Source organism: Mycobacterium sp. shizuoka-1 (assembly GCF_002723835.1).
In the GTDB taxonomy this organism is placed as follows: domain Bacteria; phylum Actinomycetota; class Actinomycetes; order Mycobacteriales; family Mycobacteriaceae; genus Mycobacterium.
Window position 1 is genome coordinate 1 of the sequence record NZ_BEWG01000001.1, and the last position, 57,671, is coordinate 57,671.

At 68.0% G+C, this 57,671-nt stretch carries 56 protein-coding genes and 1 tRNA gene (1 of these 57 running past the window's edge); 33 read left to right on the forward strand and 24 right to left on the reverse strand.

The genetic code is table 11. The annotated features are described in order from the left end of the window. A partial coding sequence (gene recN, locus MSZK_RS00005) for a DNA repair protein RecN (protein WP_099243547.1) occupies window positions 1-1,713 on the forward strand: 1,713 nt, incomplete at its 5' end. A gap of 16 nt (window positions 1,714-1,729) precedes the next feature. On the opposite strand, the gene MSZK_RS00010 is transcribed toward recN, so the two are convergent. Continuing rightward, the gene (locus tag MSZK_RS00010) at window positions 1,730-2,665 is read right to left on the reverse strand and encodes a hypothetical protein (protein ID WP_099243549.1); all 936 of its coding nucleotides are present in this window, start codon (window positions 2,663-2,665) and stop codon (window positions 1,730-1,732) included. A 120-nt stretch (window positions 2,666-2,785) separates the two neighbouring features. Between MSZK_RS00010 and steA the strand changes: the two genes are divergently transcribed. The 12 genes from steA to MSZK_RS00070 all read left to right on the forward strand — a co-directional run bounded on the left by steA (window position 2,786) and on the right by MSZK_RS00070 (window position 14,026). Next, window positions 2,786-3,970, forward strand: coding sequence for a putative cytokinetic ring protein SteA (gene steA / locus MSZK_RS00015; RefSeq protein WP_099243551.1), 1,185 nt, complete (start codon window positions 2,786-2,788; stop codon window positions 3,968-3,970). Window positions 3,971-3,995: 25 nt separating this feature from the next. After that, on the forward strand, window positions 3,996-4,937 hold the full coding sequence (locus MSZK_RS00020) for a copper transporter (RefSeq protein WP_099243553.1): 942 nt from the start codon (window positions 3,996-3,998) through the stop codon (window positions 4,935-4,937). 152 nt (window positions 4,938-5,089) lie between these two features. Continuing rightward, window positions 5,090-6,844, forward strand: coding sequence for a CTP synthase (locus MSZK_RS00025; RefSeq protein ID WP_199203137.1), 1,755 nt, complete (start codon window positions 5,090-5,092; stop codon window positions 6,842-6,844). Continuing rightward, window positions 6,837-7,460 carry an NUDIX hydrolase gene (locus MSZK_RS00030; protein WP_099243558.1) on the forward strand — a complete coding sequence of 208 codons (624 nt, stop codon included), beginning with the start codon at window positions 6,837-6,839 and terminating at the stop codon, window positions 7,458-7,460. The genes MSZK_RS00025 and MSZK_RS00030 overlap by 8 nt, the downstream gene beginning before the upstream one ends. Then, window positions 7,457-8,404, forward strand: coding sequence for a site-specific tyrosine recombinase XerD (xerD, locus tag MSZK_RS00035; RefSeq protein ID WP_099243560.1), 948 nt, complete (start codon window positions 7,457-7,459; stop codon window positions 8,402-8,404). The genes MSZK_RS00030 and xerD overlap by 4 nt, the downstream gene beginning before the upstream one ends. A 94-nt stretch (window positions 8,405-8,498) precedes the next feature. Then, the gene (locus tag MSZK_RS00040; RefSeq protein WP_099243562.1) at window positions 8,499-9,359 is read left to right on the forward strand and encodes a ParA family protein; all 861 of its coding nucleotides are present in this window, start codon (window positions 8,499-8,501) and stop codon (window positions 9,357-9,359) included. Beyond that, window positions 9,356-10,174, forward strand: a complete 819-nt coding sequence (locus tag MSZK_RS00045) for a segregation/condensation protein A (RefSeq protein WP_099243564.1) — start codon at window positions 9,356-9,358, stop codon at window positions 10,172-10,174. Before MSZK_RS00040 ends, MSZK_RS00045 begins: the two co-directional genes overlap by 4 nt. Beyond that, complete coding sequence (scpB, locus tag MSZK_RS00050; protein WP_099243566.1) at window positions 10,171-10,866, forward strand: SMC-Scp complex subunit ScpB; 696 nt, start codon at window positions 10,171-10,173, stop codon at window positions 10,864-10,866. Before MSZK_RS00045 ends, scpB begins: the two co-directional genes overlap by 4 nt. Beyond that, the gene (locus tag MSZK_RS00055; protein WP_099243568.1) at window positions 10,859-11,602 is read left to right on the forward strand and encodes a pseudouridine synthase; all 744 of its coding nucleotides are present in this window, start codon (window positions 10,859-10,861) and stop codon (window positions 11,600-11,602) included. The genes scpB and MSZK_RS00055 overlap by 8 nt, the downstream gene beginning before the upstream one ends. After that, on the forward strand, window positions 11,599-12,279 hold the full coding sequence (cmk, locus tag MSZK_RS00060) for a (d)CMP kinase (RefSeq protein WP_099243570.1): 681 nt from the start codon (window positions 11,599-11,601) through the stop codon (window positions 12,277-12,279). Before MSZK_RS00055 ends, cmk begins: the two co-directional genes overlap by 4 nt. Continuing rightward, entirely contained in the window at window positions 12,276-13,679 is a 1,404-nt protein-coding gene (gene der / locus MSZK_RS00065) for a ribosome biogenesis GTPase Der (RefSeq protein ID WP_099243572.1), read from the forward strand. Before cmk ends, der begins: the two co-directional genes overlap by 4 nt. 50 nt (window positions 13,680-13,729) lie before the next feature. After that, on the forward strand, window positions 13,730-14,026 hold the full coding sequence (locus MSZK_RS00070; protein WP_099243574.1) for a hypothetical protein: 297 nt from the start codon (window positions 13,730-13,732) through the stop codon (window positions 14,024-14,026). Here MSZK_RS00070 and MSZK_RS00075 read toward each other — a convergent pair. After that, window positions 14,023-14,706, reverse strand: a complete 684-nt coding sequence (locus tag MSZK_RS00075) for a nitroreductase family protein (protein WP_099243576.1) — start codon at window positions 14,704-14,706, stop codon at window positions 14,023-14,025. The genes MSZK_RS00070 and MSZK_RS00075 overlap by 4 nt on opposite strands. 126 nt (window positions 14,707-14,832) lie before the next feature. Between MSZK_RS00075 and MSZK_RS00080 the strand changes: the two genes are divergently transcribed. From MSZK_RS00080 to MSZK_RS00120, 9 genes are all read left to right on the forward strand, one after another. Next, window positions 14,833-15,615 carry a sulfite exporter TauE/SafE family protein gene (locus MSZK_RS00080; protein ID WP_099243578.1) on the forward strand — a complete coding sequence of 261 codons (783 nt, stop codon included), beginning with the start codon at window positions 14,833-14,835 and terminating at the stop codon, window positions 15,613-15,615. Window positions 15,616-15,692: 77 nt separating this feature from the next. Beyond that, window positions 15,693-15,766 (forward strand) — tRNA-Pro (locus MSZK_RS00085). Between the two features lie 333 nt (window positions 15,767-16,099). Beyond that, window positions 16,100-16,429: a WXG100 family type VII secretion target gene (locus tag MSZK_RS32230; RefSeq protein WP_158230529.1), complete on the forward strand. Its 330-nt coding sequence runs from the start codon at window positions 16,100-16,102 to the stop codon at window positions 16,427-16,429. Window positions 16,430-16,435: 6 nt separating this feature from the next. Then, entirely contained in the window at window positions 16,436-18,268 is a 1,833-nt protein-coding gene (locus MSZK_RS00095; protein WP_233211037.1) for an alpha/beta hydrolase, read from the forward strand. Between the two features lie 77 nt (window positions 18,269-18,345). Next, a complete protein-coding gene (locus tag MSZK_RS00100) occupies window positions 18,346-18,816 on the forward strand; it encodes an LppA family lipoprotein (protein WP_158230530.1) in 471 nt (156 codons plus the stop codon). Window positions 18,817-18,842: 26 nt separating this feature from the next. Then, on the forward strand, window positions 18,843-19,184 hold the full coding sequence (locus tag MSZK_RS00105) for a hypothetical protein (RefSeq protein WP_233211038.1): 342 nt from the start codon (window positions 18,843-18,845) through the stop codon (window positions 19,182-19,184). Window positions 19,185-19,264: 80 nt separating this feature from the next. Continuing rightward, on the forward strand, window positions 19,265-20,137 hold the full coding sequence (locus tag MSZK_RS00110; protein WP_099243584.1) for a cytochrome c biogenesis CcdA family protein: 873 nt from the start codon (window positions 19,265-19,267) through the stop codon (window positions 20,135-20,137). A 166-nt stretch (window positions 20,138-20,303) separates the two neighbouring features. Continuing rightward, a complete protein-coding gene (locus tag MSZK_RS00115; RefSeq protein WP_233211039.1) occupies window positions 20,304-20,924 on the forward strand; it encodes a TetR/AcrR family transcriptional regulator in 621 nt (206 codons plus the stop codon). Then, entirely contained in the window at window positions 20,911-21,636 is a 726-nt protein-coding gene (locus MSZK_RS00120; protein WP_099243588.1) for a zf-HC2 domain-containing protein, read from the forward strand. Before MSZK_RS00115 ends, MSZK_RS00120 begins: the two co-directional genes overlap by 14 nt. A gap of 11 nt (window positions 21,637-21,647) precedes the next feature. Here the strand turns inward: MSZK_RS00120 and MSZK_RS00125 are convergent, their stop codons facing one another. The 3 genes from MSZK_RS00125 to MSZK_RS32550 form a co-directional block, all read right to left on the reverse strand. After that, window positions 21,648-22,880: a hypothetical protein gene (locus tag MSZK_RS00125; protein ID WP_099243590.1), complete on the reverse strand. Its 1,233-nt coding sequence runs from the start codon at window positions 22,878-22,880 to the stop codon at window positions 21,648-21,650. Between the two features lie 68 nt (window positions 22,881-22,948). Beyond that, window positions 22,949-24,106 (reverse strand): phosphatase domain-containing protein, encoded by a 1,158-nt coding sequence (locus MSZK_RS00130; protein ID WP_099243592.1) that lies wholly within the window; start codon window positions 24,104-24,106, stop codon window positions 22,949-22,951. A gap of 5 nt (window positions 24,107-24,111) precedes the next feature. After that, a complete protein-coding gene (locus MSZK_RS32550; RefSeq protein WP_233211040.1) occupies window positions 24,112-26,130 on the reverse strand; it encodes a pentapeptide repeat-containing protein in 2,019 nt (672 codons plus the stop codon). Between the two features lie 186 nt (window positions 26,131-26,316). Here MSZK_RS32550 and MSZK_RS32235 point away from each other — a divergent pair, with 186 nt between their 5' ends. Together MSZK_RS32235 and MSZK_RS00140 are read left to right on the forward strand one after the other, a co-directional pair. Beyond that, window positions 26,317-26,490 (forward strand): hypothetical protein, encoded by a 174-nt coding sequence (locus tag MSZK_RS32235; protein ID WP_158230531.1) that lies wholly within the window; start codon window positions 26,317-26,319, stop codon window positions 26,488-26,490. A gap of 25 nt (window positions 26,491-26,515) precedes the next feature. Next, on the forward strand, window positions 26,516-27,370 hold the full coding sequence (locus tag MSZK_RS00140) for an SAM-dependent methyltransferase (RefSeq protein ID WP_099243594.1): 855 nt from the start codon (window positions 26,516-26,518) through the stop codon (window positions 27,368-27,370). 4 nt (window positions 27,371-27,374) lie between these two features. Here the strand turns inward: MSZK_RS00140 and MSZK_RS00145 are convergent, their stop codons facing one another. The 6 genes from MSZK_RS00145 to MSZK_RS00170 are packed head-to-tail and all read right to left on the reverse strand — an operon-like array spanning window position 27,375 to window position 33,130. Next, a complete protein-coding gene (locus MSZK_RS00145) occupies window positions 27,375-28,172 on the reverse strand; it encodes an ABC transporter permease subunit (protein WP_099243596.1) in 798 nt (265 codons plus the stop codon). 3 nt (window positions 28,173-28,175) lie between these two features. After that, window positions 28,176-29,075 (reverse strand): 2-aminoethylphosphonate ABC transporter permease subunit, encoded by a 900-nt coding sequence (locus tag MSZK_RS00150; RefSeq protein WP_099243598.1) that lies wholly within the window; start codon window positions 29,073-29,075, stop codon window positions 28,176-28,178. Next, window positions 29,072-30,211, reverse strand: a complete 1,140-nt coding sequence (locus tag MSZK_RS00155) for an ABC transporter ATP-binding protein (protein ID WP_371411265.1) — start codon at window positions 30,209-30,211, stop codon at window positions 29,072-29,074. Before MSZK_RS00155 ends, MSZK_RS00150 begins: the two co-directional genes overlap by 4 nt. A 34-nt stretch (window positions 30,212-30,245) precedes the next feature. After that, window positions 30,246-31,292, reverse strand: a complete 1,047-nt coding sequence (locus MSZK_RS00160; protein ID WP_099243602.1) for a 2-aminoethylphosphonate ABC transporter substrate-binding protein — start codon at window positions 31,290-31,292, stop codon at window positions 30,246-30,248. Between the two features lie 15 nt (window positions 31,293-31,307). Beyond that, a complete protein-coding gene (locus MSZK_RS00165) occupies window positions 31,308-31,994 on the reverse strand; it encodes a phosphonatase-like hydrolase (protein WP_099243604.1) in 687 nt (228 codons plus the stop codon). Window positions 31,995-32,014: 20 nt separating this feature from the next. Next, window positions 32,015-33,130 (reverse strand): TIGR03364 family FAD-dependent oxidoreductase, encoded by a 1,116-nt coding sequence (locus MSZK_RS00170; protein WP_099243606.1) that lies wholly within the window; start codon window positions 33,128-33,130, stop codon window positions 32,015-32,017. 108 nt (window positions 33,131-33,238) lie between these two features. Here MSZK_RS00170 and MSZK_RS00175 point away from each other — a divergent pair, with 108 nt between their 5' ends. Beyond that, a complete protein-coding gene (locus MSZK_RS00175) occupies window positions 33,239-33,772 on the forward strand; it encodes an HD family phosphohydrolase (RefSeq protein WP_233211042.1) in 534 nt (177 codons plus the stop codon). Continuing rightward, window positions 33,769-34,461: a GntR family transcriptional regulator gene (locus tag MSZK_RS00180; RefSeq protein ID WP_199203141.1), complete on the forward strand. Its 693-nt coding sequence runs from the start codon at window positions 33,769-33,771 to the stop codon at window positions 34,459-34,461. The genes MSZK_RS00175 and MSZK_RS00180 overlap by 4 nt, the downstream gene beginning before the upstream one ends. A 1-nt stretch (window position 34,462) precedes the next feature. On the opposite strand, the gene MSZK_RS00185 is transcribed toward MSZK_RS00180, so the two are convergent. The 5 genes from MSZK_RS00185 to MSZK_RS00205 form a co-directional block, all read right to left on the reverse strand. Further along, window positions 34,463-35,875 carry an NCS2 family permease gene (locus MSZK_RS00185; RefSeq protein ID WP_099243610.1) on the reverse strand — a complete coding sequence of 471 codons (1,413 nt, stop codon included), beginning with the start codon at window positions 35,873-35,875 and terminating at the stop codon, window positions 34,463-34,465. Window positions 35,876-35,894: 19 nt separating this feature from the next. Further along, entirely contained in the window at window positions 35,895-36,389 is a 495-nt protein-coding gene (locus MSZK_RS00190; protein ID WP_099243612.1) for a hypothetical protein, read from the reverse strand. Further along, entirely contained in the window at window positions 36,382-37,050 is a 669-nt protein-coding gene (locus MSZK_RS00195; protein WP_099243614.1) for a hypothetical protein, read from the reverse strand. Before MSZK_RS00195 ends, MSZK_RS00190 begins: the two co-directional genes overlap by 8 nt. A 266-nt stretch (window positions 37,051-37,316) precedes the next feature. Continuing rightward, on the reverse strand, window positions 37,317-38,402 hold the full coding sequence (locus MSZK_RS00200) for a dihydrodipicolinate reductase (RefSeq protein WP_099243616.1): 1,086 nt from the start codon (window positions 38,400-38,402) through the stop codon (window positions 37,317-37,319). Further along, complete coding sequence (locus MSZK_RS00205; protein ID WP_099243618.1) at window positions 38,389-39,399, reverse strand: Rieske 2Fe-2S domain-containing protein; 1,011 nt, start codon at window positions 39,397-39,399, stop codon at window positions 38,389-38,391. Before MSZK_RS00205 ends, MSZK_RS00200 begins: the two co-directional genes overlap by 14 nt. A gap of 59 nt (window positions 39,400-39,458) precedes the next feature. On the opposite strand from MSZK_RS00205, the gene MSZK_RS00210 reads away from it, so the two are divergent. After that, window positions 39,459-40,079 (forward strand): TetR family transcriptional regulator, encoded by a 621-nt coding sequence (locus MSZK_RS00210; RefSeq protein ID WP_099243620.1) that lies wholly within the window; start codon window positions 39,459-39,461, stop codon window positions 40,077-40,079. Between the two features lie 91 nt (window positions 40,080-40,170). Here the strand turns inward: MSZK_RS00210 and aceA are convergent, their stop codons facing one another. Next, window positions 40,171-42,474 carry an isocitrate lyase ICL2 gene (aceA, locus tag MSZK_RS00215; protein WP_099243622.1) on the reverse strand — a complete coding sequence of 768 codons (2,304 nt, stop codon included), beginning with the start codon at window positions 42,472-42,474 and terminating at the stop codon, window positions 40,171-40,173. Between the two features lie 524 nt (window positions 42,475-42,998). Between aceA and MSZK_RS00220 the strand changes: the two genes are divergently transcribed. The 3 genes from MSZK_RS00220 to MSZK_RS00230 all read left to right on the forward strand — a co-directional run bounded on the left by MSZK_RS00220 (window position 42,999) and on the right by MSZK_RS00230 (window position 45,883). Continuing rightward, window positions 42,999-44,174, forward strand: coding sequence for an MCE family protein (locus MSZK_RS00220; protein WP_371411266.1), 1,176 nt, complete (start codon window positions 42,999-43,001; stop codon window positions 44,172-44,174). A gap of 95 nt (window positions 44,175-44,269) precedes the next feature. Then, window positions 44,270-44,467: a ferredoxin gene (locus MSZK_RS00225; RefSeq protein WP_099243626.1), complete on the forward strand. Its 198-nt coding sequence runs from the start codon at window positions 44,270-44,272 to the stop codon at window positions 44,465-44,467. Beyond that, on the forward strand, window positions 44,468-45,883 hold the full coding sequence (locus tag MSZK_RS00230) for an APC family permease (RefSeq protein WP_199203128.1): 1,416 nt from the start codon (window positions 44,468-44,470) through the stop codon (window positions 45,881-45,883). It abuts the gene before it with no gap. Here MSZK_RS00230 and MSZK_RS00235 read toward each other — a convergent pair. From MSZK_RS00235 to MSZK_RS00265, 7 genes are all read right to left on the reverse strand, one after another. Continuing rightward, window positions 45,880-46,419, reverse strand: a complete 540-nt coding sequence (locus MSZK_RS00235) for a glycoside hydrolase (RefSeq protein ID WP_099243628.1) — start codon at window positions 46,417-46,419, stop codon at window positions 45,880-45,882. The two genes, MSZK_RS00230 and MSZK_RS00235, sit on opposite strands and share 4 nt — an antisense overlap. A gap of 311 nt (window positions 46,420-46,730) precedes the next feature. Beyond that, window positions 46,731-47,642, reverse strand: coding sequence for an enoyl-CoA hydratase (locus MSZK_RS00240; protein WP_099243630.1), 912 nt, complete (start codon window positions 47,640-47,642; stop codon window positions 46,731-46,733). A gap of 29 nt (window positions 47,643-47,671) precedes the next feature. Further along, the gene (locus MSZK_RS00245) at window positions 47,672-49,141 is read right to left on the reverse strand and encodes an AMP-binding protein (protein WP_099243632.1); all 1,470 of its coding nucleotides are present in this window, start codon (window positions 49,139-49,141) and stop codon (window positions 47,672-47,674) included. After that, window positions 49,138-49,920 carry an SDR family NAD(P)-dependent oxidoreductase gene (locus MSZK_RS00250; protein ID WP_099243634.1) on the reverse strand — a complete coding sequence of 261 codons (783 nt, stop codon included), beginning with the start codon at window positions 49,918-49,920 and terminating at the stop codon, window positions 49,138-49,140. The genes MSZK_RS00245 and MSZK_RS00250 overlap by 4 nt, the downstream gene beginning before the upstream one ends. Beyond that, on the reverse strand, window positions 49,913-51,484 hold the full coding sequence (locus MSZK_RS00255) for an AMP-binding protein (protein WP_233211043.1): 1,572 nt from the start codon (window positions 51,482-51,484) through the stop codon (window positions 49,913-49,915). Before MSZK_RS00255 ends, MSZK_RS00250 begins: the two co-directional genes overlap by 8 nt. Before the next feature lie 5 nt (window positions 51,485-51,489). Then, window positions 51,490-52,230: a GntR family transcriptional regulator gene (locus MSZK_RS00260; protein WP_099243636.1), complete on the reverse strand. Its 741-nt coding sequence runs from the start codon at window positions 52,228-52,230 to the stop codon at window positions 51,490-51,492. A gap of 1 nt (window position 52,231) precedes the next feature. Beyond that, a complete protein-coding gene (locus tag MSZK_RS00265; RefSeq protein ID WP_099243638.1) occupies window positions 52,232-53,836 on the reverse strand; it encodes an SMP-30/gluconolactonase/LRE family protein in 1,605 nt (534 codons plus the stop codon). Window positions 53,837-53,988: 152 nt separating this feature from the next. On the opposite strand from MSZK_RS00265, the gene MSZK_RS00270 reads away from it, so the two are divergent. The 3 genes from MSZK_RS00270 to MSZK_RS00280 form a co-directional block, all read left to right on the forward strand. Next, window positions 53,989-54,837, forward strand: a complete 849-nt coding sequence (locus tag MSZK_RS00270) for an SDR family NAD(P)-dependent oxidoreductase (protein ID WP_099243640.1) — start codon at window positions 53,989-53,991, stop codon at window positions 54,835-54,837. Beyond that, window positions 54,834-56,192, forward strand: a complete 1,359-nt coding sequence (locus MSZK_RS00275; RefSeq protein WP_099243642.1) for an SRPBCC family protein — start codon at window positions 54,834-54,836, stop codon at window positions 56,190-56,192. The genes MSZK_RS00270 and MSZK_RS00275 overlap by 4 nt, the downstream gene beginning before the upstream one ends. A 63-nt stretch (window positions 56,193-56,255) precedes the next feature. After that, window positions 56,256-57,671, forward strand: the 5' portion of a protein-coding gene (locus tag MSZK_RS00280; RefSeq protein ID WP_099243644.1) for an NAD(P)/FAD-dependent oxidoreductase. It continues 438 nt past the right edge of the window; 1,416 of the gene's 1,854 nt are visible here — the first part of the coding sequence; the start codon lies at window positions 56,256-56,258; its stop codon lies off the right edge, out of view.

A 57,671-nucleotide genomic window follows, 5' to 3' on the forward strand; every position in this document is an offset into this window, starting at 1 on the left:
GAGTTCGACCGCGGTCTGACCGTGCTGACCGGTGAAACCGGTACCGGCAAGACGATGGTGGTGACCGGTCTGCACCTATTGGGCGGCGCACGCGCCGACGCCAGCCGGGTGCGCTCGGGTGCCGCCCGGGCCGTCGTGGAAGGCCGGTTCGCCACCGCCGACCTCGACGCCGCGACCGCCGCGCAGATCGACGAGATCCTGGACTCCTCCGGCGCCGAGCGGGACGACGACGGCAGCATCATCGCGTTGCGCTCGGTCAGCCGCGACGGCCCATCCCGGGCCTACCTGGGCGGGCGCAGCGTGCCCGCGAAGTCGCTGACCACGTTCACCACCGGACTGCTGACACTGCACGGGCAGAATGACCAGCTGCGGTTGATGCGCCCAGACGAGCAGCGCGCCGCGCTGGACCGGTTCGCCGGCGTCGACGCCAAAGTGGAGCGCTACCGCAAGCTGCGCGATCAGTGGCAGCTCGCCCGCCGCGACCTGGTCGACCGGACCAACCGCGCCCGCGAGCTTGCCCAGGAGGCCGACCGGCTCAAGTTCGCCCTGACCGAGATCGACGGGGTGGACCCGGCGCCGGGCGAGGACGAGGCCCTGGTCGCCGACATCCGCAGGCTTTCCGAACTCGATGCACTGCGCGAGGCGGTCGCCGGCGCCCGGGCGAACCTGTCGGCGGGCGACGATCTAGGCGACGGCGAACCGCATGCGGCGACCGACACCGTGGGTCGGGCGGTGACCTTGCTGCAATCCACCGACGATCCGGCGCTCGGTGCGCTGGCACGTCAGCTTGCCGAGGTATTGACCGTCGTCGGTGACGTCGCCCGCGAGCTCGGCGACTTCCTGGGCGATCTGCCCGACGACGCCAGCGCGCTGGAGGCCAAGCTGGCCCGGCAGGCCGAGCTGCGCAGTCTGACCCGCAAGTACGCCGCCGACGTCGACGGTGTGCTGGCGTGGGCCGCGCAGTCCCGGCAGCGGCTGGCCCAGCTGGATGTTTCCGAGGACGCCCTGGCGGGGCTGGCCCGACGGGTCGACGAGTTCGCCGCGCAGGTGGCCACCGCGGCGCTGGAACTGTCCAAGGCCCGGGTCAAGGCGGCCAAGGGGCTGGCGAAGGCGATCACCGCCGAGCTCACCGGGCTGGCCATGACCCACGCCGACTTCACCGTCGCGGTGTCGCCGATGCCCGCCCGCGAGGACGACAGTGCCCCGTTGCGGTTGCCTTCGGGGGAGACCGTGCACGCCGGTGCCGAGGGTATCGACCTGGTCGAGTTCGGCTTCACCGCGCACCGCGGCAGTGATGTGCTGCCGTTGAACAAGAGCGCGTCCGGGGGTGAGCTGTCCCGCGTCATGCTGGCGCTGGAAGTCGTGCTGGCCGCGTCGGCAGAAGGCACCACCATGGTGTTCGACGAGGTGGACGCCGGTGTCGGCGGCCGGGCCGCGGTCCAGATCGGCCGGCGGCTGGCCCGGCTGGCGCGCAGCCATCAGGTCATCGTGGTCACCCATCTGCCGCAGGTGGCCGCCTACGCCGACAGCCATCTGGTGGTCGACAGCGCCGGCAACGGCACCAGCGAGGTACGGCGCCTGGACACCGAACAGCGAGTCGCCGAGCTGGCCCGGATGCTGGCCGGGTTGGGGGAGTCCGACACCGGCCGCGCCCATGCCCGCGAGCTGCTGGCGGCCGCCCACGACGACCGGGACCGACAGCCGGACGCGTGAGCGCCCGTCGATCGACTTAGGCCAATCTGATCACCACGGCGTATCCGTCGTGATCGCCGGTGGTTGTCGTGCGCCCGGCCAAGTCGTTGTCCATGTCGATCACGCCGAGATCGGTGGCTCCCGTGCTCAGCAGCCCGGCCCGTACTGCGTCGCGGGCCTTGGTGAATGACACGAACACGTGGGTGGGGATCACGTAGAACAGCCCGGTCTGCTCGCGGCTGAACGAGGCGGTCCAGACGTACCCGGCGCCGTCCGGTCCCGGCGCGGGCCCGAATACCCGGCCATGGTCGTTGGGCAGCAGCCAGTGCGCATTGGCGAAGGCTTCGAGCGTCCCGCTGGGCTGCTGGCCGTAGACCACGCCGTCGATGGTGCTTCGGTATCCGGTGCCGTGAATCTGCTGCGCGGGGAACGTGGCCGCGGTCAGCGCGGCGTTGACCTTCTGTGCCGATTCCGAGGCAGTGCTGGACGTCGGATCGATGATGACCAGGTTGATCGGCTGGTAGAGCGTCGCGAAGGGATATTGCTGGCTGGGCCAGTCGGCGAGCCTGCCGGTGGGCGTGAGCATCCACTTACCGAGCCGGCCGTACGGAGTCGACGTCGCGTCGGCAGCCGTCGGATGCGCCTCAGGGGTGCCGGTCAGGTGTTCGTGGAACTCGCCGAGCCACCTCGTGGCGGCAGTGACGAATGCGGGCGTCGGTGGGGCCGCAGGCTCAGGCCGGGGGGCCGGTCCCGCCAGGGTGGCGGACTCGCGTCGCGTCACGGCCAGGGCTGCGGGACGTGGTCTGGCGGGCTTGGCCGTCGTCGGCTTGCGGGAGTGGCCTACCGAGTGCGTGGCCTCGCTCGACCGACTCGGCGCGGCGCCGGGGGACTCGTCGGCATGGGCGAGGCCGGCACCGCCGAGCAGCGCGGCGCCGAAACCCGCGACGACCAACAGCGGGCGGGTCCACGGCATCCGTCGACCGTATCCCGGCGCAGCCAAACCGTGTTACTTCTGTGACAAGATGTGACTTGTGGGGCTGGTGTTACGGCGCGCCTCCGCGGATATCGGCCCGGTCGCCGACAGAATCGGCCCATGAAGATGTCAGGGCTTCTCTCGCGTAATACCGGTGCACGACCAGGCGTCACGGGTACGGCCCGCGTCGACCGCGATATCGATCGCCTGCTGCGCCGGGTCGGCCCGGGCGACATCGTCGTGCTGGACATCCTCGACCTGGACCGGATGACCGCCGACGCGCTGGTCGACGCCAACATCGCCGGTGTCGTCAACGCCTCCCCGTCGATCTCGGGTCGCTACCCGAACCTCGGCCCGGAGGTGTTGGTGGCCAACAACATCACGCTCATCGACAGCGCAGGCGCCGAGGTCTTCAAGAAGATCAAGGACGGTGCGAAGATCCGGCTGCACAACGGCGGGGTGTACGCGGGCGATCGCCGCCTGGTGCACGGTGTGGAGCGCAGCGACGAAGAGATCGCCGACCTCATGCAGGACGCCAAGACCGGGCTGGTCGCGCACCTGGAAGCCTTCGCGGGCAACACCATCGAGTTCATCCGCAGCGAGAGCCCGCTGCTGATCGACGGGATCGGCATCCCGGAGATCGACGTCGACGTCTACCGCCGGCACGTGGTCGTGGTGGCCGACGGCGCGGGCGCCGAGGACGACCTCAAGGCGCTCAAGCCGTTCATCAAGGAGTACCAGCCGGTGCTCGTCGGTGTGGAGGGCGGCGCCGACATCCTGCAAAAGTGCGGGTACCGGCCGCAGCTGATCGTCGGCAACCCCGACCAGATGAGTGCCGATGTGCTCAAGAGCGGCGCGCAGGTGGTGCTGCCCGCCGACTCCGACGGACATGCCAACGGACTCGAGCGCATCCAGGACCTGGGCATCGGGGCGATGACCTTCCCGGCCGCCGGTTCGGCCGCCGACCTGGCGCTGCTGCTCGTCGACCACCACGGTGCCTCGCTGATCGTCACCGCCGGTCATTCCGCCAGCATCGAGGAGTTCTTCGACCGGTCCCGCCAGCAGAGCAACCCGTCGACCTTCCTCACCCGGCTGAAGGTGGGCGAAAAGCTGGTCGATGCGAAAGCCGTTGCCACGCTGTACCGCAACCACATCTCCGGTGGTGCCATCGCGATGCTGATCCTGGCGGTGCTGTTCGCGATCATCGCCGCGCTGTGGGTCTCGCGGGCCGACACGTTCGTCATCGACTGGATCGCGACCTACTGGAACCAGTTCTCGCTGTGGGTGCAGAGCTGGGTGACCTAGGCGTAGAGCAGAAAGGCTCATCGCTGTGATTTCGCTACGCCACCATGCCATCTCGCTGGCTGCGGTGTTCCTTGCCCTGGCGGTCGGAGTGTTCCTGGGCTCCGGTGTGTTGTCCGACACCCTGTTGTCGGGTCTGCGCAGTGAGAAACAAGACCTCAACAAACAGATCACCGTGCTGACCGATCAGCGCAATGCGCTGAACGAAAAGCTCGCTGCAGCCAGCGATTTCGATACCCAGATGTCGGGGCGGATCGTGCGCGACGCGTTGGCGGGCAAGTCCGTGGTGCTGTTCCGCACCCCCGACGCCGACAACGACGACGTCGCGGCGATGAACCGGATCGTGGGCCAGGCCGGAGGTTCGGTGACCGGGACGGTCGAGCTGACGAAGGAGTTCGTGGACGCGAACGCGGCGGAGAAGCTGCGGTCGGTGGTGAACTCCTCGATCGTGCCCGCCGGCGCCCAGCTGAGCACGACACTGGTCGACCAGGGCTCACAAGCCGGGGATCTGCTGGGCATCACACTGCTGATCAACCGCAACCCCGCGGTCAAACCGGCCGACGACACCCAGCGGGACACCGTGCTCGCCGCACTGCGCGACACCGGCTTCCTGACCTACCAGGGCGAACACGTCGGCGCGGCCAACACGGCCGTCATCGTGACCGGGGGAGCACTCGGCGACGATGCCGGCAACCAGGGCTCAACGGTCGCGCGGTTCGCCGCGGGGATGGCGCCGCACGGATCGGGCACTGTTCTGGCCGGCCGGGACGGATCGGCCGGCGGAACGGCCGCGGTGGCGGTCGCCCGCGCCGACGCCGGGATGGCGGCCGACGTGACCACCGTCGACGACATCAGCGTCGAGTCCGGCCGCATCACGACCGTGCTGGCGCTGCAGAATCTGATCAACGGCGGGTCGCCCGGCAAGTTCGGCACGGGTCCCGGCGCGACGTCGGTCACCGTCCCGCAGTGAGCGCCGGGGTAACCCAGGGGTAACGAAGGCCACGGGCGTGTTAGCGCCGCCTTGTCGGCGTCGGTGTTAGGGTGAGATTCCGTGGGTCGGCAGGCCCCAGCTAGTTCACAGCGATCCCCTGCCCGTCGTCACGGAGGTTGCTCTTGCCACCACTGCGTAAGCACCCGCAGACCGCCACCAAGCATCTGTTCGTCAGCGGCGGGGTCGTTTCATCCCTGGGCAAGGGCCTCACAGCGAGCAGTCTCGGTCAGCTGCTCACCGCGCGTGGTCTGCAGGTGACGATGCAGAAGCTCGACCCCTACCTCAACGTCGATCCCGGAACGATGAACCCGTTCCAGCACGGCGAGGTGTTCGTCACCGAGGACGGTGCGGAAACCGATCTCGACGTCGGGCACTACGAACGCTTCCTGGACCGCAACCTGTCGGGTTCGGCCAATGTGACCACCGGTCAGGTGTATTCGTCGGTGATCGCCAAGGAGCGCCGCGGCGAGTACCTCGGCGACACCGTGCAGGTGATCCCGCACATCACCGACGAGATCAAGGGCCGCATCCTGGCGATGGCCGAGCCGGACGCCTCCGGTGCCCGTCCCGACGTGGTGATCACCGAGATCGGCGGCACGGTCGGCGACATCGAGTCGCTGCCGTTCCTGGAGGCTGCCCGTCAGGTCCGCCACGAGGTCGGCCGGGAGAACTGCTTCTTCCTGCACGTCTCCTTGGTGCCCTACCTGGCGCCGTCGGGCGAGCTGAAGACCAAGCCCACCCAACACTCGGTGGCGGCGCTGCGCAGCATCGGTATCAGCCCCGACGCCCTGATCCTGCGCTGTGACCGCGATGTACCCGAGCCGTTGAAGAACAAGATCGCGCTGATGTGCGACGTCGACATCGACGGGGTGATCTCCACCCCGGACGCACCGTCGATCTACGACATCCCGAAGGTGCTGCACCGCGAGGAACTCGATGCCTATGTGGTGCGCCGGCTGAACCTGCCCTTCCGCGACGTCGACTGGACGCAGTGGAACGACCTGCTGGGCCGGGTGCACGAGCCGAAGGAAACCGTCCGAATCGCCTTGGTGGGCAAGTACGTCGACCTGTCCGACGCCTACCTGTCGGTGGCCGAGGCGCTGCGCGCCGGCGGTTTCGCCCACCGCGCCAAGGTCGAGATGCGCTGGGTTGCCTCCGACGACTGCGAGACCGACAGCGGTGCGGCCGCTGCCCTGGACGACGTGCACGCGGTGCTCATCCCCGGTGGCTTCGGCATCCGCGGCATCGAGGGCAAGATCGGGGCGATCCGCCACGCCCGTCACCGCGGGCTGCCGGTGCTCGGGTTGTGTCTCGGATTGCAGTGCATCGTGATCGAGGCCGCCCGATCCGTCGGCCTGACCGACGCCAATTCCGCCGAATTCGATCCGGGCACACCGGATCCGGTGATCTCCACGATGGCCGATCAGCGCGACGCAGTGGCCGGTGAGGCCGATCTGGGCGGCACCATGCGGCTGGGCGCCTACCCGGCAACGCTGGAGGCCGGATCGATCGTCGCCGAGGCGTACGACTCGACGCATGTGTCCGAACGGCACCGGCATCGCTACGAGGTCAACAACACCTACCGCGACCGGATCGCGCAGAGCGGGCTGCGATTCTCGGGTACTTCCCCCGACGGTCACCTCGTGGAGTTCGTCGAATACCCGCGCGAGGTGCATCCGTTCCTGGTCGGTACCCAGGCGCATCCGGAGCTCAAGAGCCGGCCCACCCGTCCGCATCCGCTGTTCGTCGCATTCGTGGGCGCGGCGATCGACTACAAGGCCGCCGAGCGGTTGCCGGTGGAGATTCCCGAACAGCACTCCAACGGCAAGGAACACCCGGCGCAACCGCTGGCCGAACAGGTTCCAGAGCACTCATCACGTGGCTAAGCACGAGTTCGAGACTGTCTCCTCCGAAACCGTTTATCGCGGAAACATTCTCGCTCTGCGAGTCGACCAGGTCCGCATGCCCGCCGGCAACGTAGCCAAGCGGGAGATCGTCGAGCACTACGGCGCGGTGGCGGTCGCCGCCGTCGACGAAGCCGGCCGGGTGGCGATGGTCTACCAATACCGGCACCCGATCGGGCGCCGGCTGTGGGAGTTGCCGGCCGGACTGCTCGACGAGCCGGGGGAGGATCCGGCGGTGGCGGCGGCGCGGGAGTTGCGCGAGGAGACCGGATTCACCGCGCGGCGGTGGGACGTGCTGGTCGACCTGGTGTCCTCGCCGGGGTTCAGCGACGAGGCGCTGCGGGTGTATCTGGCCCGCGACCTCACCGATGTCGGGCGTCCCGACGGCCACGACGAAGAAGCCGACATGGAGATGCACTGGGTTGGCATCGCCGACGCGGTGCGACAGGTGCTGGCCGGCGACATCGTGAATTCCACTGCTGCGGCGGGCATTCTGGCCGCGCACGCGGTGATCGTGGACGGCAAACCGGCGCGGTCGGTCGACCAGCCGTTCCCCGACCGGCCGACGGCGTTCGCCGCGGGCAAGGCCGGCTCATGACCACAGTGCGGGCAGCCGCGCTGGACGCACAGCTGCAGGGCTACCTCGACCACCTCACCATCGAGCGCGGGGTGGCCGCCAACACGATCAGCTCCTACCGGCGCGATCTGCGCCGCTACGTCGAACACCTCACGCTGCGCGGCATCGACGATCTGACCAACGCGACCGAGAACGACGTCAGTGACTTCCTGGTGGCCCTCCGTCGCGGCGATCCCGAGACCGGCGCGGTGCCGCTGTCGGCGGTCTCGGCCGCGCGGGCGTTGATCGCCGTGCGCGGCTTCCACCGGTTCGCCGCCGCCGAGGGCATCATCGGCGTCGACGTTGCCCGAGCGGTCAAGCCACCCACCCCCAGCCGTCGGCTTCCCAAGAGCCTGACCCTGGACGAGGTACTGGCCCTGCTCGACGGCGCCGGCGGCGACAGCCCGTCGGACGGTCCGCTGACCCTGCGCAACCGCGCCCTGCTGGAGCTGCTGTATTCGACCGGGGCCCGGATTTCGGAGGCGGTCGGGCTGGACGTCGACGACGTCGACACCGAAGCCCGTTCGGTGCTGCTGCGCGGCAAGGGCGGCAAACAGCGACTGGTGCCCGTCGGTCGGCCGGCGATCGCGGCGCTGGACGCCTACCTGGTGCGCGGCCGCCCCGAGCTGGCGCGCCGGGGGCGCGGCACGCCGAAGATCTTCCTCAATGCCCGCGGCGGTCAGTTGTCGCGGCAGAGCGCCTGGCAGGTACTGCAGGACGCCGCCGAGCGGGCCGGCATCTCCGCGGCGGTGTCCCCGCACACACTGCGGCACTCGTTCGCCACCCATCTGCTCGACGGCGGCGCCGACGTCCGCGTGGTCCAGGAGCTGCTGGGACACGCCTCGGTCACCACGACGCAGATCTACACGCTGGTCACGGTGCACGCGCTGCGCGAGGTCTGGGCCGGCGCACATCCGCGCGCATGATGTCGCGGGTCTGGCTCTCGGCGCGCCGACACACCGTTAGACTTTCGCGGATGTCCGCCACGCCGCAGAATCGCCTGATGACGGGGGGCACGGCGTGACCGACGAGGCAGACGACACCGCTATCGGTCTCACCGGCCGCCCGCCCCGACACATTCCCGAACCCCAGCCGTTGACCTCGCATGGTCCGGCCAAGGTGATCTCGATGTGCAACCAGAAGGGCGGGGTCGGCAAGACCACGTCCACCATCAACCTCGGCGCGGCGCTGGCCGAGTACGGCCGGCGGGTGCTGCTGGTCGACCTGGACCCGCAGGGTGCACTGTCGGCGGGGCTGGGCGTGCCGCACTACGAGCTGGCGTCGACCGTGCACAACCTGATGGTCGAGCCGCGGGTGAGCATCGACGAGGTGCTGATCAACACCCGGGTCAAGAACCTCGATCTCGTGCCCAGCAACATCGACCTGTCGGCCGCCGAGATTCAGCTGGTCAACGAGGTGGGCCGCGAGCAGACCCTGGCCCGGGCGCTGCACCCGGTGCTCGACCGCTACGACTACGTCCTGATCGACTGCCAGCCGTCGTTGGGGCTGCTCACGGTCAACGCACTGGCCTGCTCGGACGGCGTGGTGATTCCGACCGAATGCGAGTACTTCTCGTTGCGAGGGCTGGCGTTGCTCACCGATACCGTCGACAAGGTGCGTGACCGGCTCAACCCGCGGCTGGCGATCAGCGGGATCTTGATCACCCGATTCGACAATCGCACGGTCAATGCCCGCGAGGTGATGGCCAGGGTGCTCGAGCGCTTCGGCGATCTGGTGTTCGACACCGTGATCACCCGTACCGTGCGTTTCCCCGAGACCAGTGTCGCCGGCGAGCCGATCACCACCTGGGCCCCGAAATCAGTTGGCGCACAGGCCTATCGGTCGCTGGCCCGCGAGGTCATCGACCGCTTCGGCAAGTGACCGAAGCGGCGCCCGACAAGGGCTTCCGGGTCAGGCTGACCAACTTCGAGGGCCCGTTCGATCTGCTGTTGCAGCTGATCTTCGCCCACCGCCTCGATGTGACCGAGGTCGCGCTGCATCAGGTGACCGATGAGTTCATCGCCTACACCCGCGCGATCGGTCCCCAACTCGAGCTCGACGAGACCACCACGTTCCTGGTGATCGCGGCCACCCTGCTCGACCTCAAGGCGGCCCGCCTGCTGCCGGCCGGCGAGGTGCACGACGAGGAAGACCTGGCGCTGCTGGAGGTGCGCGACCTGCTGTTCGCCCGGCTGCTGCAGTACCGCGCGTTCAAGCATGTCGCCGAGATGTTCGCCGAGCTGGAGGCCGCGGCGCTGCGGAGCTATCCGCGCGCGGTCGCGCTCGAAGACCGCTTCGCCGACCTGCTTCCCGAGGTGATGCTGGGTGTCGACGCCGTCAGCTTCGCCGAGATCGCAGCCGCCGCGTTCACTCCGCGGCCGGTGCCCACCGTCGGTACCGAACATCTGCACGCGCCGCAGGTGTCGGTGCCCGAGCAGGCCGAGCGGCTGCTGGAATTTCTGTCGCAGCGCGGGGTCGGGCAGTGGGCGTCGTTCAAGGAGCTGGTCGCCGACTGCGACGCGCCGATCCAGATCGTCGGGCGCTTCCTGGCGCTGCTCGAACTGTATCGGGCCCGGACGGTAGCATTCGAGCAGTCAGAACCACTTGGTGTGCTCCAGGTTTCATGGACCGGGGACCGGCAGGTAGACGAAGAGCTGGTCAGATCCGAGTGGGAAGAAGAGCAGAACCAAACATGACCGACGACGCAGGCGAAGTACCCGACGTGGACTCCGGTGCCGACGTCGCCCACGCCGATCTGGACGACGACGAGCTGACCCGGGTGCTGGAGGCGTTGCTGCTGGTGGTGGACACTCCGGTCAGCGCCGAGACAGTGGCATCGGTGACCGAGCAGCCGGTGTACCGCATCACCGCCAAGCTGGAGTCGATGGCCGCCGAGCTGACCGCCCGGGACAGCGGCATCGACCTTCGCGAGGCCGGCGGCGGCTGGCGAATGTACACCCGCGCCCGGCTCGCGCCCTACGTCGAGCGCCTGCTGCTGGACGGGTCGCGCTCGAAGCTGACCAGGGCGGCGTTGGAGACGCTGGCGGTGGTGGCCTACCGCCAGCCGGTGACCCGGGCACGGGTCAGCGCGGTGCGCGGCGTCAACGTCGACGCGGTGATCCGAACCCTGGTGGCGCGCGGGCTGATCACCGAGGCGGGCACCGACGAGGACACCGGGGCGACGACGTTCGCCACCACCGAACTGTTCCTGGAGCGGCTGGGGTTGTCGTCGCTGACCGATCTGCCCGACATCGCGCCGCTGCTGCCCGATGTCGACGTGATCGACGACTTGAGCGAAAACCTGGACAGTGAGCCACGTTTCGCCAAGCTCTCCAGCGGGGGCGGCGCCGACCAGGAGATCTCGATCGATGTGGACACCGATGCCTGAACCAGAAGGTGTGCGGTTGCAGAAGGTCTTGTCGCAGGCCGGAATTGCCTCGCGGCGGGTCGCCGAACGGATGATCATGGACGGCCGGGTCGAGGTCGACGGCCGGATCGTCACCGAACTGGGCACCCGGGTGGACCCCGCCAACGCCGACATCCGGGTGGACGGATCGCGAATCGTCCTGGACGACACGATGATGTATCTGGCGATCAACAAGCCCGTGGGCATGCACTCGACGATGTCCGACGACCGTGGCCGGCCGTGCGTCGGCGACCTGGTGGAACACCGGGTGCGCGGCAACAAGAACCTGTTCCACGTCGGGCGCCTGGACGCCGACACCGAGGGCTTGCTGCTGCTCACCAACGACGGCGAGCTGGCGCATCGGCTGATGCACCCGTCGTTCGAGGTGCCCAAGACCTATCTGGCCACGGTAACCGGTTCGGTGCCAAGAGGTTTGGGCAAGACCCTGCGTGCGGGTGTGGAACTGGACGACGGTCCGGCCGCGGTCGACGACTTCGCGGTGGTCGACGCGGTGCCGGGCAAGACGTTGGTGCGGGTGACACTGCACGAGGGTCGTAAGCGGATCGTGCGCAGGTTGCTGGCCGCGGTCGGCTACCCGGTGGAGGCGCTGGTACGGATCAGCATCGGTGACGTGACGCTCGGCGATCAGCGGCCGGGCAGCATTCGGGCCCTGAGCCGCAAGGAAGTTGGGGATTTGTACAAGGCGGTAGGTCTGTGAGTCCAGTCGTGGTGGCGGTCGACGGTCCGGCTGGGACCGGGAAGTCCTCGGTGTCAAGGGGATTGGCGCGCGCGTTGGGTGCGCGCTATCTGGACACCGGGGCGATGTACCGGATCGCAACATTGTCGATGCTGCGCAGCCGGGTCGACCTGACCGATCCCGATGCGATCGCGGCGGCCTCCGATGTGCCACTGTCGGTGGGGTACGACCCTGACGTCGACCGCGCTTACCTTGACGGGCAGGATGTTTCGGCCGAGATCCGCGGCGACGAGGTGACCCGCGCGGTGTCTGCGGTGTCGGCGGTCCCGCAGGTGCGCACCCGGTTGGTGGCGCTGCAACGCGAGCTGGCATCGGGCCCGGACAGCGTGGTGGTCGAGGGCCGCGATATCGGCACCGTCGTACTGCCGGACGCCGACGTGAAGATCTTCCTCACCGCCTCGGCCGAGACTCGGGCGCGCAGGCGCAACGACCAGAACGTCGCCGTCGGGTTGGCCGACGACTACGACACGGTGCTGGCCGACGTCCGGCGGCGCGACCACCTGGATTCGACCCGTGCGGTGTCGCCGCTGCGGCCTGCCGAGGATGCGGTGATCGTCGACACCAGCGAGATGACCGAGGCCGAGGTGGTCGACCACCTGCTGGCGTTGGTCCACCAGCGAAGCGGGGCCGTGCGATGAGCGAAGACGGCACCTGGTCGGACGAGAGCGACTGGGAACTGTCCGACGAGGGTTTCGACGACGAGGGTGAATCCTTCGCGCCGCCACCGGTGGTCGCCGTCGTCGGGCGGCCCAACGTCGGCAAGTCCACGCTGGTCAACCGGATCCTGGGCCGGCGCGAGGCCGTCGTGCAGGACCTACCCGGGGTGACCCGGGATCGGGTGTCCTACGACGCCTCGTGGGTCGGGCGGCGATTCGTCGTGCAGGACACCGGCGGGTGGGAGCCCGATGCGAAGGGTCTGCAGCAGTTGGTCGCCGAGCAGGCCTCGGTGGCGATGCAGACCGCCGACGCGGTGATCCTGGTGGTGGATGCGACGGTCGGTGCGACCGCCGGCGACGAGGCGGCCGCGCGGATCCTGCGCCGCTCGGGCAAGCCGGTGTTCCTGGCGGCCAACAAGGTCGACAACGAGAAGAGCGAGGCCGACGCCGCGGCGCTGTGGTCGCTGGGGCTCGGCGAGCCGCATCCGATCAGTGCCATGCACGGTCGCGGGGTCGCCGATCTGCTCGACGAGGTCATCGCCGCTCTGCCCGAGGCGTCGGAGGTCGCTCCCGCCGCCGGGGGACCGCGGCGGGTTGCGTTGGTGGGCAAGCCGAACGTCGGCAAGAGCTCGCTGCTGAACCGGCTGGCCGGCGCCGAACGGTCGGTGGTGCACGACGTCGCGGGCACCACCGTCGACCCGGTGGACTCGCTCATCGAATTGGGCGGCAAGACATGGCGTTTCGTCGACACCGCCGGCTTGCGCCGACGGGTCGGCCAGGCCACCGGCCACGAGTTCTACGCCTCGGTGCGCACGCACAGCGCGATCGACGCCGCCGAGGTGGTGATCGTGCTGATCGATGCCTCGCAGCCGCTGACCGAGCAGGATCAGCGGGTGCTGACGATGGTGATCGAGGCGGGCCGGGCGTTGGTACTGGCGTTCAACAAATGGGATCTGGTCGACGAGGATCGGCGCTACCTGCTGGACCGGGAGATCGACCGCGAGCTGGCCCAGTTGCAGTGGGCGCCGCGGGTGAACATCTCGGCCAAGAGCGGCCGGGCGGTGCAGAAGCTGGTGCCGGCGATGGAGACCGCGCTGGCATCCTGGGATGCCCGTATCTCGACGGGGCAGCTCAACACCTGGATCAAGGAAGTCGTCGCGGCCACGCCGCCCCCGGTCCGCGGCGGCAAGCAGCCGCGGATCCTGTTCGCCACCCAGGCCACCGCGCGTCCGCCGACGTTTGTCCTGTTCACCAGCGGTTTTCTGGAGGCCGGTTATCGCCGGTTCCTGGAACGCCGGCTGCGCGAGACGTTCGGTTTCGAGGGCACCCCGATCCGGATCAACGTGCGGGTTCGCGAGAAGCGCAAACTCAAGCCGCGCTGATCGGCGGGTTTGAAGCGCCTGTGGAGCATTCGCCCAGTAGATTGCCAGCTATGGAGTTTGCTGCCTCGCGTGTGCCCGCCCGACGACTGATCTACGGGGTCGCCGGCTTGATGATCGCCGCGGCGCCCGCGGTCGCCGTTTTCACCGGTGCCTTCGACGGCTCGGCGCCGCGGGTGCTGGCCTGCGAGGAGTCTGACACCGAGGACAGCTTCTCGATGAACTGTGCTCCGACCGTCATTCCGGACACCAGCGACGTGCTGACCGAGGCCGAGGTGGCCGAGCCGGGCTGGAACGCGGGCGGGCCCGGTCCCGCCGGCGGCGCCCCGGGCAGCCACGGCGGCCGTTAGGCCGGCAGCCAGCGCGTCCCGTAGGTGTCGAGGTGCACGACCTCCTCGACCGGTTTGCGGGTGGTCGGCCCGTAGCGTCCGCGTGGCCAGCCGAGCGGCACCACGCACACCGGGGTCACCGACAGCGGTAGTCCGAGGATCTTGCGCGCCGAGGTGACGTTCCACAGCGGCATCGTGATGAGCGACGCACCCAGGCCCATCGCCCTGGCCGCCAGCAGCAGGTTCTGCACGCTGGGGTAGATCGAGCCGAAGAACGATGTTTCCCCGACGAAGGGTGTCGGCACGTAGGGCAGCCGCATCCCGCCGCGCAGGCAGGGCACGACCAGAACCGGGATCTCGCTGAAGTGCTCGATCTGCCATTCCACGGCGCGCAGGATCTTCAGCATCGATTCGTCGCCGGCCGCTTGCCGCCGGCCGATGGCTCCGTAGATCGTCCAGGGCTGGCGGTAGCGCTTGCCGAGCTGGTCTTTGACGTGCTGGTCCTTGACGACGATGAACTCCCAGTTCTGCCCGTTGGAGCCGGTGGGCGCCCGCAGCGCGAGTTCGATGCATTTGGCGACGATGGCGTCGTCGACTGGGTCGGGCTTGACCCGGCGCACGGCCCGCTGCGTCATCATCGCGTCGATCAGTGGCATGTTCAGGCCGGCCAGCGCCTCGTCGGTACTCGGTATCTCGCTCATAGGGTTCGAGGCTAGGGCTGTTACGGCCGGCCCGCATATTTGTTCGGTAAGACGTTGCGGTGCAAGGTTTTTGGTGAGTCGGCGCCCGGCGTGCGGCGGGTGGTGGCCGGCCGATAGGGTTTCGTGGTGTCCGTTTCCCACATGATCGTGATCGCGTTGGCCGGGATGGGGGCGGGGGCGATCAACGCCCTGGTCGGTTCGGGCACGCTGATCACGTTCCCGACGCTGGTGGCCCTCGGGTTTCCGCCGGTGACGGCGACGATGTCCAACGCCATCGGCCTGGTGGCCGGGGGTGTGTCCGGGACGTGGGGATATCGCAAGGAACTCGGTGGGCAGTGGAGCCGGCTGCGCTGGCAGATCCCGGCTTCGCTGATCGGCGCGGCCATCGGCGCGTTTCTGCTGCTGCATCTGCCGGAGAAGGTGTTCACCCAGGTCGTGCCCGTGCTGCTGGTCGGGGCGCTGGTGCTGGTGGTGGTCGGGCCGCGGATCCAGGCGTATGCGCGGCGGCGCGCGGAGGAAACGGGACGGTCGGCCTCGCACGTGTCGCCGCGGCGGATGGCAGCGCTGGTCGTCGGCACGTTCGCGGTCGGCATCTACGGCGGCTACTTCACCGCGGCGCAGGGCATCCTGCTGATCGGGGTGATGGGGGCGTTGCTGCCCGAGGACATGCAGCGGATGAACGCCGCCAAGAACCTGCTGTCGCTGTTGGTGAACATCGTCGCCGCCGTGGGCTACACGGTGGTGGCGTTCGACCGGGTGAGCTGGGCGGCTGCCGGACTGATCGCGGCCGGGTCCCTGGTCGGCGGGTATCTGGGCGCGCACTACGGGCGGCGGTTGTCGGCGAACATGCTGCGCGCGGTGATCGTCGTGGTGGGGCTGATCGGCTTGTACCGGCTGTTGATGGTGTGACACCTGTAGCCGATTCGGGTCTGAGACGGGGGGTGCGGTAGTCTTTCGTCCTGCTGCCGGCGATCCCGGCAGCGCCGCGGGCTGTGGCGCAGCTTGGTAGCGCACTTGACTGGGGGTCAAGTGGTCGCAGGTTCAAATCCTGTCAGCCCGACACAAAAGCAATGGCCAGGACCGTCGTAAGACGGCCTGGCCTTCTTGCGTTGCGGAGGGCGGACAGGGTGCCGGGAGCCGAAGCGCCCGCCGAGGGATGAGGCGGTCGCTGCGGCGGCTCCTGTCAGCCCGACACACTGATCGTCTCTGCCGAGCCTGTCGTTGTTGCGACGTTTCGCACGGCAGCAACGGTTTCGGCGACGTTGCAAACGGGGCCGTGGCGGTGCACGCGCGATTCTCGGTGGTGACCGCCGCCCTCGCGACAGCGGGTGAGACTGGCGTCCTCAACGTCTTTGCTGGTATCCATGATTCAGCAGCTCTGAAGGGGGACGAGATGTCGCTTAAGGTCAATATCGAAGATCTGGCCGCGTCCGGGGTGGCGGTCACCGGCCACGGCGAAGACGTCGCGGTCAAGCATGCGGCGGCCGACGGTCGGGTGGACGCCGCGCAGGCCGGCTGGCAGGGGGCCTCCGCCGCCGCGATGGCCACCCTCTGCGGGCAGTGGTCGGCCACGACCACGGCTCTGGTCACCCGCCTGAGCGATCACGCTCAGGCGCTGCACGCCAGCGCCCAGGGGTTCGCCGAGATGGAGCAGCGCCACAGCCAGGCCCTGGAGGAGCCGGCCCGGGCCGCCGACACGATTGCCGCCCAGACCGACCGCTGAGTCGCCGTGACCCTGACCGTTGCCGACATCGAACGCTGGAACGCCGGCGATGTCCGCGAGGTGTTCCACGCCGCCGACAGCCGGGCCCAGGCGGCATTCGACGCCGCCGACGGGCTGGCCACACTGCCGGCGTTCAACAGCTGGGGAGGTGAATCGGCGGAGGCTGCCAAGCAGGCGATCGGCCAGACCCGCAAGGATCTGGATTCGCACGGCAACGAAGCGCTCTCGGTGGCCAACGCCGCGCGCGCGGCGGCCGATGAGATCGACCGGATCAAAGCCGAACTCGCCAGCCTCAAAGCAGACGCCGAGGCGCTGGACATGGAGATCGACCCGGTGGCCGGCCGAGTGCTGCCCGGCCCGAAGATCCGCAACCCGATGGAGGCCGAACTCAAACAGGCCCAGCTTCAGCCCCGCCTGGACACGATCCTCGCCGAGGCCAACACCGTCGACATCGCGCTGGCCAACGCGATCAACATGGCCGGCGGCAAGACGCCGGTACCGCCGTCGCTGCACGCCAACGATCCAGAGCTCCAGCAGGCGCTCAATCGGCCGCTGCCCGAGGACCCCAAGCAATTCCACGACCTGTGGGAGAAGCTGTCCACCGAGGACCGGGATCTGCTCTACAGCCGCGACCACAACATCGGCAACCACCCGGGCATGCCGGTGGGAGACGCCGATCATCCCGGCTTCGACCACTACAACCGGCTTAACCTGGCCGATCAGCTGGCGAAAGCCGAAGCCGCCCAAGGGCGGGTCGATGCCTTGACCGCCGAGCATCCGGACTGGGCGAACGGCCAGAACATCCCACCGCCGAACAAGCCCGGCGCGATCTTCGACGGCCGCCTGAAATATGAAGCGTGGCAACGACAATTCGACGGCGCACGCAACGGGGCGAAGTACCTGCCCGACCTGCGCGCGGTCGACCAGGCGGTCACAGACCACCCCGAGCGCAAGCTGATGTTGCTCGACACCGACAGCGGCCGTCAGGCGCGGGCCGCGGTGGCGATCGGCGACCCCGACAACGCCGCGCACGTCTCGGTCACCGCGCCCGGTCTCAACACCACCGTCCACGGCGCGATCGGCGGGATGGCCGACGAGGCCGAACGGGTCCGCAGCGAAGCGCTGAGCCAGCTGGTGGCCGCCGGACGGGGCAGCGAAGGGGTCAGCACCATCGCCTGGATCGGCTACGACCCGCCGCAGGTGCCGGGCACCGATGAGATCGGAGCCTCATTGTCGGGCGGGTACGAGGTCAGTCACGACGACGTCGCCAGGGCCGGCGCCCAGGACCTGTCGCGGTTCTACGACGGGATCAGCGCTGCCCACCACGGCCCGCTCGACCTGACCGCGATCGGGCATTCCTACGGATCGCTGACCACCGGGCTGGCGCTGCAAGAGCCCGGCAACCACGGGGTCGACAACGCCCTGTTCTACGGCTCGCCGGGCATCGAGGCCAGCACCCCGCAGCAGCTGGGACTCCAACCGGGCCACGTGTTTGCGATGGAGACCCCCGATGACCCGATTCAATGGGTGTACGACGGCCCGAAGATCGCCCATGGGGTGGCGCCGTTCCTGCCGCCGCCGTTCAACTACCTCGCCGAATCCGGCCTGGGCGCTGCCGACGCCACCGGCGCAGGTGACTTCGGGCCCAACCCGGCGACCAATCCCAACTTCACGCGCCTGGAGACCGGGACGGCGACCGTGCCCGACGGCCGCACGCTGGCGGCGGCAAGTGGACACAGCGACTATCCGCGCTGGGACAGCACACACAATCAGCTCTACACCACCGGCTACAACATCGCCGCGGTGATCGCCGGCACCACACCGATTCCGCAGAAGTGAGCAGACTGGTCATGACACCGCGACAATTCACCTTTGCCATCGCCATCGCCATCGCACTAGCAGCAACAGGATGTCACGTGAGCAATCCCTACCAACCCACCGATCCGACGCAGGCCACCCGCGCGGCCGCGGAATTGACCTCCCTGCCGTCACTGGAGGACACCAAGTCGTCGATGATCGCGGTGATCGAAGATGTCGGACAACAGATTTCGGTAGCCGTCCCGGCAGTGCGATTCACCTGGCGCCTCGACGAAGGCCGGGTGGGCTGCACCCCGCCCTACGAACAATCGCAGGGCCAAGAGATCCTGCTGGCCAAGTACGCCTCCGATGTGCCGATCCCGGAACAGAATTGGAAGCAGGCCTACGACCTGATGTCGAAGGCGGCCGCCGGGCTCGGCGCGACCACCGTCACAGTGTTTCAGAACGCGCCCGAGTTCCACGATGTGCAGTTCTCCAGCGACACCGGAACGGTGCTGCGACTGGCCTCACAGAAGGCAGCGCTGATCACGGGTAGTACCGGCTGCCGGCTGCCCGCCGACAAGCACTGAGGTGAACGCCGGGTGACGGTTGGGCGATGCGCCCGGCGATTCGCCACCCGGCGGCGGCCGACAGCGGCTATGAATCAACGGTGAGCAACCACCACGTGAACCTGACCCCGCAGGAAGAGTCGTTGATCGCCGAGAGCCATCCCGAGGTGCTGGCCCGGATGGACGGCAAGCAGCTGAAGGACCTGCAGAGCCGCCTACGGCAGGCGCGGGAGAAGAACTTCAGCCTGCTGCGACGCCAGGGCGCGGCGCGCGTGGAGGCCGAAGGCGGCCGCGGCGCGGCCCAGCCGGCCAATGAGAAGCGCGGCGAAAAAGTGGAGGTCTTCGACGAAGCGCTGGCCCGGGTCGGCCAATATCTCGACGCCGACTAGCGACCGCTCGGTGAACCGGGGAACGCGGTATCTCGTGTCCTGACCGACGGCGGGTCTGGTCGCCGAGGAGAGGGGCGCCCGTGGGACACGGCCTGATGGGACTGGCCTTCGGCGCCGGCTTGATAGCCGTGCTGAATCCCTGCGGGTTCGCGATGCTGCCGGTGTACATGACCCTGGTCGCGCGCGGTGACGGCACGGGCCGGGTGACCGCATTGCGGCGCGCGGTCGTCGCCACCCTCGACATGGTGGCGGGGTTCATGACCGTGTTCGGCGCGTTCGGGCTGTTGACCGTGTCGGCGGCCGCGGCCGTGCAGCAGTACCTTCCTTACGTCACCGTGCTGATCGGCGGCATGCTCATCGGCATCGGTGCCTGGACGCTGGCCGGCCGGCATCTTCGGAGGCTTGTTCCGCACGGCGCGATGGTCGGCTACGGGGTCGGGTACGCGATCGCCTCGCTGTCGTGCACCGTCGGGCCCTTTCTCGCGGTGACCACCGCCGGCATGCGGAACGGCGTGCTCGCCGACGGTCTGCTGACCTATCTCGTCTACGCCGCCGGGATGTCGCTGATCGTGGGCGTGCTCGCGATCGCCGCCGCCTTCGCCAACCCGGTCGGCGTGTACCGCATGCGACGAATCCTGCCGTACGTCAACCGGATCGGCGGTGCGTTGGTCGTTGCCGTCGGTGCGTACGTGGCCTATTACGGGGTGTACGAAATCCGAGTGGCCGGCGCCGGCACCGTCCCGGACGATCCGGTGATCTCGGCTGCCGGGCAGGCTCAGAACGCGGTGGCGATGTGGGTGCACACGCATGGCGGGTACCCGTGGCTGGCCGCGCTGACGCTGCTCGTGCTGGGAGCATTCGTCCTCGCATGGGGCAGGATGCTGCGCCGCACGGTCAGGGTCCGTCGCGTGCTCGAGCTGCACCTGAGCGAGCCCCGCATCTCGTCGTCCTAGGCCGAATTCGCCAATCCCCGGCGGACGCGGTGGTTTCCTGGTCTGCTGCTGAACCAACGTGTATCACCAGTCGTGTCTGACACCAGACCGGTCGATCAGTGTGAGAGCGACGGCGGAGCGAGGAGCGATCTTGACACCAACGGTTTCGTCGGACGACCTTGTCGGGGTGCCTGAGGCCACGCCCGGTGATGCCCGGCAACGAATCCTGCAGGCGACGGTGCAGTGTTTTCGCGCCTACGGCTACGAGAAGTCTTCGATGCGGCTGATCGCGACGACGGCCAACGTGTCGCAGACGCTGTTGCACTATCACTTCGAGACCAAGGAGAAGCTGTTCGACGCGGCCATCAACGATGTGGCCAGGCAATTGTTCGCCACCGCGGAGGCTCAGCTCACGGAGGCGGCGTCGGTTCCCGACGGCCTGGCCGACGCGGCGGGCCTGTTGTATTCGCTGTTCATCGACAACCTGGACACTGTCACCTTCGTGGTGGAGTTCGGCGCGGCGGCCAACCACAACGAGTTCCTGAGGACTGCGTACCTCGAGTTCCGTGACACCCAGCGCCGCCAATTCGCCGAGCTGCTGCGCACGATCACCGGAGCCGACGCGCCGGCCGACCTGATCGACGAGTCGGTGCGGCTGATGGAGATCGTGCTGTTGGGCATGTCGATGCAACGTCCCTTCGTGACCGACGAGCCCCGGTTCCGCGGCGATTTCGACGGCTTCGTGCACATGCTCATCTCCCGGCTCCTCGAAGGTATGGCCTCGAGGCTCCGTGATGGCGCCGTGTGACGGCCCCGCGCCGTCGTCGCGCGACACCCACCCCTACGCGATGTGGGACGCGGCCTATGTCCTGGGCGCGTTGTCGTATCCCGAGCGCCGCGAGTTCGAGGCACACCTGCGGGTCTGTCCGCCGTGCGCGGCCGCGGTCAGCGGTCTCGGCGGGATTCCCGCGCTGCTGTCAACGATCGACCGGGACTACATCGACGCCATCGATGTGCGGGCGCCCGCGGCAATGTCCGTCCCGCGCGCCGAGCTGCTGGCCCGGGTGGCCCTGCGTCGCCGCCGCTCCCGTGCACTGACCGCGACGCTGGCCTCGGCGGCCGTGGTGGCGATCGGTGTGGGGGTGGGAGTCCACTCCGACGCGATCATGCTGAGGCCGATGCTTCAGCGGGCCTCGACCGTGACGCTGCTGCCGATGCGACCGGTATCGCTGTCGGCCACAGTCACTCTCACCCCGCGCGCGTGGGGCACCCGGATCGACATGAACTGTGCCTACGCCCTCGGCGGGGCGGGGTCAGGTGATGCCGACGCGACCGACGCCACCCTGGCGATGGTGGCGGTGGGCCGCGACGGCAGTCACGTCCAGGTGGCGACCTGGACGGCGCACACCGGCGTCCCGGCGGTGCTGGGCGGGAGCACCTCGATGCCCATGGACCAGATTGCCGCCGTCCAGGTCGTCACCGCGGGGGCGGGGGCCGTGCTGCTCGAACGGTCGCTGTGACCGCATGCCGCTTACGTGACCGCGATGGTCGGCATCGTGCCGGGGGCCGCGCCCGAGGCGAGGCCGGCGAAGTAGGCGCCCGACCACATCCAGAGTCCGGCCTGCAGCCGCAGCGCGCTGCGGCCGAGGGTGGCGTCTCCGTCGGCGTACGCGGTCATGCTGGCCAGCACTGCCGCCTTGGAGACCATCAGGTAGGCCGAGCTCAGGTCGACCAGCGCCGTGTACGACGTCGGGGAGAAGCCGGCCCGCGCCAGCCCTTCCCAGACTAATCGGCCTGCGCCGGTGGCACCTTCGAGCACCGTCGTCCACATCGCCATCTCCGCCCAGCCGGGAGTCGTCGGGGTGTCGAGCCGGGCCAGAGCGCTGTCGTAGCGGGTGGCCAGCTCCAGCGGGAAGGCGGTGGAGTTGCACTCCAGGAACCCGTCGCAGGTCAGGGTGTCCTCCATCGACGGCACCCCGGCCGGCGGGTGCTCGAGCACCACCTGCAGGTAGCCGCGGTTGTAGCCGTACAGCGCCAGCAGCACCGGCACCGAGACGTGCGCGATGTCCGACACCACCCAGTCCGGCGCGCCGGCCGCGGCGTTGACCAGGCCCGCGGACACCGCGTCGAACAACCCGATCCCGACTGCCGACGGTGACGGCAGTCCCAGTGCCGGCATGGCGATCGCCGGGGTACTCGTCGGCGCGGTGTGCAGATTGTCCCGAAGCCAGATTCCGCCGAAGTAGCCCGACGCGGTGAGATTGCCCAACAGCAGGCGAACCTGCTGCGACGGAAGGTTCTGCTGCGCCAGTGCGTCGAGGCTCTTCACCGCGAGGTCGCCGAAGAAGAACCGGGCGCCGTCGCCCGGATCGCCACCGGCGGCGACGTAGTCGGTGGCGAAACCCTTCATGAAGTCCGGGGACACCGTGAACGACGCGCCGCTACGCACCGGCATCGGCGGCAGATTCACCGTCACCGAGGACGTGAAAGTCTTGAGCGCGGTGAACAATTCGCGGCGGGCGGCTGCCGGACGCGCGGGCTTGGTTGCCGGCCCGGCAACCGAACGGCGCGACTGGCCGGTCGCGCGGGCCGCGGGCTTCGCGGTCCGGGCCGGTCCGGCGACCGACTTGGCGCTACCCGTCGCGCTCTTCTGGGTCGGCGACCCAGTGTCCGGCGTGGCCGCCGCGACACCGTGGCCGACGAACAAGGCCGCTCCGATCCCCAGTGCGACAGCGACGCCACCGACATACCCCGACGCCCGCACGCGACCTCCCGAGCAATGTTGTCTCTCGACTGCTGCCAGCAGAGACTACAGCACAGCAAATTCTGGTGTCAGAGATCGTCCAACTCGGTACGAACATCGGCCACCGTGTCGCGGTCGACCAGGCGCATCGCGTGCGCCAACTCGGCGGCGTGGGCGGCGTCGGCCACCAGGTGCAGCGGAATGCCGTCGTCGCGCAGCGTCTCGGCATGGTCGCGCAACCGGGCATTGCGCTCGTCGTCGTCGCCGCCGACCTGCCTGATCATGGCCAGCCGCACCCGGCCGGGAAACTCGCGCGCCATTTCCTCATAGATCAGCGCATCGCGCTGGCCGCTGTCGCCGATCAGGACGAAACGCATACCGGGGTAGGCCTCGAAGAGCCGACGGACCGCGGCCCGCTTGTGCTCGGCGCCGCTGCGCCGCAGGTAGCGTTCGGTGGGGCCCCAGTCGGTGAGGAACATCGGGCCGGGCGGGAAGCCCCGTAACTCGACGAAGCGCTCCAGCATCGAATAGAACGACCAGCTGCCGGTCGACACATAGACGAACGTCGGCGCCGGGCGCGGCTTGCCGGTGCGGCCGGACACGCCCCGGGCCAGCCCCCGATACAGCGCGGCCATCCCGGGAATCGCCGTCCGCTCTTCGACGTCGCGCAGCAGGGTGCGGGCCACCATCGTCAACCCCTCGGTCAGACCGGTGAGCAGAATCGTGTCGTCGATGTCGGAGATCACCAGAAACGGTGCGGCGAGCGAGGGTTTCACCACCCATCCGGCACCGACGGCCGGCTCGTCGCCGACGCCGGAGGCGACCGCCTCGGCGGCATGCCAGCCGACCCGTAGCTTCGGCACCGGAAGGGCGAAGGTGGCGAACCCGTGGCTGTCGGTGACCTCGGTGGCACGGTGCCGTCCGATCCACAATTCGACCTCGGCGCCGACGATGGACAGCGCCGCATGCCGGCGCACGTTGCTTTGCGCCACGTCCCAGTACGGGATGCGGCTGTCGCCGGGCAGTTCCGGGGTTTCGATCACCCGGACCCGGACTTTGGCGACGTCGTCGGCCACGAAACCGCGGTACACCACCACCCGCACGCCGCGGAACGCTCCCGACTGCACCTTGTATCCGCGCCGCCGCTCGGTCAGCTTGCTCTCCAGTCCTGCGACCACCGCGGCGGTCTCGGGGCTGCGCAGCAGCGCGCTGAGATCCGGCGTGATCCGGCGGGGGAGTCGGGGCATGGCTTTTACAGTACGAACACCGAGGCGGCCGGATCGAGGGAACCACCGGCGAAAGTGGCGAGCACCGCCGTATAGCCCGCCAGGCCCGGATCGCGGTCGTAGTACAGAGATCCGGTCGAGCGCTCGTAGACGAACTGGCTGGTGTAGTTGGCAGCCCCGGCGAACTCGGCGTGATCGACGATGTCCACCGACGAGCTGATCGCCCCGGCCAACGCGGCCTTGTCGATCACGACGAGATCGTTCTCGGCCGTGCGCGCGTCGACCAGTGGCGCCCCGGTGTCGCCGGTGAACGCGTGGTCGAGGATGAAGGTGTCGGTGGCGTCGGTACCGTGCAGCGGGGCGCTACTGGAATACACCCACTTACCGCCACCGATCACGCTGTCGCTCAACCCATCCGAGGTGCCGTAGACATACACGTCCAGCGACACGGTGTCGGGGATGTTGGTGAACTGGCCGGCGGCCTCGTCATTGGGGTAGGTGAAGAATCCGTAGACGCCGTTTGCGTCGGCGGGATACCCGTCGAGGACCGCGGCGGTCCGCAACGCGATGGGGTAGGGGGTGGACGCCGGCCCGGACACCGAGTCTTTCCAGAAGGCGAAGTTGCCCATCGCGGAGTAGTGAGTCCCGTTGTAGGCGTAGGGATATGTGCCCGCGCTCGCGCCGTACTCGACAAAGTGCTGATACGAGGCCGGGACCCACCCGCTGTGGTTCATGTTGATGTTGGCGGCAGGCTCGGTGGACTGCTGGGCCCATACCTTGTCCGGGCCGATGATGCGGCGCACGGTCGCCGGCGGATACGGCGTCCACGGCGTCGTGCCGCTCCACACCAGATCGGCGTACGGTCCACCGGCGGCCTTCAACTGACTGGCCACGGTATCGAAATCGCGGAACCCGTAGACCTTTCCGTCCTTGGCTCCCGACCAGCCGGCACCGTTGAGGTGAAACTGCAGTTGGATCGGCAACGACCACTCGTCGATATAGGACGTGTCGATCGTGTACTGGTGCCCGCCGTCGGCGGCGTAGTAGTTGTATTCCAGGAAGCTGTAGTTCAGGAACGAGTTGCCGGCGGACGGTGCGGTCGGGTTGAATGCGTCGACCCCACCCGGGGAACTCACCGGCAGCGTGAATCCCGATTTGCCGGACACGATGTAGATCCGGTTCTCCGGTGACCCGGCCGGGGCGGTGCCGGGCGCGAGGGTCACCTTGGTGCTTGCCCCGGCCTTCACCTCCACCGGCTTGAAGCCGGCCGGGATGCTGTAATTGCCGGAGGTCGGCAGGTTGTAGATCCAGATCGTCGCACCCGAACTGTTGTGGATGGTGATCGACGGTATGGTGGCGCCCGCAGAGCAACCGCTGCTGGATTTTCCGCCGTCGGGGCAGGTGGTGCGTTGCCACCGGACCCCCGTCACGATCGCACCCTGCAGGTTGGCTCCGGACAGATCGGCGTAGCTCAACAGGGCGTCGGTCAGGTTTGCGCCAGACAGGTCGGCGCCGGTCAATTGGGCGCGGGTGAAGTTCACCCCGGTGAGGTCCTGGCCCGACAGATCGGCGGAGATCAGGTTCGCGCCGAAACAGCTCTTGCCCGCCACGCATTCCGGTCCCGGCGTCAGTCCGGGAAAGAACGTGCGGCGGGCCAACAACAGGCCGCCCTCGAGGAAGTCGGTGACCGGATCGGCCGGCAGCCGGGACAGGAAGTCGGCCGCGGAATTGAATGCACGCCGCAACAATGAGTCGAGCCGGTGACGGCCTGAGATGGCCGGTGTGGCGGCGGAACTCGGTGCCGTAGCGACCGCGGGGGCCGCGACGGTGGTTCGCGGCTTGGGCGCCGAGGGCCGGACCGCTGACATCGGCCGTGCCGTGCGTGCCGAGCCGGCGACGGCGGCTTTCGAACGCGCCGGACCGGCCGACACCGACCCGGCATCCGGCGCGTCGGCAGCCGCGATCCCGACCACCGGCGCTGCCAGCGACAGCCCGGCCGCGACCACCGCGGCACCGACACGCGCACCCAGAATGGCACCCGTCATGAGACCCCCGATCCAGTCCCGCACGATCCTTTGCCGCCTGACTCTATCGGCGTTTTCGCCTGGGTTCCCCCGATCGGAGGATGCCAGGTTCATCCTTCTGATCCGCCAACCGCCCGATCCCGCCCGACCCCACGGGCGGGCAGAGTCATCAGCAACATCAGAGAACGCGAACACAGGAGGTCAGCCATGCTCGCTCGGATCACACAGTGGCTGGAACGGGCCGGCAGCAGCCTCGGCGGCGCCCATCCGTTGACCCCGATCGACGCTTCGTATGGTGCGAGTTGGTGGGGCGGGTCCGCGGTCGACGGCGATGGCGGCCGGCTCCCGGTGGTGGCCGCCGGCCACCTCCCGGTGTTCTGATCGGGAGCTCTGACACACTTTGGGCATGGACTCGCTCGTCTCGAATGTGTCTGACACCGCGCGCTGGGTAGCGGCGTACCGAGCCAGAGAGTCCGCACGGCCCGACGCCCTGTTTCACGATCCACTCGCCGAGCGAGTGGCCGGCGAACGGGGCCGAGCGATCGTCGCCGCCGCACCGCGCCGGGTTCGCGATGGCTGGTGGCTGGTGGCCCGCACCAAGCTCATCGACGATCTGATCGCGCACGCGATCTCGGCGGGCTGCGACAGGGTGGTCAACATGGCGGCCGGTCTGGATACCCGCCCGTACCGGCTCGATCTGCCGCCGCAGCTGCGATGGCTGGAGGCCGACCTGCCCGGGCTGGTCGCCGAGAAGGACCGGGTACTGGCCGACCAGACACCTCGCTGCCAGTTGTCGCGCCACGCAGTCGATCTCGCTGATCCACAGGCCCGCAGCGCATTCCTGGACCAGGCGCTGGCCGGTGCAACCAAGGCGTTCGTGCTGACCGAAGGCCTGCTGATGTACCTGTCCGACACCGACGTCACCGAACTGTCGGCTGCGCTGCGTCGCCCCGAGATCGCCTGGTGGGCATTCGACTACACGTCACCGGGATTGCGTGACCTGATGAACAACAAGACCGCCGGTTTGCTGAACAATGCTCCGTTCCGGTTTTCCCCCGCCAACGGCCTGGCCTTCTTCGAGAACCTGGGCTGGGAAACCGTTGCGGTGGAATCTGTTCTGACGGCAGCCCGGCGGTTTGGTCGGCTGTCTGTGTTGATGCGGCTGGTGGCCGCGCTGCCGCAGCCAGACCCGCGCCGGCCGGGCAACAAGGCATGGAGTGCGGTGGCGTGTGTCGTACCGCCGAAGAGCTCGAGCCCGTAGCGGCTCAGCGCACCGCGGCGCGGCCGCGAAGCCGCCCGACGGTGATCAGCACCAGGAGGGTGACCGCGAGCAAGACCGTGGTGCCGGCCGCCGCCTGAAATGCCTGGCCACGGTCCGTCAACCCGAAAATGGTCACCGGCAACGTCTTCCAGGTGGCGGGATACACCATCACGGTGGCGCCCAGTTCGCCCATCGACAACGCCATCGCGAGGCCCGCGGCTGCTCCCAGCGCGGGCAACAGCAAGGGCAGGGTGACCCTGAGAAGCACCCTGGCGGGCCCCGCGCCCAGTGATGCGGCAGCTTGTCCGAACGCCGGGTTCAGCCGGGCCAACGCCGCGGACACCGCGCTGAACGCGAACGCCAGCACCAGCACGAAGTGGGCGAGTATGACGATCCAGCGGGTGCCGCCCAGCAGTAGTGGACGAGTGTTGAACGCGATCAACAGGCCCAGTCCGATCGCGACGGACGGTACCGCGATCGGCAGGTGGAAGACCGCGTCGGTCAGTCGGCTCAGCCAGCGAGGCGCGTCGCGCGCCGCGATCGCCGCCCAGGTGCCCAGGAGCAGCGCGAGGCCGCCGGCCAGGAACGCGGTCTGCAGACTGACCGACAGGCTGGCGAGATTCTCGCCGGACAGCGCCTGCCCGAAGCGGGCGAACCCCAAGTCCGACGGCAGCGGGCCGTTCCATGATCCGGCCAGCCCAGCCAGCAGCACCGTGGCCAGCGGCGCGACGAAGACCAGTAACACCACCAGCGCGAACGCGGTGAGAATCACGGCCCGACTCCATCTGCCCCACAACAACATCGGTCAGTCCCTCCGGCCTGGACCCGGGCGCAAGCGGCCGAAGAGCGACCGGTAGCCGACATACAGCGTCAGCGACAGCGCGATCTGAACGGTGGCGATGACGGCCGCTCCGGCCAGGTCGAATGTCACGATGCCCCGGGTATAAATCAGCACCGGCAGGGTCATCACGCCTTTGGCGCCGGTGAACAGCACAATGCCGAATTCGTTGAGTGTCAACAGCAAAACCAGGCTGCCACCGGCCATCAACGCCGGCCACGCCTCGGGCATGATCACCGAATGCAGCACGCGCACGGGGGAGGCGCCCAGGCTGGCCGCGACGTCGAGCTGCTGGCGAGGCACCATCGCGAAGGCTGCCAACAGCGGGCGGACGACGAACGGGGTGAAGAAGGTGACCTCGGCGGCGATCACCCCGGCCGGTGTGTAGAGGACATTCAGCGCCGGCCAAGTGTCCCCGGTGACGCTGGTGATCACCGCGTTGAGCACTCCGGCACTTCCGTAGAGGAACGTGAACGCCAGGGTGATCAGAAACGACGGCAACGCCAGGATCGTATCGATGAGCCGGCCTACCAGCGCCGAACCGGGAAACGGTACAAACGCCAACACGATTGCCAGGAACGTGCCCAGCACCAGACAACCCGCCGTCGACGTCGCGGCGATAGCCACCGTGCGCCACAGCGCCGACCGGAACGCCTGCGAACCCAACACCGATGTCCACGTGCCGATGCCCAGGCCACCGTCGCGGAGTCTGACCGATTCGAGACACACCCGGACCAAGGGATAGACGGCCACAACGAGCACGATGAGCAGCGGAGGCAGAGTCCATGCCACCGGGCGGAGCCGAGCGCCTGGCCGGGGTCGCGCCGAATCGCTCTGCGCGGCAGAATGTTCCAGAAGGACCGTCATCGGCCGGCCCGGACCAGCACACCCGCCGGCTGCGGGAAACGCAGGCCCACCTCGGTGCCCACCGGGTAGCCGGTGTGGCCGGGCGCATCGACCTCGATCAGCCGATCGGCCAATCCGTTGACCGACAACACCACGCGGGTTGTCGCGCCGCGCCAGACCGAGGCGTTGACATTGGCGCGCAGGGCTTCCGGATGTCCCAGTCCCACGATCTGCAGCGCGTGGGGCCGAATGCACACCAGCGCCTGGGAGCCGGGCGCCCACTCGACCTTGCCGACGGTCGGCTGCGGCGCCTCGGCGCTGACGGTCTTGTGCGCGATGGTGACCAACGCCGACGTTCCGATGACGCGGCCGATGGTGCACGGAATCAGGTTGGCGCCGCCGAGGAACGCCGCGGTGAAACTCGTCGGCGGTCGTTTCCACAGGTTCTCGGCGGTGTCGACGTCCATGAGCCGGGCATCGTTCATCACCACGATGCGGTCGGCCAAGGCCAGCGCCTCAGTCTGGTCGTGAGTGACATAGAGCATGGCAGTCTCGGGCAACGCCTTCTTGAGCTGCTGCAGTTCGGCCAGCATCGACTGTCGCAACTGAGCGTCGAGCGCAGCCAACGGCTCGTCGAGCAGCAGTACCCTGGGCCGGATCGCCAATGCCCTCGCGATGGCCACCCGCTGCTGTTGTCCGCCGGAAAGCTCGCGCGGCAACCGTTTTCCGAATGCCGACATACCGACCATGTCGAGTGCCTCGGCGACTCGTTGACCGATCTCGCCGCGCGCGACCCGGTGAGCCTTCAGCCCGAAAGCCACGTTCTCCGCGACCCGCATATGCGGGAACAACGCGTAGGACTGCAGCACCACGCCGATGCCCCGTTTGGCGGGTGGCAGGTCGGTCACGTCGCGTCCGGCGAGCCGAACGCTGCCCGAGGTCGGTCGGACGAATCCCGCCAGCGCATTGAGCGCGGTCGATTTACCCGATCCGCTGGGACCGAGCAGCGCAACTGTCTCGCCCGCGGACACCTTGAGGTTGAAGTCGATCAAGGCGTCGGTCGTCTTCCGGCCGCGCCCGTATGCCACCCGGACCCGATCGAAGGTGATCGCCGGAATGGCATCGGGCAGTGTCGACGTCGGCTGCGCGGCCGGAATGGTCGAGGGGGAGCTGACGCCGATTTCGGTCACGTCAGCTCCCGGTGGCCTTCTGATAGGCCGCCACATCGGCGTCGAGGTCGGCGAGCACCGCGTTCCAGTCCGGCGTCCAGACCTTGACCCCGTTCAGCAGACCGGTGGGCGTGTTGGGGCCCGAGGACTCGGCAGAGGCCTGGGCGATCGCGTCTTTGACGGGGATGCCCAACGCGTCGGTGGCAACGGTCTTCTGGACGTCATCGGAGAGCAGGAACGACAGCAACTTCTTGGCGGCGTCGGCGTGCGGTGCACCCTTGGTGACGCCCGCGACGTACGGCAGTGCCACCGTGGTCCGGGTGTGGTCGGCCATCTCCGGGAAGAAGATCACGAACGTCGAACCGTCGTCCTTGATCGAGCCCAGGTTCATCTGCACGTCGCCGTTGGCGACCAGCAGTTCGCCGTTGCTCACCTTGGGTTGCAGCTTTCCGGTGGACGACGACGGGCCGACATTGTTGGCCTGCAACTTGCCCAGATAGTCCAGCGCCCCCGGCTTGCCCATCAGATGCTGCAGCAGCACGAGCACCGCTGTGCCGTCGCCGGCCTGCCCTGGCGTCGAGTACTGCAGCTTGCCCTTGAACTCGGGGCGCAACAGATCGTCCCAGCTGGCCGGGGCGGGGTTGGCACCCGGATTGGCGATGAAGCTGAGCGCATTGTTGACGATGGCGACGTAGTCGCCACCGGGGCCGACGAGGTCGGCGGAGATACCGGTGGTGTCCGCACCGCTGGGTTGCAGCAGGCCGGACGTGTCGGCTTTCTGGATGAACGGGGGCAACGTCACCAAGAGGTCGGCCTGCGGGTTGGACTGTTCCTTCTCCACCCGCGACACGACCTCACCGGACCCCGCCTCGACCACGTTGACATTGATGCCGGTGCCCTTGGTGAAGGCCGCGAATTGGCTCTTGTACCAGGTGCCAAGGCCGTCGGCGGAGTACACGGTCACCGTCGTGCCGCCACCGGATCCCGAAGTGCCGGTGCCACCACAGGCGCTCAGCAACACCGCCACGGCGGCCGCACCGGCCAGCCTGGTCCACGTACGAACGTTCATGAGTACCTCTCGTTTTCAGCGGAATTGCAGGACAAGGTCGGCGAACTCGGTGACCGATGACACGACGTGAGTGGCGCCCGCGTCGCGGAGTTGTTGGGCGTTGTGGGCACCGGTCAAGGTGCCCGCGGCGATGGTGCAGCCGGCTCGCAGCGCACTGTCGACATCACTGCTGGTGTCGCCCAGGGCGGCGACATTCGCGACGCTGTCGATCTGCAGGCGCATCACCGCGCTCAAGATCAGGTCGGGGTACGGCCGGCCGCGCACGCCGTCGGCCGGGGCCAGCGTCAGATCGGCCAGCGACTGCCAGCCCAGCGCGGCCAGCAGCTTCTCCTGCGTCGTCGCGCTGAAGCCGGTGGTCAGCGCGACCTTGACCCCGGCTCCACGCAGAGTGGTGATGGCTTCCGCCGCACCGGGTATCGGGCGGGCCCTGCCGTTGTCGATCAGTTCGTCGTAGGCCGCTTCGAAGGCCTGGTTGGCCTGCTGGGCCAACCCCTCCTGTCCGAACAGGGCCCGGAATACCGAGATCTTCGACTGCCCCATGGTGTCGATCACGTAGCGGCGGGCGTGTTCACGCTCGGCGCCGCTGGGCGCGAGACCTGCCGCGGTGGCCGCCGCCTCGAATGCCTCGATCACCAAGCCGTCGTCGGCCACGCTGGTGCCCGCCATGTCGATGACCGCAAGGTCAATAGTGTTGTCCGCCATCCTCTTCCTTCGTTTACCGGTCAGATCCCGATCAGTTCTGCGGTCTGCTCGGCGATGGCCGGTGCGAGCGTCATTCCACGCCCGCCGGGTCCGGTGATCACCCAGATGCCGTCACCGACCGCACGTCGGCACACCAGTTCGCCGGGGTCGGTGCACTGGCTGTACACGCCCGCCCAACGCTGCCGGACGGGTGGCAGCGGTCGGCCGAGCAGATCTTCGACCAGCGCGGCCAGGTAGGCATAGGGGGCCTCATGCACGTCGAAGGCGAACGGTTCGGCGTATTCGTGGGTGTCGCCGATGGTGAGTCCGCCGTGCAGGCGCTGCACGCACAGCAGCTGCATCCTGTTCGTGGCCGCAACCTGCTCTTGCGGCTCGTTGTCGCGCAGGTCCTCCAGTGCGGATCCGGCGTAGGCCGGGTAGTACCGGAAGCTGTCGCCGTCGGCGATCGCGGTGGTGAGTGCTTCACCGAGGGGTTCGGTCTGCATCATCTGCAGCCGGACCCGCCGGACCGGAAGCTCACCGGCGAGTTCGCGCGTGAGCCCGCCATGGCCGGCCCCGGGACACAGAAGCACCAGATCACCCTCGTGTCGGCCGCCCCGGTCGTCGCGAACCAACCCGCGATCGACGAAGCGGGCCTCGGTGCCCGCCAGGAAGGTATAGCGTTCCGTGCCGTCCAGGTGGGCGCGGATGGCCGGCAGGGCCTGGCGAGATTCCACCGCGGCGTCGCCTGAACAGTGCAGTCCGGCAAGAAATGTCCCGCGCAACGCGGGGTTGAGCGCGCGCACGTCGGCCGGCTCCAGCAGGCTGAATCCACGGCGGGCGGCGTCCGGACGACCGAGCACGTCCTCGGCGACGGCGAGCTCGCGCGGGGAGCGCAGGAGAGTGAGCGATCCGGTGGGGCGGAAGCCGACCCCGGGGACCCGGCCGCCGATCTTTTCCCACAGCTCCCGAGCCCGAAGGGCGGCCTCGAGTTCGTGATCCGCGCGCCCGGACACCCACACCAGGCCGAAGTTGCGCACGGTGGCGCCACGCGCCTCGACTTCACGTTCGAGGTGGACGACGGTGTGGCCGCGCTCGACGGCCTCCCAGGCGTGCGCGGTGCCCAGCACGCCGCCGCCGATGATGATGACCCGCATGCCTCGAGGCTGTACAACGCGAGCGTCGGTGGCCCCACGGTGCGGTTCTGCCCGCCTGAACAGGAGATTAACGATTGGTATAGACCAATTTGGGGGTACGCTGTCGCCGTGTCTGACAACCAATCCGTGGTGCTGGGGGAAACCGCCGCCCTGCTGTGCTCCCTGCGGGGGGTGTGGGACGAGGACGCTGTCGACGATCTCGACCACGCACTGCAGACCGCCGCCCGCGCCCTCGACGACAGCGCAGACGACGAACTGGTACTGGCCGCCGCACTGCACGACCTGGCCCACAGCCCGCTGTGCGATTCGGTCAACCGCGACCGGCACGAGGTGGCCGCGCGGGAATGGCTGACGCCGCGATACGGCGCGCGGGTGGGCTGGCTTGCCGGAGCGCACGTCGCCGCCAAGCGTCACCTGGCGGCCACCGAAACCGGCTACGCCGAGGGACTCTCGCCGACATCGGTGCTCTCGCTTCGGGCCCAGGGCGGCGCGGGTGTCGATACCGAAATGGCTTGTCACCCATGGTGGTCCGACGCACTACGGCTGCGGCGTTACGACGACGCCGCCAAGGTGCCGGGCGCCGCCGCGCTGAGCATCGAAGACGTGCTGGCCGTCGCCGAGCGTGTGCTGAGCCGCCGGTGAGCAAGGTCGCCGTGGTTCGCAGCGGGCTCGATGAGCTCTTGGCGCGCCTGGCGGAAGGGGATCCGGTGCCCGCTGAGCGCGACCTGGCCGTGCGCTTCGGTGTCGCCCGGGACACGGTGCGGCAGGCGCTGCACGAACTCTTGCTCGAAGGCCGTGTCCAGCGCCGCGGGCGCGGCACCGTGGTCGCCAAACCTAAATTGACACAACCGCTTTCGTTGCGGTCCTATACCGAGGGCGCAGAGCGGATGGGCCGCAAGCCCGGCCGCATCCTGGTGACCTGGGAGGACATCGAAGCCAGCGGGGACCTCTCGACCGCACTCGACGTCGAACCGGGGCAGCCGGTGATGCATCTGGAGCGCGTGCTGTTGGCCGACGACGAGCGCATCGGGCTGGAGAGCACCTACTTGGCGGCGTCCCGATTCGCCGGCCTCTACGACACGTTCGACCCCGAAACCTCGCTGTACGCCGCGATCCGGGCGACGGGCGTGCAGTTTCACTCGGCGGACGAAGTGATCGAGACGATCCTGCCCACCCCCCGCGAGGCCGGCCTGCTGCTGACCACGACCGCCATGCCGATGCTGCATCTGCGTCGGCGATCGCTGGATGCGCAGGGCTCGCCGATCGAAATGGTGCGCGCGTTGTATCGCGGCGACCGGGTGGCATTCCAGACGACGCTGCGCGACGAGTAGCTCAGCCGCCCAGCAGCGACTCGATGCCACTGCGGGCGAAGTAGAGCACGAACCCCGCGGCGACGACCCACAGCAGCGGACTGATCTCGCGCGCCTTACCGGCCGCGGACCGAACGACGACCCAGGTCACGAACCCGACCCCGATGCCGTTGGCGATCGAATAGCTGAACGGCATCACCGCGACGGTCAACACGACGGGCAGGGCCACCGAGAATTCCGAGACGTCGATATGGCGCAGCTGGGAGAACATCATCGTCCCCACGATCACCAGTGCGGCCGCGGCGACCTCGGTGGGCACGATCTGCGCCAGCGGCCCGACGAACATCGCCGCGAGGAACAGCGTGCCGGTGACGACATTGGCCAGCCCGGTGCGGGCGCCTTCTTCGATTCCGGCGCCGGATTCGATGAACACGGTGTTCGACGACGCCGAGGTGGCACCACCGACCACCGCGCCGGCCCCCTCCACGATCAGCGCGGAACGCAGGCGCGGAAATTTTCCGTTGTCGTCGGCCACGCCGGCTTCGCGCGACAGCCCGGTGAACGTCCCCATGGCGTCGAAGAAGTTGGCGAACACCAAGGTGAACACCAGCATCGTGGCGGCCAGGATCCCGATGCGCCCGAAGCTGTCGAAGCTGACGGCGCCGACCAGGGACAGGTCCGGCATCGCGAAGGGCGATCCCGACAGCGTCGGCACCGACAGCGTCCAGCCGCCCGGCTTCTGCGTCGCGGAGCCCAGATGCCAGATCGCCTCGACCACGACGGCGACCACGGTGCCGGCCACCAGCCCGAGCAGGATGCCGCCACGGACTCGGCGCACGACGAGGATGCCGGTGAGCAGCAGGGTGAAGACGAACACCACAGTCGGCACCGTGCTGATCGAGCCGTGGCCGCCGCCGCCCAAACCAACTGGGGGAGAAGGCAAACCGGTGGAGGAGATGAATCCGGCGTCGACCAGTCCGATGAACATGATGAACAAGCCGATGCCGGCGGTGATCGCCAGCTTGAGTTGCATCGGCACCGCATCGAAGACCAGCCTGCGCAGCCCGGTCACCGCCAGCGCGACGATGATGAGACCGTTGATCACCACCAGGCCCATCGCCTCGGGCCAGCTGACGGTGCCGACCACGGTGGTGGCCAGGAACGAGTTGATACCCAGCCCGGCGGCGAACGCGAAGGGAAGCCGGGCGAACACGCCGAACAGGATGGTCATCACCCCGGCGGCCAACGATGTGGTCGCCGAGACCTGCGCAAACCCGAGCTTGTTGCCCGCCACGTCGGCGGCGCCGGACAGGATGATCGGGTTCAGCACGACGATGTAGGCCATCGCGATGAACGTGACCAGTCCGCCGCGCAGCTCGGCGCCGATGGTCGAGCCGCGGGCGGTGATCTCGAAGAAGCGATCGAGGCGATTCACGCTTGGAACCCTAGGTGGGTCAGGCGGACGACGGGACGGCGGTCAGCGGGATCGCGACGGTGCCCTGGCAGGGACCACTGTCGATGGTGGTCTGGAAGGTGCCGGACAGCGAGCCGTCCGGCTGCGGGGTGTAGGTGGTCACCGAATTCGCCGGGTCATAGGTGATCGTGCCGTCCGGCAGGGTGCAATCCCAGCGCCAGCTGTTCGACCGCATCCAGGTCGACCCCGTCCAGGTGAACGTCGTGGTCTGCGCGGCATTGTCCTTGGGTGTGGGCCCGTCGAGTACCGAGGCGATGCAGCTCCCCGACGAGCAGTCGGTGTTGATCTTGTAGGACGCGGTATAGGGCGTCTCCTGCTGCGTGGCCGCGATCGACGTGCCGGACTTCTGGTCGGTGTGGAAGGTGATCTTGTACCAGCCACCCCAGAATGCTTCGTCCGCGCCGGCCGCCGGGGCCAGCACCAGCGCGCCGCTCAGCGCCAGGACCAGGCCGCCGAAGCGTGTGGTATCAGCCAAAGTAACTCTCGCCGCCGGTGGGATAGCCGCCACCGTCGGTGGCGATATGCACGTGAGTGTAGTGGTTGGCGTCGTCGGAGCCGAGGTTGCTCATCAGAAAGGGCTTGCCGCCCTTGTCGTACAGAATGCGCCGCCAGATCACATGATTCAGGGACAGCCGGTCGGCGTTGGCCAGGGCGAAAGCCGCGATGCGGTCACCGAGCTCCTTGCCTTGCGGGGTTTGGTAATTCGGGATCATCACGTCGATGGCCAATCCCATCGGATGCCACTTCAACGCGTCGGCCCGAACCCCGCCGATGTTGTGGATCTCGGGAAAGTAGGCGCTCACGAGGCGCTCGGCCAGGATCGTCTTGACCTGCAGCCCCTTCTCGATACCGACGCCGGCCGGGAGTGCCCGCAACATACTGCGGTTGACCGCGCTTCGGCTGGCCACCAGCTCGGCCTGGGTCATGACGACGTAGTGCCCGCTGATCCGGGCGGCTGGGAGTTCCACCGCGCTTGCGGCGACGAGTTCGGCGCAGCACTTGGGCCCGCCCGGGGCCAGCTTGCTGGGCGCTCCGCCGGTGCTGGCGGTGAGAATGCCGGCCACCGGGAGTGCGGCTAGCGCGACCACGGCGACCGACCAACGGCGCCGTGGCTTGGCTAACCGATGTCTGCCCACGGGCGGCACTCTACCTGGACAATTCCGGCGTTTGAACACCGTTCGCTATCTTCCGTCCAGCGCCCGACGGGGTGCAATGTGCGCTGTCGACGTCCCGTGAGGTTGCTGCCGAGTCGCGCCCCTGACCCGCTGTACAGCCTCGCATCGGGCCAAAAATCGGCGGCTGAACAGCGTATTCATCTGCTGTTCACCAAACCGAATCCGGACCGATACCGTCGTTGTTTCAGTTCGCTCTCCGGGCGGCAGCGAACGAATACGGCGTCCGGTTATTTCTTGAAGCGGCCGGCGAATCCGCGCAACGGAAGGTCCGCGCTCGTGATCAGTCCCGGCGGAGCCGCCACCACGGCCGGAATGGCGTTCAGCGCCGGCATGCCGGTGACGGTCATCCCGATCGAGGCGAACGACGCCACATCGGAGAGGTCGACACCCGGCTTGGGGAAGATCATGTGCTTGTTGTAGACGAACGGGTCGCCGGTGATCTGCGTGATGTAGCAGCCCTTGATATCCCAACTCGGATCGGTGTGCGGGGTCATCTGCCACTCCAAGTGGGTCTCCACCCGCGGCACTCCGTCGACCATGCCCTGGTACTTGAGATAGTTGCCGCCCAGTGAGCCCTTCGACAGCTGATACCAGCCGAGGTCGACGTCCTTGGTGCAGGCGCCGAGTTCGTAGGTGAACTTCACCTCGTCGAGTTCGAGGTCGAAGCAATCGGCCATCATCAGCACACTGTCGGCGAAGACCCGGGTGTACTTCTCGAGCATGCCGGGCAGGGCCGGGTCGTCAACCGGCAGCCCGTAGCCGACCTCTTTCCAGGTGTCGGCCGAGTGGTGACAGGACACGTCGACCGACTCGATGGTGGTGATGTTCTCGATCTCGGCGACATCCGACGAGCACACCACGCCGAGGATCTGGTTGACGCCCGGGTTCATGCCGGTGCCGTAGAACGTGGAACCGCCTTTCTCACAGGCTTCTTGGAGAAGCACAGAGACCTTCTTGCCGGAATGATGCGGATGGTTGGTGTCGCGGTGCCAGCCGGTGATCCAGTCGGCGGTGGTGACGATGTTGATACCCGCCTCCAGCACCGCGACGTAGAGGTCCTCGTCGGGGAATACGCCGTGGAAGGTCAGCACGTCGGGCTTGGCCGCGATGATCTCGTCGACGGAACCCGTTGCGATGACACCGTTGGGCGCGATGCCGGCGATCTCACCGGCGTCGCGCCCGATCTTCTCCGGCGAGTAGCAGTGCAGGCCGATCAGCTCCAGGCCACGGTGCTCGCCGATCCGCTTGATCATCTCGGTGCCGACGTTTCCGGTCGCCACCTGGAACACCCGGATCGGGCTATGAGCTGACATGGGCGGGTTCTCCTTGGTGGTCGGATACATAGAACTGGTTGGCCCACTGGCGGATTGCGGTGAAGCCGTCGAACTCGGTGGTCGCCAGCGCGGGCCGATGGGTGTAGCGCTGGTGTTGCCAGATCTCGATGTCGGCGGCGAACTGGTCGATCACGTCGTGGGCGAACGCTTGTGCCTTGGCCTGCGCCTTCGGGCTGTCGTCGCCGGGCTTTCGGCCGATGTAGACCATGAATCGGACGTCGGAGGTGAACTCGTCGACCGGGGTGATCGCCGAGATGGTGCGGTTGTCCACCATGCCCCAGCTCTTGGTGACCGCGACGCCCAGCCCGCCGTTGATCGCTTCGACGCCGCTGTTCACGTCGTCGATGATCTGACCTTCGTCACCCTCGAAGGTGATCGTGAAATCCACGTAGGACACCGGCTCGTCGAAGTCGTGCCGGGTGAACAGCGGCACGATGGGCGTCTGGTGCACGAACTTGAAATGGGCGAAGTCCACGCCGTTTTCGAGCACATACTGCGGATGCAATTCGAGCTGAGGTCGGTACAGCCGGGCCTGCGGGTAGTAGTCGGCGGCGGTCTTGTCGTCCCCGAAATCGGCGAAGATGTCCGGCGCTTCGAAATACGGTTCACGCCCTGCGACGTCGTGCCAGATGTACACCGACGAATTGCGCTCGACCACAGGATAAGTGGGAATACGGCGGCCGCGGTTGGGCCTGTCCTGGTAGGGGATGCAGACGTTGCGGCCCTCATGGTTCCACTGCCAGCCATGGAACGGGCACTGAATCACCTCGCCGACCACTTGGCCGCCGTAGCCGAGGTGGGCGCCCAGGTGCTCGCAGTAGGCGTCCATCACCGTCAGTGCGCCGGACTGCGCGCGCCAGGCGACCATGTCGGTGTCGAAGTACTTCATCCGATGCACATCGCCCACCGCGATCTCGTCGGACCAGGCGACCTGGAACCAGCCGGTGGGCTTCATCGAGAGGGACGGTTTGGCCACGCTGGCGAGTCTAGAAACACTTCATAGAGGTGTCAATGAATCTGGGTTAGGCTTTTGGTGTGGCGGAAGCGGACAGCGCGCGGCGGCGGCCCAACCGACGGGGGTCGGCCACCCGGGAGAGCCTGCTCGAGGCCGCTCTCACCGCACTGGCGTCCGGTCAGCCTGGCGCGGTGTCGGCCAACCGCATCGCGAAAGACGCCGGTGCCACGTGGGGCACCGTGCAATACCAGTTCGGCGACACCGATGGCTTCTGGGCGGCGGTACTGCGCTACACCGCGGAGCGGCGAGCCCACATCTTCACCGCACCGGACCCGTCAGCGAGCCTGCGCGACCGGGTGGCCGGCATCATCGACACGCTCTATGACGGGTTGACCAACCGGGACTCGCGCGCGATCGAGAACCTGCGGGCTGCGCTGCCGCGCGAGCACGCCGATCTCGAGCGGTTGTATCCACAGACCGCGGCCGAACTGTTCTCCTGGGGCCAGGGGTGGCAGGAGACCTGCCAGAAGGCGTTCGCCGATCTGCAAGTGGACCCGCAGCGGGTTCGCGAGATGGCCTGGCTCATCCCCGGCGCGATGCGGGGCATCGCCTCGGAGAAACAGCTCGGCAGCTACGGCGATCTCGACGAAGCCCGGCGCGGGCTGACCAACGCGATCGTCGCCTACCTCGGCTCACGGTAGTTTCGCGCCGAGATCGACGAAATGTCACCGGCTTCTCGCACTTTCACGGCGAGACGTCGGTTTGGGCGAGGGGTGCGCCGAGATCGGCGGCTCAGTCCTGCTTGGCGATCAGCCGTTTGAGCGCCACCTGGTCGGGGTTGAGCAGCTCGGCGATCCGGTCGTGGTTGACGTCGGCGACGATGATCTCGCCGACGTCCTTGTGGACGTCGCTGAAGATCCCGTGCGCCTTCATCTTGTCGGCCTGATAGATGTTGTCCTCGGTGGGCGTCACGTAATACACGGCGTCGGCCTTGAACCGGTGCACCATCCACAGGTGGATCAGTGTCATCAGGCGCTTCTGCCGCAGCTTCTCGGCGAAGGTGTTCTGGTCGCGCACGGTCAGGATGCTGCGACCGTGGCGGTCCTTGATCGGGTCGACGAGCACATTGGCCAACAGCTCTTCGTCGCCGCCGTCCTCCCGGGCCCCGTAGATGCCGAGCTCGAGCACCTCACCGCCGGCCCGGCGTGGCCGCAGGGACACCCGCAACTTCTCGCCGAGCTCGTAGTGTTCGCTCCACAGCGCCAGCCACTCTTCGAGGAGCTTCTTGGGCACCTCGGTCTGCACCAGGTGCTGGTGTTGTGTGGAGCCCTTGCCCATCGACTTCGTCGTGGCGGTGCGGCCCGACGATGCTGCCAGCGCGGCGTCGCTACGCGGACCGCCGACCAGGGTTTGCGGTGTGCGGTAAGGGGATTCGACCAGCCGCATCTTGCGCTGCAGGCGAGCCAGTGCCAGCATGCCGTCCTGGCGCAGGGCGGTGGCGAACTCCTCGGCCGCCACGCCGTCGATCTGGTGACCGCCGTAGGTCATGAAGTTGAAGACGAAGCCCATCTTGCCGAGTTCCTCGGGGAAGGCCCGCATATCCTCGTCGGTCATCCCGGTGGTGTCCCAGTTGAACGAGGGGGAGAGGTTGTAGGCCAGCATCTTGTCCGGGTAGACCGCGTGCACCGCCTCGGCGAATTCACGGGCGTCGGCCAGGTCGGCGGTCTTGGTCTCCATCCAGAGCAGATCCGCAAACGGTGCGGCAGCAAGGGATTTCGCAATGGCATACGGGATGCCGCCGCGCACCTGGTAGTAGCCCTCGGGGGTCTTGGCGCGCTCGGGATCCCACGCCGCGTCCACGCCGAGTTCGCGGGCCTTCTCCCGGGCGGCATACAGCGACGCGGTCTTGGCGAACTCCCGCCACTGCGCGGCGCTCATGTCGTGCGGTTCGCCTTCGGCCTCACGGAAGGTCAGAAGTTCGGCCACCGCGCCGCCGTAGGTGTCCAGTCCGGCGTCGTCCTGCCAGGCGTCGACGAACGCCGACTCCACCTTGTCGAACAGCGCGTCCAGCGAGTGCTCCCGGCCCTCGCGCCAGGCCGCGGCCTGCTCGGCGATCTGATCGGCGATGCCCTGGCGCTGCAGCCAGGCGTCGGCCACCGCGTATTCGCCCTCGGGCAACGCGTACAACAGGTGCCCGTTGAGCTCGGTGACACCCGCCTCGTAGAAGCGTCGCACCATCGCCAGGAAGCAGGACTTGTAGGGCGGCACCTTGAGGTTCGTCGCTCCCAGCAGGAACGGCTGATCGCGCTCGTCGGCGCGGCTGTCGATCAGATTGGCCGCCTCGGCGTCGGTGCGGGCCACGATGATTCCCGGCACCTTCATGATGTCGAGCTGGAAGCGGGCGGTGTTGAGTCGCTTGAGTTGCTCGTCGCTGGGCACCAGCACCTTGCCGCCCTGATGGCCGCACTTCTTGGTGCCCGGACGCTGGTCCTCGATGTGATAGCCCGCCACGCCGGCCTCGACAAACCGCCGAATCAGGTTGCGCACGTGAGGATCTCCGCCGTGCCCCGTGTCGGCGTCGGCGATGATGAACGGCCGGTAGTCGACGGCAGGCGTGGCCGCCCGCTGCTCGGGTGTCATCTGCAACCGGAGATACTGCTGATTGCGGTCGGCGGTCAACAGCGCACGCACCAGACCGGCCGCCTCGTCGGGCACCTGGCTCAGCGGGTAGCTGGCGAGGTCGGGGCCGGGGTCCTCGGTGGTCGAGCCCTTCGCCGAGGTCGCCCAGCCGCCCAGGTAGATGCCCTCGATACCCATCCGCTTCATGGTCACCGCCTGGCCCGGCGAGTACGGGCCGAACGTGGTGATGCTCTTCTTGGCGGCGAACAGCTCGCGCAGGCGCTGGTAGAACGCGGTGGAAGCCTCCCGCGCGACCGAGTAGTCGACCGGGATCGTGCCACGCTGTTCGACCACCTGGTTCGCGGTGTAGAGCCGGGTGATGCCCTCGAACCGCGGACTGTCGAAGTACTGCTGGGTGTCGGCGACCTCGCGTTGATGAGGCGATTGGGTCTGCGCGCCCGCTTCGATGATGGACATGGATCTCACGCTCCTCGCTGAGCTGTTTCCCGCCGGCGACAACCCCCGGACGACGATCTCGATTATCCCGACTCCGTCGCCGGCTGTTGTCGGTTTGGCCCACCACCGGCCGCCGGCGTCGGCGTCGTTCCGCGGCCTGGTGTCAGCAACTCGCGGCATGCGCGGTGCCCAGCAAATTCGAGACGGGAATTCCGACGGTGGTGTGCGCCGATCGCATGGATATCGGGGGAGGAGTCCGGAATTGGTTATGCACGAGCGACTTTCGCTGACGCAATTCTGTCCGGCTATTTATTGACGATTGTGACAGAATAATTCGATGACCGAGCCGATGGCGAATTGTGCCGATGCCGCTCACGCCATTTCGAAATCAGGTACATTCCTGTGGTCCGCCGCACTGTCGGAGGTGAGTGTGGCGGGGTCGTTCCGCTGGGGTCGGGGTGAGGAGGCGACATGTCCGGCCACAGGCCGTGGGATGACGACCCCGACCGTTGGGTATCGCCGTGAGCCGGCGTGAACGGCCACCGCTGAAGACCGCCGGTGCGCTGTTCCTGGTCCTGATCGTCGGCGTGGTCACGCTGATCTATCTGCAGTTCCGGGGTGACCTGTCGCCGAGCGCGACGTTGACGATGGTCTCCAAGCGCGCCGGCCTGGTGATGGATGCGGGATCGAAGGTGACCTACAACGGGGTCATCATCGGGCGGGTGGCCAAGGTCGCCGAGGCCGAGCGCGACGGTCGGACGATCGCCAAGGTGACCCTCGACGTCGATCCCCGCTATCTGGCCAGCATTCCGTCCAACGTGCATGCCGACATCAAGGCCAGCACGGTCTTCGGCAACAAATACGTCGCACTGACCACGCCGAAGAACCCGGCGTCGACCCGGCTGTCCAGCTCCGACATCATCGACGCGTCGACGGTCACCACCGAGTTCAACACCCTCTTCGAGACCGTCACGTCGATCGCCGAGAAGGTCGACCCGGTCAAGCTCAACCTGACGCTGTCGGCGACCGCCGAGGCGCTGAGCGGACTGGGCACCAAGTTCGGCCGGTCCTTGGTGAACGGTAACGCCGTGCTCGACGACATCAACCCGCAGATGCCGCAGATCCGCCGCAACGTGGTGGGTCTGGCCGATCTTGCCGACGTCTACACCAAGGCCAGCCCGGATCTGTGGAGTGCGCTGGACAATCTGGCCACCACCGCACACTCGCTGAATGCCCAGCAGAAGGACATCGACGCTGCGCTGCTGGCTTCGATCGGATTCGGCAACACCGGCGCGGACATCTTCGAACGCAGCAGCCCCTACTTCGTGCGCGCGATGTCGGATCTGATCCCCAGTACCCGGCTGCTCGACAAGTACAGCCCCGAATTCTTCTGTGGCATCCGCAACATCGCGCAGGCGGCGCCGGCCGCGCTGGAGGCCTTCGGCGGCAACGGTTATTCGCTCAACACGGTGACCGAGATCGTCGGGGCACCGAATCCCTACGTCTATCCCGACAATCTGCCCAGGACCAACGGCCAGGGCGGGCCCGGCGGGGCACCGGGGTGCTGGCAGACGATCGACCGGAACTTCTGGCCGGCGCCTTACCTGGTGGTCGACGACGGTGCCTCGCTGGCGCCCTACAACCACTTCGAACTCGGCCAGCCGCTGCTCACCGAATATGTCTGGGGCCGCCAGGTCGGGGAGAACACGATCAACCCGTGACGGCGGCAGATCGGGTGATCCGACCCGACGTCGCGCGGTCCGCGGTTACCCTGAGCCGGGCCAACTGAGGGGGCTGACCAGAAAGGTTGCCGGCGATGCGGGTTCGTCTCGAGCGGTCCAGATGCGTGGGCCATGCACAGTGCTATGCCGTGGACCCGGAGCTGTTCCCGATCGACGACATGGGCTATTCGATCCTGGTCGACCATGATGTCGACCCGGGGGACGAGCAACGCACCCGCGACGGGGTGGCGGCCTGCCCGGAGGAGGCATTGGTCCTCGACGAGGAGGACTGAGTGCCGCTGCGGCGCAGCCTCACCGTCTGGTCGGCGGTCGGGGTGTCGGTGGCTCTGATGGCCCCGTCGATGGCGATCAACATCAATCCGCAAGGCACCGCCGCCGCTGTGGGCCGGGCGGTGCCGCTGGCCTTTCTGCTGGCCAGCGTCGGCGTTCTGCTGATCGCGCACACCTTCGTCCGGCTGTCGCAGCGGTTCAGCCACGCCGGCAGCGTGTACGCGTTCGTCGGCCTCACGCTCGGGCCGCGCGCAGGGAGCGTCGCAGGCTGGCTCAACGCGGGTACCTACGTGTTCTACGGCGTGGTCACGTCCACCGCCGCAGGCATCTTCCTGACCGATCTGGCGCGCACGGTGGCCGCTCCCCGCGAATTGCCGGACTGGGTGGCCTACCTGTTCGCCTGGCTGGTGCTCGCCGCGGTGTGGTGGCTCTCGGTCCGTGAGATCCGTGGTGGCACAACGCTGTTGCTGATCACCGAAGGCCTGACGATCCTGCTGATCCTGGTGGTCGCCGCGATCACGCTCGGGAAGCTGATCACCGGACATACTCCCGGCGGGCGGGGAGTGGACATGTCGGTGTTCACCGTCGCCTCGGGCACCTCGGTGTCGACGGTGTTCCTCGGCGTGGTCTTCGGGTTCCTGTCGTTCGCCGGTTTCGAGGCCGCGGCCACCCTCGGCGAAGAGACGCAAGACCCGCGGCGCAACATTCCCCGGGCCATTCTGGGCACTGCGCTTTTCGGCGGGGTGTTCTTCGTCGTGGTCACGGCCATCGAGATGATGGCCTTCGGCACCGATGCCGACGGTGTGGCGGCTTTCGTGAAATCCGAAGCGCTGATGGGTGATATCGCGCAGCAATACGTCAGCCCGTGGCTGGCGTATGTGATCGTCGTCGGTGCGACGTTCAGCGCAGCGGCGTGCTGTCTGGCCAGTGTCGTCGGTGCCAGCCGGCTGATCTTCGCGCTGAGCCGTGACGGGTTGGGCCCACGACCGCTGGCTGCTGTGCATCCCGGCCGCAACGTTCCGCACCTCGCCGCGACCGCGAGCGTGGTGCTGGTGGCCGCGATCCAGGCGGGCGGCGCGGTGGTGTTGCGGGCCAAGCCCTTCGACGTCTTCAGCATTGCGGCGACGGCCGGCACCCTGATCCTGCTGGTGGCGTACGCGCTGACGACCCTGGGCGCTGTTCGGCTGTTGTTCCTCGGCGCGGGTGGTCACATCCGCAAGAGCGAAGTGGTGATCCCGGTACTCGGTCTGGCGCTGCTGGGATACACCCTGTACCGCAACGTCATTCCGTGGCCACAAGGAAGTGCGCTGTGGGGTCCGGGGTTGGCCGTCGCCGTGCTGATCGGCGTAGGTGTCGCTGTGCTCTCCCGCCCCGCCGCGGCCCGCGAGGCCGGGGCGAAACTGGCCGCGCAGCGTTAGGCGGGCTGGGGGACGGAGTCTGCCGGCGGCGGCGCGATCTGGGCGTCGGCCGGGACGATGGCGCCGGCCGGCGCGGGGGCGTCCGGAGCAGGGGCCTCGGTGGGTGCCGGCGGCGGCGGTGCGTCGGGTGCCGGCGGCGGGGCGAGCGGATCGGTCATCTCGTCGGCCGGCATCGGCAGGTACATGTGGTGGGTGAACTGCGGCTGGTAGGCACCGCCGCCACCGATGCGGACGCCACCGCCCTCCCCGCTGGACACCGGGGTGCCGTCGGGCAGCGTGACCGCGGTGTGGCGGCCGTTCCAGCCGATCACCAGAGAGTTGGGCGCGGTTCCGTAATGAAACCCGCGGGCGAGCAGGGCGGCTTCCTCGTTGCCGGTGTGGAACCGGCTGCCGAACGCGGGCCTACCGGTGGCCACATTGGACACCCAGGAAGCCAGCCCTGAGCAGTCGGTGCCGGCCGGACTGTCCCCACCGGGGATGTACGGCGTACCCGACACCTGACTGATCAGGGTCATCAACGTCGCGATTGCAAACATGTGGCCGAAAGTAACAACTAATTTGCGCGCGTACCAAAGTCTGTGCTTTCCACCACGTTTCGCAAATTTGTGTGTCCCACACAACAATTACCGTGATAAATCAGAACTGAATCGGCTGATGCGACTTTGCGCGATGTGCGAATTAAACGACATCACAACATATTTCGGCAAGTCTGGTCTGCCGGACATGCGAAGGCCGAGTGTTCGACACCAGTGCTGGTGGCCGCTCGTCGTGATACGGATGTGACGACTTGATCGATTCAGGCGAGGTCAAAACGGTGCGGCGCCGTGACCGCGGAGCGCACTCGGCGCTAACCGTCGGCGCGTACCTGGTCCTTGACCGCCGGCACGATCGGCGGGGCGGTCCGCCAGTTGGGCAGGCCGTCGGACTCCAGGCCGACCGGCCAGCCGTTTTCGTGCACCTGAGCCCAGTGCGAGTGGTTGAGCTGGTGCAGCGTGAAGCAGGCGTTCAGCGAGTTGTAGAAGCCCATGTTGTCGACCGTCTGGTTGACCGCTTCCTTGGCCAGCAGCGCCGCCATCGTCGGCACCTCGGCGATCCGGCGGGCGAACGCGAGCGTCTTGTCGGCCAGCTCGTCCTGTGGAAAGACCTTCGAGATCATGCCCAGTTGATAGGCCTCGTCGACGGTCATCGCGTCGCCGGTGAGCATCAGCTCCTTGGTCTTGCGAGGTCCGAACTCCCAGGGGTGGGCGAAGTACTCGACACCGCACATGCCCAGCCGGGTGCCCACCACGTCGGCGAACCGGGTGCCCTCGGCCGCCACGATCAGGTCGCAGGCCCACATCAGCATCAGCGCCGCCGCGTAGACATCGCCGTGCACCTGGGCGATGGTGATCTTGCGCAGGTCGCGCCAGCGGCGGGTGTTGGCGAAGAAGTGCTGCCACTCCTGCAGCATCAGGCTCTCCGCGCCGTGGCGGGTGCCTCCGTTGACCTGATAGCTGGGGTGCTGGTCGGGGCCGGGGGTGAACTCGGCGCGCGACACCGACGAGCCGAGATCGTGGCCGGAGGAGAACATCGGACCGTGTCCGCCCAGAATCACCACCCGGACCGTGTCGTCGGCCTCGGCCCGTAGGAAGGCCTCGTTGAGCTCCACCAGCAGGCCACGGTTCTGGGCATTGCGCGCCTCGGGCCGGTTGAGCATGATGCGGGCGATACGCCCCTCGTCGAGGTCTTCGTAGGTGATGAAGCGGTAATCGGTCGACATATCGGCATTCTATGCAGAGGAGAACGGGGTTACCCGAGCCGGGCGCGCAACTCGCGCTTGAGCACCTTGCCATAGCTGTTCTTGGGCAGGTCGTCGACGAAGACATAGCGCTTCGGGCGCTTGAAGCGGGCGATCCGGTCGAGCAGGTGAGCGTCGAGTTCGTCCTCGGCCGCCCCGCCGACAACGAAGGCCACGACCACCTCGCCCCACTCCTCGTCCGCCGCGCCCACCACAGCGGCCTCCGTCACGCCCGGATGCTCCAGCAGCGCTTCCTCCACCTCCCGGGGATAGATGTTGCTTCCTCCGCTGATCACCACGTCCTTGGACCGGTCCCGCAGCGTCAGGTAACCGTGCCGGTCGAAGGAGCCCAGATCGCCGGTGTGCAGCCAGCCGTCTCTGAGCGTGTCACTGGTCGCGGGGGCGTTGTTCCAGTACCCGGACATCACCACGTCCCCGCGGCAGACGATCTCGCCGACTTCGCCCGCCTCGACCGGGACCCCGTCGTGGCCCACTACCGCGACCTCGACGCCGGAACGTGGATAGCCCACCGAGCCGAGGACGGTGTCGTCGGACGACGAATGATCGGCGCGGCGCAATCCGGTGATGGTCATCGGCGACTCGCCCTGGCCGTAGATCTGGGCGAAGACCGGTCCGAACGCCGTCATCGCCTTCTTGAGGCCGTCCACGTACATCGGGCCGCCGCCGTAGACGATCGTTCGCAGCGAGGCGGGGGCGGCCCGCCCGGTTCCGACCAGTCGCTGGATCATGGTGGGCGCCAGAAACGCCGACGATCCGGGATGCGCGGCGCACAGGTCGAGGAACTCGTCGGGATCGAACGCCCCGGAGGCGGGCACGACCTGGCGCGCGCCGCGCAGCACGTAGGGCGCCAGATAGAGCCCCGACCCGTGCGACATCGGCGCGGCATGGAGCAGAGCGCACGTCTCGTCGGGGGAGTCGATATCGGCCAGATGCGCCACGGTCATCGCGGTGAGGTTGCGATGCGACAGCATGGCTCCTTTGGAGCGACCGGTGGTGCCGCTGGTGTAGAAGAGCCAGGCCAGCGCCGACGGATCGGTGGCGGGCACCGTCGCCGGTACGCCGCCGAAGAGCTGCTCGTAATCCGGGCCGCCGATGACCTCCACCACCATCGACGCCCGCGGGGTCAGTTCGGCGGCGATCTTCGGTGACGCGAATACGGTTGCCGCAGAGCAGTCGTCGAGGATCTGCCCCATCTCTCGCGGATGAAGCTTGGCGTTGATCGGCACGAGTACGCACTGCGCCGCCCACACCCCGTAGAAGATTTCGACGATCTCCGACCGGTTCTCGCTGGCGATCGCGATCCGCTCCCCAGGCGGGTACCTGCGGCGAAGTGCGGCCGCCAGGCGCAGCGCACGCTCGTGGAGTTCGTGCCAGGTGTACACCTGACGGTCGCCGAGGTAGACCGCGCCGCGGTCGCCGAATCGAGCGGCGGCCTGATCTAGCGTGGCGAACAGGTTCACTCGGCGACCCAGTGCGAGGACAACGCGTGCTCCGACAGATACTTCGTGGAGCTCCAGCCGCCGTCCACCACGATGGTCTGACCGTTGATGAAACTGCCTGCCGGTGAGCACAGGAACGCCACCGTGCCGGCGACGTCCTCGACCCGCCCCAGCCGCGGATACGGCGTCATCTCGGTGTTGATCTTGCGGAACCGCTCGTCGTCGAGGCGCTGGGCGACCATCGGAGTCACCGTGACTCCCGGGGCCACCGCATTGCTCCGGATCCCTTGCGCCCCATACTGACACGCGATGTGCAGGGTGAGCGCGGTCAGACCGCCCTTGGCGGCAGAATAGGCGCCGCCCCGAAGACCGCCGACCACCGCGAACGTCGAGGTGACGTTGATGATGGCCGAGCCGGGACGCATGTGCGGGATAACCTCGCGCGCCAGCCGGAACGGCGCTCGCAACATGACACCGAGGAAGTAATCCAGCGACTCGTCGTCGGTTTCGTGCAGTGGCTTCGGGCTGCCGACCCCGGCGTTGTTCACCAGCACGTCGATGCGACCCCACCGCGACACCGCGAGATCGACGATCCGCCGTGGGGCGTCGTCGTCGGTGAGGTCCACGGCCAGCGTGGCCACCCGGTCGGGGTCGCCGATCGCCTCGGCCAGTGCGTTCAGCCGGCCGGCGTCACGCCCGGTGCCGACCACCGCCATGCCTGCCGTGGCGAGTGTTATGGCGCAGGCAAATCCGATTCCGCTACTCGCACCGGTCACCACTGCTACCTGTACATCATTCATCCGCCTCGACCAATCTTGCTCGGATCCGATGTTTGAGCACTTTTCCGGCGTCATTGCGAGGCAGCTCCTCCCAAATGGCGACCTGTTCGGGCCACTTGAAGGTGGCCACGCCGGCGGTCCGCAGGAACGCGCGCAGATCGGCGACATCGGGACCGGGCCGCCGGTCGGTGACCACCACGGCGCAGGCACGCTCCCCGGTGCGCGGATCGGGTACGCCGACGATCGCGATCTCGCGGATCGCCGGGTGGCCGAGCAGGACGTCCTCGACCTCTTTGGGAGCGATGTTCTCGCCGTTGCGGATCACCAGATCCTTGGCCCGGCCGGTGACGGTGAGGTAGCCGTCGGCGGCCCACTCGCCCAGATCGCCGGTGCGGAAGTAGCCGTCGGCGTCGAACGCCTCCGCGTCGTCCTCGGGATGCAGGTAGCCCAGCAGCATCTGGGGGCCGCGGGCGCGGATCTCGCCGGCCACGATGGCGATGTCGGCGATGCCGGGCCGGCCGTCGGTGTCGGCGGCGCGGTCGGGATCATCGGGTGCGCCGACGGTGGTGACCGGGACCTCGGTGCAGCCGTACACCCGGCTGACCAACGCGTGCTCGAAATGGTCTGCGGCGCGCCGGATCAACGCCGGCGGCACCGAGGCGCCCCCGCAGATGAACACCCGAAGGTCCGGCAGCCGGGTGCCGGCGCGGCGGGCCGCGGCCAGGATCTGGTCAAGGAATGGCGTCGCCCCGGCCAGGTGCGTGCAGCGTTCGGCGTCCAACAAGGCGACGGCAGCCTCGGGATCCCAGCGATCCATCAGCACCGCGGTGGTGCCGAGCAGGACCGGACATTCGAAGGCATAGATGGATCCGCCGATGTGGGCGATGGGGGAGGGCACCAGGAACACCGACCTGGGTTCGACCCGCCAGTGCCGGCCGATCTGCCGGATCAGGGCATGAATCGAATTATGGCTGTGCAGAACGCCCTTCGGCGCTCCGGTGGTGCCCGAGGTGTACAGGATCATCCGAACCGCATCGGGGTCGAGCGCCGGGATCGGGGCCGAACTGCCGCAGCCGTCCAGCAGCGCCGAGAACCGGACCTGCCCGGGCCGGGGCTCGCCCCGCACCACGACCACGGTGGGCGGGGAGGCCATCGCGGCGGTGACCCGCTGCAGCATCGACGGATAGTCGTGGCCGGCGAAGTGGGCGGGGACGACGATCATGCGCACCTCGGCATCGGCCAGGATGTACGACAGCTCGTGGTCGCGAAGTGACGGCAGGATGGGGTTGACGATCATCCCGGCGATCGTCGCGGCGTGGTAGACGATCGCCGCCTCGTGCCAGTTCGGCAGCATGAACGAGAGCACGCTGCCGACCGGCATGCGGTCCCGCAACGCCTCGGCCAGGCGCTTCGCCCGGGTATACAGGGTGGCGCAATCCAGGCGCACCGGTCCGTCGACGAGGACCTCCCGTCGTGGGGTGTCGCGCGCCGCGGCGGCCAGTGCGTCGGCCAGGGTTTCGCGCACCCACAGCCCGTCGGCGTAGGCGCGCTGAGCGAGCTCGGGATTTCGCGTCGGGGTGCGCACGCCCGCTAGCCCTTCACCCGCCGCATGGTCATCGAATGGCGGAACCGGTCCCCGGGATGAGTGTTCACCGTGACCTGTGCGACCTCGCCGTCGGATGTCGTGTAGGTGCGCAGCATCTCGAGCGCGGGCGTGCCCGGCTCGACGTTCAGAGCGTCGGCCAGGTCCTGGCCGATGTGCACGGCCGAGATCTCCTGGCGGACTTCGACGATGCTGAGCCCGAACAGGTCCTCGATGAGCGGGAAGATCGGCCCGGTGTGGTTCTGCAGCATCCTGCCGACGCCCGCGAACGCCCGGTTGATGTAGTACTCGGCGCTACAGACCGGAGTGTCGGCGCCTTCGGTGCGCCGGAAACCCCGCACCGCCAGCCACTGTTCTCCGACGGCGAGGCCGGTGCGCTGCGCCAGTTCAGCGTCGATGGTGATCATGGCGGTGGATTCGATGGCGAAGCGAGCGCCGGTCGCAAAGGCCAGCAGGTCGTTGATCGACACGACGTCCTGGACGTAGGCGTGGGACGACGGCCGTGGCACCACCGTGGTGCCCGCCCGTGGTCGGGACGACACCAGGTTGTCCTCGCGCAGGCGCCGCAGTGCCTCTCGAACGGTGTAGCGGCTCACCGAGAATCGTTGGCAGAGTTCATGTTCGGTGGGCAGTTGGGAGCCGACGGGATATACCCCGTCGACGATCTCCTTGCGGAGCGTGCGGGCTACCTGGATGTAGCGGTGGTCTGCAGCCTCGGCCGGTGTCATCTCAACTCCTTCGGCGCACCGCGAGCACACTGCCGTCGGCGTCCGCCGAGACGTACAGCGTCCCGTCTCGCCCCGCGGCGATTCCGGCGAACGGGCCCTGAGGGCCCGAGAACGGTGGCATTCCGCGCAGCGGTTTCGGGGTGACCCCGGGCGGTGCGCCGATCGGGAGGCCCGCCGCGATGGTGGTGCGGGTGCCGCGGGACAGGTCGACCTCGATCAGCGACCTGGCCTGCGCATCGACGATGTAGAGCAGGTCGCCGGAGACCAGAATTCCCTGCGGACAGTCCAATTCGTCGACCGCGGTCGTGACCGTGGCGCCGTCGACCCGGCTCACCCGGCCGCGCTCGCTGATCAGCGGGGTGCCGTCGGGCCCGATGGCCACACCGACGGGGGTGTCCAGCCCGGTGGCCAGGACGTCGGCCCCGTCGCCGGACACCGAGAGCAACCGGCCGGTGCCCTGCTCCACCGCCAGGGTCCCGCGCGGCCCGGTCACGACTCCGTACAGCTGATCCAATCCGTCTGCCAGGATCTCGCTTTCGCCGTCGGCAGGCCGATAGCGCGCCACCTGGCCGCCCGAGGTGGTCACCACGAACTCGCCGGGCCCGGCCGCGGCCAGACCGCGCACGAAACCGGGATAGCCCGCACTGAACAGCATTCCGAGGGTATGCAGGGTGCCGTCGGCCCCGAGCCGGTAGAGATACGTGCCGTCGGCGACATACAACTCGCCGTCGGGTCCCACCGCGAGATCGAGCGGCCAGTTGAGTCCGCCGGGCAAGACGGGCCGGGTGTCGCCGGGGCCGAGGATCTCGGTGATCTCACCGGTGAAGTTCGAGACGAACAGCCTGGTGCCGACGAAGGTCAGGTTGTCCAACCCGGGACGAAGGCCGGCCAGCACCGTCTGCGCGCCGGTCCGCGGGTCGATCCGCAGCACCTGGCCGCTGTGCACCTGAGTGGAGACCACATCGCCGTGCTGGTCGAACTTGACGGCGTCGGGCACGCCGAGACCGGTCGCGACGACCTGCGGTGTGCCGCCGTCGGGATCGATGCGCCAGATCTCGTTGGCGCCCATGACCGGGAAGTAGAGCAGCCCGTCGGGACCGACCTCCATCGCGTTCGGCGAGGGCACATTCTCCAGCAGCACGCGTGCCCGGCCGTTGGTGGGATCGAGCTCCAGCAGCCGGCCACCGTCACGGCACTCGCCGACGAACAACCGCCCGCGATACACCGTGATCCCGTTCGCGCACGGCAGGTCGTCGCGCAGCACCCGGGTGGTTCCGTCAGCCGCGCAGCGGACGCTGACCCTGCCGTCCATCACCTCGGTGGCGTACAGATTCCCGGCATCGTCGAAGGCGACGTCGTCGGGCGCGATGATGTCGCCGCCCTTGGCGCTGATCGTGTCGAGAGAGCCGGTGGCGACATCCAGTGCGCTGATCTGGCTGCCAGTGACCTGGGCGATGTACACCCGGCCGTCGGGGCCGGTGCGCAGGCCGTTCGCGCCGAACAGCCGGCTGGGCGCGCAGCGGCGTTCGACGGTCCAGCCGTCGGCCACAGTCGGCGGCTGACCCAGGCGAAAGCGCGCGGCCTGCTGCGCCATCAGCGGTGTCATCGCGGTGACCGTACCAAGCCAATGTAGTCCAGACAATAGACACGAGGGTTCCGTGATTACCCCTTGACGGTGCGATAACTGCTGCGGAATCATGTTCTCCAACCAGTAGAGTCTAGCTATTTGTCTGGACAAATGGTGGACGGAAGTAGGTCATGGCGGATCTCCTGCGGCTCGACGGCCGCGTCGTGGTGGTGTCGGGCGCCGGGGGCGGCGGTATCGGCACGGCCGTGACCGAGATGGTCGCGCGGGCCGGCGCCACCGTCGTCGCGGTCAGCCGGTCCCGGGACAATCTCGACACCCATCTCGGCCCGCTCATCGCGGGTGGACTGCCGATCGTGCCGGTTGCCGCCGACGCCGCCACCGACGCCGGGATCGCCACCGTGCTGGACGCGGTACGCGACGTCGACGGCGGCCTGCATGGTCTGGTCAACATCGCCGGCGGCGCGGCCCCCGACACCTGGATGCCCGCCACCCGGGTCAGCCGCGCCGACTGGCGGGCCCTGTTCACCACCAACCTCGAGACCATGGTCTTCATGAGCCAGGCGGTGGCCACCGAGATCCGCTCGGGCGGCGGCTCGGGCTCGATCGTGTCGGTGTCGTCCATCAGCGGCATGAACACCGCGCCGTTCCACATCGCCTACGGCACCGCCAAGGCCGCGATCGTGGCGGCCACCCGGACCCTGGCGCTGGAACTCGCTCTCGACGACATCCGGGTGAATGCCGTCGCACCCGGGGTCACCGAGACCGTGGCCTCGCGTGCCTACGTCGACCCCGATCCCGACCGTGACCGCACCGCGATCGCGATGGGGCGGCGCGGACGACCCGAGGAGCAGGCCGGTCCGATCCTGTTCCTGCTGTCCGACCTGTCGAGCTACATCACCGGCCAGACCCTGCTCGTCGACGGCGGGATCGATCTGCGCTGGAGCCACCTGGGTGCCGACAACACGTCGTTGTTCCTCAAGGACGACGACTTCCGTGATGCCATCCGGAGGAATGCATGAGCGATATCGAAGAACTGGCCGAACCGATGACCATCGGGGTGCAGGCCTACCTCTCGCCGGAATACGCCCGCGCCGAACGAGACCGGCTGTGGCGCAAGGTCTGGCAGCAGGTCGGCCGGGTAGAGGAGCTCGCCGAGATCGGCAGCTATCTGACCTACGAGATCCTCGACGACTCGATCATCGTGGTGCGTACCGGCGACGGCGGTACCGGTGACGACTTCGCTGCGCACCACAACGTGTGCATGCATCGGGGCCGTCGGCTCATCGACACCCCACCCGGAGCGAAACACGCCGTGGGGCGGGCCCGTAAGTCGTTCGTCTGCGGCTTCCACGGCTGGACCTATGGCCTGGACGGCACCTGCACCCACATCCGGGAAGAGGCCGACTGGCAGGGTGCGCTCAGCCCGGCCGACACCCGGCTGCGGGCGGTGAAGGTGGATACCTGGGGCGGCTGGCTGTGGATCAACATGGATCCCGACTGCGAGCCGCTGGCCGACTTCCTGCACCCGGCGGCCAAGATCCTCGACCCGTTCGGACTGGAGAACATGCGCTGCAAATGGCGCAGGTGGGTGCATTTCGACTGTAACTGGAAAGTCGCCCTCGAGGCCTTCAACGAGACCTACCACGTGTTCACCACCCACCCGGAGTTCAACAAGTTCGGTGAGTTCAAAGGCTGGGCCAAGGCGCAGGGCCGGCACTCCAACATCGGCTACGACGCACCCGACGATCTGGCCGAGACAAAGTCCAAGATCCGGCTGGGAACCGGCGATCCGCGGATCTCCACCGCCGAGATGCAGGTGTACACGATGGCGGAGACCAACGCGACCACCACGCAGACGCTGGTGAACGCCGCTCTGCGACTGGTGGACGAGCTGCCCGAGGGCACCCCGGCCGACAAGGTACTCGAACACTGGCTGGCTTCGGCGCGTCGCGACGACGAAGCGCGGGGCGTGGTGTGGCCGACCATCCCGGCCGACATCCTGGGACAGAGCGGAACCGCCTGGCAGCTGTTCCCGAACTTCCAGATCGGGCAAGGCCTGACCAGTGCACTCTGCTATGGCGCGCGCCCGGACCCCGGATACGACCCGGACAAGTGCATCTTCGAGGTCTCGGTATTCGAGCTGTACCCCAAAGGTGCTCAGCCGCAGACGGACTGGGAGTACACCCCGGTCGGCGACCCGCGGTGGCGCAGCGTGCTGCCGCAGGACTTCTCCAACATGGCCGCCGTTCAGCAGGGGATGAAGTCGCTGGGATTTCCCGGCACCCGACCCAACCCGTACCGCGAACGCAGCACCGTCAACCTGCACTACCAGCTGTCGAAGTACATGGGTACCGGTGAACCCCGCACATTGTGATTTCGGTGCGATTTCCGTCGCTGCGCGAACGTTTTCGCGCCGAAATCCCGAGAAGGAGAACGGATGACCACCGCGGAGTGCGGACCGACCCAGACGCCCGACGACATCGACATCGAGGCCCTGCGGGAGAAGTACCGCGTCGAGCGGGACAAGCGGCTGCGCCGGGACGGGTCCGCCCAGTACCTGGAGCTCGGGGGCGAGTACGCACAGTTCTCCGAGATCGACCCGTACACCCCGGTGGCGCAGCGTGATCCGATCACCGAAGACGCGGAGGTGGTGGTGCTCGGCGGTGGGTTCGCCGGGTTGCTGGCCGGCGCCTACCTGACCAAGGCCGGCGTGCACGGCGTGCGGATCATCGAGATGGCCGGTGACTTCGGCGGGGTGTGGTACTGGAACCGGTTCCCCGGGATTCAGTGCGACAACGACGCGTACTGCTACATTCCGCTGTTGGAAGAACTCGATTTCATGCCGTCGAAGAAGTTCGCCGACGGCGCGGAGATCTACATGCACTGCCGCAACATCGGCAAGCACTTCGGACTGTACGACGGGGCGCTGTTCTCCACGCAGGTGCGCGAACTGCGCTGGGATGGCGCTCGCAAGCGGTGGCGGATCCGCACCGATCAAGGGGACGACATCCGGGCGCGGTTCGTGGTCATGGCGCAGGGCGCCTATCACCGACCGAAGCTGCCGAACATCGGCGGCATCAAGGACTACCTGGCTGCCGGCGGGCACGTGTTTCATTCCGCCCGGTGGGATTACGAGTACACCGGTGGGGACGCCAACGGCGGGCTGGTCAAGCTGGCCGACAAGCGGGTCGCACTCGTCGGCACCGGCGCCACCGGTGTGCAGCTGGTTCCGCACCTGGGCCGAGACGCCGAGCACCTGTTCGTGTTCCAACGCACCCCGTCCTCGGTGGACGAGCGGACCAACACGCCCACCGACCCAGCGTGGGCTGCGACGCTTCAGCCGGGTTGGCAACAGCAGCGCAAACGCAACTTCCACAACTGGTCACCGTTCGTCGGCGTGGTGTTCGGGGAGCCGGATCTGGTCTGCGATTTCTGGACCGAGCTCGGGCGCAACCTGACCGCGCGGATCGCGGCCTGCGCCGATCCGGCCTCGGTGAGCATCGAGCAGATCATGGCGTTCCGGGAAGAGGAGGACTTCAAGATCATGGAGCGCCTGCGGCGGCGGATCGCTGGCCTGGTCACCGATCCCGCCACCGCGGAGGCGCTCAAGCCGTACTACCGGTTCATGTGCAAGCGACCGTGTTCCAGCGAGAACTATCTGCCCACGTTCAACCGGTCCAACGTGACACTGGTCGACGTCGCCGACGCCAAGGGAGTGGACCGGCTGAGCGCGAAGGGAATCGTTGCCAACGGGGTCGAATACGAAGTGGACTGCGTGATCTTCGCCAGCGGTTTCGAGATCTCCACCGAGATCAGCCGCCGCTATGCGATCGACACCATCGAGGGCCGCGAC

Coding starts and splice junctions, on each gene's coding strand:
- MSZK_RS00075 (WP_099243576.1), bottom strand. CDS start 14,706: ATGAGCGAGATACCGAGTACCGACGAGGCGCTGGCCGGCCTGAACATG.
- MSZK_RS32235 (WP_158230531.1), top strand. CDS start 26,317: ATGCTCGCTCGGATCACACAGTGGCTGGAACGGGCCGGCAGCAGCCTC.
- MSZK_RS32550 (WP_233211040.1), bottom strand. CDS start 26,130: ATGACGGGTGCCATTCTGGGTGCGCGTGTCGGTGCCGCGGTGGTCGCG.
- MSZK_RS00105 (WP_233211038.1), top strand. CDS start 18,843: ATGCGCCCGGCGATTCGCCACCCGGCGGCGGCCGACAGCGGCTATGAA.
- MSZK_RS00150 (WP_099243598.1), bottom strand. CDS start 29,075: ATGACGGTCCTTCTGGAACATTCTGCCGCGCAGAGCGATTCGGCGCGA.
- MSZK_RS00145 (WP_099243596.1), bottom strand. CDS start 28,172: ATGTTGTTGTGGGGCAGATGGAGTCGGGCCGTGATTCTCACCGCGTTC.
- MSZK_RS00010 (WP_099243549.1), bottom strand. CDS start 2,665: ATGCCGTGGACCCGCCCGCTGTTGGTCGTCGCGGGTTTCGGCGCCGCG.
- MSZK_RS00070 (WP_099243574.1), top strand. CDS start 13,730: ATGGAGTTTGCTGCCTCGCGTGTGCCCGCCCGACGACTGATCTACGGG.
- MSZK_RS00225 (WP_099243626.1), top strand. CDS start 44,270: ATGCGGGTTCGTCTCGAGCGGTCCAGATGCGTGGGCCATGCACAGTGC.
- MSZK_RS00250 (WP_099243634.1), bottom strand. CDS start 49,920: ATGAATGATGTACAGGTAGCAGTGGTGACCGGTGCGAGTAGCGGAATC.
- scpB (WP_099243566.1), top strand. CDS start 10,171: ATGACCGACGACGCAGGCGAAGTACCCGACGTGGACTCCGGTGCCGAC.
- xerD (WP_099243560.1), top strand. CDS start 7,457: ATGACCACAGTGCGGGCAGCCGCGCTGGACGCACAGCTGCAGGGCTAC.
- MSZK_RS00275 (WP_099243642.1), top strand. CDS start 54,834: ATGAGCGATATCGAAGAACTGGCCGAACCGATGACCATCGGGGTGCAG.
- steA (WP_099243551.1), top strand. CDS start 2,786: ATGAAGATGTCAGGGCTTCTCTCGCGTAATACCGGTGCACGACCAGGC.
- MSZK_RS00260 (WP_099243636.1), bottom strand. CDS start 52,230: ATGACACCGGCCGAGGCTGCAGACCACCGCTACATCCAGGTAGCCCGC.
- MSZK_RS32230 (WP_158230529.1), top strand. CDS start 16,100: ATGTCGCTTAAGGTCAATATCGAAGATCTGGCCGCGTCCGGGGTGGCG.
- MSZK_RS00130 (WP_099243592.1), bottom strand. CDS start 24,106: ATGCCCCGACTCCCCCGCCGGATCACGCCGGATCTCAGCGCGCTGCTG.
- MSZK_RS00200 (WP_099243616.1), bottom strand. CDS start 38,402: ATGTCAGCTCATAGCCCGATCCGGGTGTTCCAGGTGGCGACCGGAAAC.
- aceA (WP_099243622.1), bottom strand. CDS start 42,474: ATGTCCATCATCGAAGCGGGCGCGCAGACCCAATCGCCTCATCAACGC.
- MSZK_RS00170 (WP_099243606.1), bottom strand. CDS start 33,130: ATGCGGGTCATCATCATCGGCGGCGGCGTGCTGGGCACCGCGCACGCC.
- MSZK_RS00240 (WP_099243630.1), bottom strand. CDS start 47,642: ATGTCGACCGATTACCGCTTCATCACCTACGAAGACCTCGACGAGGGG.
- MSZK_RS00165 (WP_099243604.1), bottom strand. CDS start 31,994: ATGGCGGACAACACTATTGACCTTGCGGTCATCGACATGGCGGGCACC.
- MSZK_RS00235 (WP_099243628.1), bottom strand. CDS start 46,419: ATGTTTGCAATCGCGACGTTGATGACCCTGATCAGTCAGGTGTCGGGT.
- MSZK_RS00160 (WP_099243602.1), bottom strand. CDS start 31,292: ATGAACGTTCGTACGTGGACCAGGCTGGCCGGTGCGGCCGCCGTGGCG.
- MSZK_RS00140 (WP_099243594.1), top strand. CDS start 26,516: ATGGACTCGCTCGTCTCGAATGTGTCTGACACCGCGCGCTGGGTAGCG.
- der (WP_099243572.1), top strand. CDS start 12,276: ATGAGCGAAGACGGCACCTGGTCGGACGAGAGCGACTGGGAACTGTCC.
- MSZK_RS00265 (WP_099243638.1), bottom strand. CDS start 53,836: ATGACACCGCTGATGGCGCAGCAGGCCGCGCGCTTTCGCCTGGGTCAG.
- MSZK_RS00120 (WP_099243588.1), top strand. CDS start 20,911: ATGGCGCCGTGTGACGGCCCCGCGCCGTCGTCGCGCGACACCCACCCC.
- MSZK_RS00270 (WP_099243640.1), top strand. CDS start 53,989: ATGGCGGATCTCCTGCGGCTCGACGGCCGCGTCGTGGTGGTGTCGGGC.
- MSZK_RS00055 (WP_099243568.1), top strand. CDS start 10,859: ATGCCTGAACCAGAAGGTGTGCGGTTGCAGAAGGTCTTGTCGCAGGCC.